The organism is Cognataquiflexum rubidum, from assembly GCF_022538115.1.
GTDB lineage: Bacteria > Bacteroidota > Bacteroidia > Cytophagales > Cyclobacteriaceae > Cognataquiflexum > Cognataquiflexum rubidum.
In genome coordinates, this window is the sequence record NZ_JAKZAL010000008.1 from 115343 (window position 1) to 173013 (window position 57671).

The 57671-nt window shown below is 41.3% G+C and carries 49 protein-coding genes and 1 tRNA gene (2 of these 50 running past the window's edge); 28 read left to right on the forward strand and 22 right to left on the reverse strand.

Annotated features, from left to right (window positions below):
• Nucleotides 1-256 carry the beginning of a pseudouridine synthase gene (locus MMU05_RS10675; protein ID WP_241141671.1) on the reverse strand. The gene continues 473 nt to the left of window position 1, outside the view, so the window shows 256 of its 729 coding nt (coding positions 1-256); its start codon is at nucleotides 254-256; the stop codon falls past the left edge of the window.
• A gap of 163 nt (nucleotides 257-419) precedes the next feature.
• Here MMU05_RS10675 and MMU05_RS10680 point away from each other — a divergent pair, with 163 nt between their 5' ends.
• A complete protein-coding gene (locus MMU05_RS10680) occupies nucleotides 420-1901 on the forward strand; it encodes a S10 family peptidase (protein WP_241141672.1) in 1482 nt (493 codons plus the stop codon).
• A 73-nt stretch (nucleotides 1902-1974) separates the two neighbouring features.
• Here the strand turns inward: MMU05_RS10680 and MMU05_RS10685 are convergent, their stop codons facing one another.
• Nucleotides 1975-2853: a glutamate--tRNA ligase family protein gene (locus tag MMU05_RS10685; RefSeq protein ID WP_241141673.1), complete on the reverse strand. Its 879-nt coding sequence runs from the start codon at nucleotides 2851-2853 to the stop codon at nucleotides 1975-1977.
• Nucleotides 2854-2932: 79 nt separating this feature from the next.
• On the opposite strand from MMU05_RS10685, the gene MMU05_RS23095 reads away from it, so the two are divergent.
• The 3 genes from MMU05_RS23095 to MMU05_RS10695 are packed head-to-tail and all read left to right on the forward strand — an operon-like array spanning nucleotide 2933 to nucleotide 4430.
• Complete coding sequence (locus tag MMU05_RS23095) at nucleotides 2933-3277, forward strand: DUF6503 family protein (RefSeq protein ID WP_336246910.1); 345 nt, start codon at nucleotides 2933-2935, stop codon at nucleotides 3275-3277.
• Nucleotides 3278-3292: 15 nt separating this feature from the next.
• Nucleotides 3293-3628, forward strand: a complete 336-nt coding sequence (locus MMU05_RS23100) for a DUF6503 family protein (protein WP_336246911.1) — start codon at nucleotides 3293-3295, stop codon at nucleotides 3626-3628.
• A gap of 55 nt (nucleotides 3629-3683) precedes the next feature.
• Nucleotides 3684-4430, forward strand: coding sequence for a hypothetical protein (locus MMU05_RS10695; protein WP_241141674.1), 747 nt, complete (start codon nucleotides 3684-3686; stop codon nucleotides 4428-4430).
• A gap of 295 nt (nucleotides 4431-4725) precedes the next feature.
• On the opposite strand, the gene MMU05_RS10700 is transcribed toward MMU05_RS10695, so the two are convergent.
• Nucleotides 4726-5205: a DUF4442 domain-containing protein gene (locus MMU05_RS10700; RefSeq protein WP_241141675.1), complete on the reverse strand. Its 480-nt coding sequence runs from the start codon at nucleotides 5203-5205 to the stop codon at nucleotides 4726-4728.
• 98 nt (nucleotides 5206-5303) lie between these two features.
• Between MMU05_RS10700 and MMU05_RS10705 the strand changes: the two genes are divergently transcribed.
• Nucleotides 5304-6107, forward strand: a complete 804-nt coding sequence (locus MMU05_RS10705; RefSeq protein WP_241141676.1) for a M48 family metallopeptidase — start codon at nucleotides 5304-5306, stop codon at nucleotides 6105-6107.
• A 92-nt stretch (nucleotides 6108-6199) separates the two neighbouring features.
• Here MMU05_RS10705 and MMU05_RS10710 read toward each other — a convergent pair whose 3' ends face one another.
• On the reverse strand, nucleotides 6200-7006 hold the full coding sequence (locus MMU05_RS10710) for a 3'-5' exonuclease (RefSeq protein ID WP_241141677.1): 807 nt from the start codon (nucleotides 7004-7006) through the stop codon (nucleotides 6200-6202).
• Complete coding sequence (locus tag MMU05_RS10715; protein ID WP_241141678.1) at nucleotides 7006-8379, reverse strand: UDP-N-acetylmuramate--L-alanine ligase; 1374 nt, start codon at nucleotides 8377-8379, stop codon at nucleotides 7006-7008. Before MMU05_RS10715 ends, MMU05_RS10710 begins: the two co-directional genes overlap by 1 nt.
• Nucleotides 8380-8622: 243 nt before the next feature.
• Between MMU05_RS10715 and dnaB the strand changes: the two genes are divergently transcribed.
• Both dnaB and MMU05_RS10725 read left to right on the forward strand, forming a co-directional pair.
• Entirely contained in the window at nucleotides 8623-10212 is a 1590-nt protein-coding gene (dnaB, locus tag MMU05_RS10720) for a replicative DNA helicase (RefSeq protein WP_241141679.1), read from the forward strand.
• Nucleotides 10213-10273: 61 nt separating this feature from the next.
• Nucleotides 10274-11275 (forward strand): quinone oxidoreductase family protein, encoded by a 1002-nt coding sequence (locus tag MMU05_RS10725; protein WP_241141680.1) that lies wholly within the window; start codon nucleotides 10274-10276, stop codon nucleotides 11273-11275.
• On the opposite strand, the gene MMU05_RS10730 is transcribed toward MMU05_RS10725, so the two are convergent.
• On the reverse strand, nucleotides 11272-11604 hold the full coding sequence (locus tag MMU05_RS10730) for a tetratricopeptide repeat protein (protein ID WP_241141681.1): 333 nt from the start codon (nucleotides 11602-11604) through the stop codon (nucleotides 11272-11274). The genes MMU05_RS10725 and MMU05_RS10730 overlap by 4 nt on opposite strands.
• Before the next feature lie 73 nt (nucleotides 11605-11677).
• On the opposite strand from MMU05_RS10730, the gene MMU05_RS10735 reads away from it, so the two are divergent.
• From MMU05_RS10735 to MMU05_RS10750, 4 genes are all read left to right on the forward strand, one after another.
• Entirely contained in the window at nucleotides 11678-12415 is a 738-nt protein-coding gene (locus MMU05_RS10735) for an electron transfer flavoprotein subunit beta/FixA family protein (protein WP_241141682.1), read from the forward strand.
• A gap of 35 nt (nucleotides 12416-12450) precedes the next feature.
• Nucleotides 12451-13419: an electron transfer flavoprotein subunit alpha/FixB family protein gene (locus tag MMU05_RS10740; RefSeq protein ID WP_241141683.1), complete on the forward strand. Its 969-nt coding sequence runs from the start codon at nucleotides 12451-12453 to the stop codon at nucleotides 13417-13419.
• Between the two features lie 6 nt (nucleotides 13420-13425).
• Nucleotides 13426-14028, forward strand: a complete 603-nt coding sequence (locus MMU05_RS10745; RefSeq protein WP_241141684.1) for a bifunctional nuclease domain-containing protein — start codon at nucleotides 13426-13428, stop codon at nucleotides 14026-14028.
• Nucleotides 14029-14147: 119 nt separating this feature from the next.
• On the forward strand, nucleotides 14148-15431 hold the full coding sequence (locus MMU05_RS10750) for a NupC/NupG family nucleoside CNT transporter (protein WP_241141685.1): 1284 nt from the start codon (nucleotides 14148-14150) through the stop codon (nucleotides 15429-15431).
• 36 nt (nucleotides 15432-15467) lie between these two features.
• Here MMU05_RS10750 and MMU05_RS10755 read toward each other — a convergent pair whose 3' ends face one another.
• The gene (locus tag MMU05_RS10755) at nucleotides 15468-15905 is read right to left on the reverse strand and encodes a peptidylprolyl isomerase (RefSeq protein ID WP_241141686.1); all 438 of its coding nucleotides are present in this window, start codon (nucleotides 15903-15905) and stop codon (nucleotides 15468-15470) included.
• A 517-nt stretch (nucleotides 15906-16422) separates the two neighbouring features.
• On the opposite strand from MMU05_RS10755, the gene MMU05_RS10760 reads away from it, so the two are divergent.
• Nucleotides 16423-17922, forward strand: coding sequence for a peptide MFS transporter (locus MMU05_RS10760; RefSeq protein WP_241141750.1), 1500 nt, complete (start codon nucleotides 16423-16425; stop codon nucleotides 17920-17922).
• 309 nt (nucleotides 17923-18231) lie between these two features.
• Here MMU05_RS10760 and MMU05_RS10765 read toward each other — a convergent pair whose 3' ends face one another.
• The 5 genes from MMU05_RS10765 to MMU05_RS10785 all read right to left on the reverse strand — a co-directional run bounded on the left by MMU05_RS10765 (nucleotide 18232) and on the right by MMU05_RS10785 (nucleotide 20434).
• A complete protein-coding gene (locus MMU05_RS10765; RefSeq protein WP_241141687.1) occupies nucleotides 18232-18426 on the reverse strand; it encodes a hypothetical protein in 195 nt (64 codons plus the stop codon).
• A 69-nt stretch (nucleotides 18427-18495) separates the two neighbouring features.
• Nucleotides 18496-18981 carry a hypothetical protein gene (locus tag MMU05_RS10770; protein ID WP_241141688.1) on the reverse strand — a complete coding sequence of 162 codons (486 nt, stop codon included), beginning with the start codon at nucleotides 18979-18981 and terminating at the stop codon, nucleotides 18496-18498.
• Nucleotides 18982-19067: 86 nt separating this feature from the next.
• Nucleotides 19068-19424 (reverse strand): response regulator, encoded by a 357-nt coding sequence (locus MMU05_RS10775; protein ID WP_241141689.1) that lies wholly within the window; start codon nucleotides 19422-19424, stop codon nucleotides 19068-19070.
• 101 nt (nucleotides 19425-19525) lie between these two features.
• Nucleotides 19526-19855 (reverse strand): Mpo1-like protein, encoded by a 330-nt coding sequence (locus MMU05_RS10780; protein WP_241141690.1) that lies wholly within the window; start codon nucleotides 19853-19855, stop codon nucleotides 19526-19528.
• Nucleotides 19856-19858: 3 nt separating this feature from the next.
• The gene (locus tag MMU05_RS10785) at nucleotides 19859-20434 is read right to left on the reverse strand and encodes a DUF4136 domain-containing protein (protein WP_241141691.1); all 576 of its coding nucleotides are present in this window, start codon (nucleotides 20432-20434) and stop codon (nucleotides 19859-19861) included.
• Between the two features lie 179 nt (nucleotides 20435-20613).
• Here MMU05_RS10785 and MMU05_RS10790 point away from each other — a divergent pair, with 179 nt between their 5' ends.
• Nucleotides 20614-21519: a DUF3078 domain-containing protein gene (locus MMU05_RS10790; RefSeq protein WP_241141692.1), complete on the forward strand. Its 906-nt coding sequence runs from the start codon at nucleotides 20614-20616 to the stop codon at nucleotides 21517-21519.
• Between the two features lie 130 nt (nucleotides 21520-21649).
• Here MMU05_RS10790 and MMU05_RS10795 read toward each other — a convergent pair whose 3' ends face one another.
• From MMU05_RS10795 to sucC, 3 genes are all read right to left on the reverse strand, one after another.
• Nucleotides 21650-22486, reverse strand: a complete 837-nt coding sequence (locus MMU05_RS10795; RefSeq protein ID WP_241141693.1) for a universal stress protein — start codon at nucleotides 22484-22486, stop codon at nucleotides 21650-21652.
• A gap of 133 nt (nucleotides 22487-22619) precedes the next feature.
• Nucleotides 22620-22696 (reverse strand) — tRNA-Arg (locus MMU05_RS10800).
• 17 nt (nucleotides 22697-22713) lie between these two features.
• Nucleotides 22714-23925: an ADP-forming succinate--CoA ligase subunit beta gene (gene sucC / locus MMU05_RS10805; protein WP_241141694.1), complete on the reverse strand. Its 1212-nt coding sequence runs from the start codon at nucleotides 23923-23925 to the stop codon at nucleotides 22714-22716.
• A 139-nt stretch (nucleotides 23926-24064) separates the two neighbouring features.
• Here sucC and MMU05_RS10810 point away from each other — a divergent pair, with 139 nt between their 5' ends.
• From MMU05_RS10810 to MMU05_RS10835, 6 genes are all read left to right on the forward strand, one after another.
• Nucleotides 24065-24721 carry an ABC transporter ATP-binding protein gene (locus tag MMU05_RS10810; protein WP_241141695.1) on the forward strand — a complete coding sequence of 219 codons (657 nt, stop codon included), beginning with the start codon at nucleotides 24065-24067 and terminating at the stop codon, nucleotides 24719-24721.
• 144 nt (nucleotides 24722-24865) lie between these two features.
• Nucleotides 24866-25666, forward strand: coding sequence for a DMT family transporter (locus tag MMU05_RS10815; RefSeq protein WP_241141751.1), 801 nt, complete (start codon nucleotides 24866-24868; stop codon nucleotides 25664-25666).
• Between the two features lie 366 nt (nucleotides 25667-26032).
• Nucleotides 26033-27526 carry a nicotinate phosphoribosyltransferase gene (locus tag MMU05_RS10820; protein ID WP_241141696.1) on the forward strand — a complete coding sequence of 498 codons (1494 nt, stop codon included), beginning with the start codon at nucleotides 26033-26035 and terminating at the stop codon, nucleotides 27524-27526.
• Entirely contained in the window at nucleotides 27501-28415 is a 915-nt protein-coding gene (locus tag MMU05_RS10825) for a ribose-phosphate diphosphokinase (protein WP_241141697.1), read from the forward strand. Before MMU05_RS10820 ends, MMU05_RS10825 begins: the two co-directional genes overlap by 26 nt.
• A 104-nt stretch (nucleotides 28416-28519) precedes the next feature.
• Nucleotides 28520-29143, forward strand: coding sequence for a bifunctional nicotinamidase/pyrazinamidase (gene pncA / locus MMU05_RS10830; protein ID WP_241141698.1), 624 nt, complete (start codon nucleotides 28520-28522; stop codon nucleotides 29141-29143).
• Between the two features lie 67 nt (nucleotides 29144-29210).
• Nucleotides 29211-29981, forward strand: a complete 771-nt coding sequence (locus MMU05_RS10835) for a DUF2490 domain-containing protein (protein ID WP_241141699.1) — start codon at nucleotides 29211-29213, stop codon at nucleotides 29979-29981.
• A 3-nt stretch (nucleotides 29982-29984) separates the two neighbouring features.
• On the opposite strand, the gene MMU05_RS10840 is transcribed toward MMU05_RS10835, so the two are convergent.
• From MMU05_RS10840 to MMU05_RS10860, 5 genes are all read right to left on the reverse strand, one after another.
• A complete protein-coding gene (locus tag MMU05_RS10840; RefSeq protein WP_241141700.1) occupies nucleotides 29985-31010 on the reverse strand; it encodes a PorP/SprF family type IX secretion system membrane protein in 1026 nt (341 codons plus the stop codon).
• 13 nt (nucleotides 31011-31023) lie between these two features.
• Nucleotides 31024-31227 (reverse strand): hypothetical protein, encoded by a 204-nt coding sequence (locus MMU05_RS10845; RefSeq protein ID WP_241141701.1) that lies wholly within the window; start codon nucleotides 31225-31227, stop codon nucleotides 31024-31026.
• Between the two features lie 489 nt (nucleotides 31228-31716).
• Nucleotides 31717-41400, reverse strand: a complete 9684-nt coding sequence (locus tag MMU05_RS10850) for a T9SS type B sorting domain-containing protein (RefSeq protein WP_241141702.1) — start codon at nucleotides 41398-41400, stop codon at nucleotides 31717-31719.
• Between the two features lie 504 nt (nucleotides 41401-41904).
• Nucleotides 41905-42357, reverse strand: a complete 453-nt coding sequence (locus tag MMU05_RS10855; protein WP_241141703.1) for a hypothetical protein — start codon at nucleotides 42355-42357, stop codon at nucleotides 41905-41907.
• Between the two features lie 579 nt (nucleotides 42358-42936).
• Nucleotides 42937-43803 (reverse strand): alpha/beta hydrolase, encoded by an 867-nt coding sequence (locus MMU05_RS10860; RefSeq protein ID WP_241141704.1) that lies wholly within the window; start codon nucleotides 43801-43803, stop codon nucleotides 42937-42939.
• Nucleotides 43804-43997: 194 nt separating this feature from the next.
• Between MMU05_RS10860 and MMU05_RS10865 the strand changes: the two genes are divergently transcribed.
• Both MMU05_RS10865 and MMU05_RS10870 read left to right on the forward strand, forming a co-directional pair.
• A complete protein-coding gene (locus MMU05_RS10865; RefSeq protein WP_241141705.1) occupies nucleotides 43998-44957 on the forward strand; it encodes a sugar phosphate isomerase/epimerase family protein in 960 nt (319 codons plus the stop codon).
• Between the two features lie 146 nt (nucleotides 44958-45103).
• Nucleotides 45104-47194: a site-specific recombinase gene (locus MMU05_RS10870; protein ID WP_241141706.1), complete on the forward strand. Its 2091-nt coding sequence runs from the start codon at nucleotides 45104-45106 to the stop codon at nucleotides 47192-47194.
• Nucleotides 47195-47277: 83 nt separating this feature from the next.
• Here the strand turns inward: MMU05_RS10870 and MMU05_RS10875 are convergent, their stop codons facing one another.
• Complete coding sequence (locus MMU05_RS10875; protein WP_241141707.1) at nucleotides 47278-47934, reverse strand: ROK family protein; 657 nt, start codon at nucleotides 47932-47934, stop codon at nucleotides 47278-47280.
• Between the two features lie 380 nt (nucleotides 47935-48314).
• Here MMU05_RS10875 and MMU05_RS10880 point away from each other — a divergent pair, with 380 nt between their 5' ends.
• The 7 genes from MMU05_RS10880 to MMU05_RS10910 all read left to right on the forward strand — a co-directional run bounded on the left by MMU05_RS10880 (nucleotide 48315) and on the right by MMU05_RS10910 (nucleotide 57416).
• Complete coding sequence (locus tag MMU05_RS10880; RefSeq protein ID WP_241141708.1) at nucleotides 48315-49094, forward strand: MlaE family ABC transporter permease; 780 nt, start codon at nucleotides 48315-48317, stop codon at nucleotides 49092-49094.
• Between the two features lie 27 nt (nucleotides 49095-49121).
• Complete coding sequence (locus tag MMU05_RS10885; protein ID WP_241141709.1) at nucleotides 49122-49838, forward strand: ABC transporter ATP-binding protein; 717 nt, start codon at nucleotides 49122-49124, stop codon at nucleotides 49836-49838.
• Nucleotides 49839-49840: 2 nt separating this feature from the next.
• Nucleotides 49841-50833 carry an MlaD family protein gene (locus MMU05_RS10890; protein ID WP_241141710.1) on the forward strand — a complete coding sequence of 331 codons (993 nt, stop codon included), beginning with the start codon at nucleotides 49841-49843 and terminating at the stop codon, nucleotides 50831-50833.
• 72 nt (nucleotides 50834-50905) lie between these two features.
• The gene (locus MMU05_RS10895) at nucleotides 50906-51472 is read left to right on the forward strand and encodes a P-loop nucleotide/nucleoside kinase family protein (protein WP_241141711.1); all 567 of its coding nucleotides are present in this window, start codon (nucleotides 50906-50908) and stop codon (nucleotides 51470-51472) included.
• Nucleotides 51426-52445, forward strand: coding sequence for a hypothetical protein (locus tag MMU05_RS10900; protein ID WP_241141712.1), 1020 nt, complete (start codon nucleotides 51426-51428; stop codon nucleotides 52443-52445). Before MMU05_RS10895 ends, MMU05_RS10900 begins: the two co-directional genes overlap by 47 nt.
• A 678-nt stretch (nucleotides 52446-53123) precedes the next feature.
• Entirely contained in the window at nucleotides 53124-56192 is a 3069-nt protein-coding gene (locus tag MMU05_RS10905) for a PVC-type heme-binding CxxCH protein (RefSeq protein ID WP_241141713.1), read from the forward strand.
• Nucleotides 56193-56198: 6 nt separating this feature from the next.
• On the forward strand, nucleotides 56199-57416 hold the full coding sequence (locus tag MMU05_RS10910) for an FG-GAP repeat domain-containing protein (RefSeq protein WP_241141714.1): 1218 nt from the start codon (nucleotides 56199-56201) through the stop codon (nucleotides 57414-57416).
• A 103-nt stretch (nucleotides 57417-57519) separates the two neighbouring features.
• On the opposite strand, the gene MMU05_RS10915 is transcribed toward MMU05_RS10910, so the two are convergent.
• A protein-coding gene (locus MMU05_RS10915; protein WP_241141752.1) for a M14 family metallopeptidase crosses the window boundary here: on the reverse strand, nucleotides 57520-57671 show its 3' portion. 2611 nt of this gene lie beyond the right edge of the window; 152 of the gene's 2763 nt are visible here — the last part of the coding sequence; its start codon lies beyond the right edge, outside the window — the gene reads right to left on this strand; it ends in the stop codon at nucleotides 57520-57522.

The window sequence follows — 57671 nt, forward strand, 5'->3', positions numbered from 1 at the left end:
CCTCAGTAGGAAACAGTGGCTGGACAAGCGAAGCAGCTTCTGAAGACAATCCAAATACCAAAACCCCTGAGGTAGGCCTGTCAATTCTGTGAAGCGGAAAAACCTTTTGACCGATCTGTTCTCGTAGAAGTCTTTCTGCAATCAATACATTTTCTTCAAAAGCAATATTGGTACGATGTACCAACATCCCCGCAGTTTTGTTGACAGCTACAAAAAATTCATCTTGGTATAAGATTTCCAATTTTAGATTTTCCACTTGTTATGGTATTTGCCTGCGAAGGTAAAGGATTCAAAATTTTCCCCAAACTTTTCTTTCCCTGTCATTCCCACTTATCCTGTCCAAAAATCCCTTGATATAAATACCAAGGAAGGTTTTTTGATTTCGCTTATATTGGTGAAGATTATAGCCTAAAACCATCATGAAAAAACATTTACTTACAGCAGCGCTCGTGCTAATTACCTTTTCTTGGGTATTTGCACAGGAAAACAGAGAAATAAAAGTCGAATCTTCCTCAGTCACCAATGGTGAAGTGACTATCAAAGGAAAGCGCGTTCCCTACAAAACTACGGCTGGTACGATGCCGGTATGGAATGAAGACGGAAAGCCAATTGCCACTCTTTTTTATACCTATTATGAAAGAACTGATATCACGGACAAAGCAACCCGCCCGCTGGTTTTTTCATTTAACGGAGGTCCTGGATCAGGATCACTTTGGATGCACCTTGCTTATACAGGGCCTTACAAATTGAATATTGATGATGAAGGCTATCCGCTTCAACCGTATGGTATCACCCAAAACCCACATTCAATCCTCGATGTAGCGGATATTGTATATATCGATCCGGTAAATACCGGTTATTCGAGAATTTTGGACAAGGAAGTTCCGCGTTCCACCTTCTTCGGAATCAACTCTGACATCAAATACCTTGCGGATTGGGTCAAAACCTTTGTAACAAGACAAAACCGCTGGCAATCACCAAAATACCTGATTGGTGAAAGTTATGGAACTACCCGGGTAGCAGGATTGGTGCATGAATTGCAGAATGCGCATTGGATGTATTTCAATGGGGTTGTTTTGGTTTCTCCGACTCCCATGGGATTGGATAGAAGTGGTCCTGTGGCCAAAGCAAACTACCTCCCTTACTTTGCCGCAACGGCCTGGTATCACAAAGCGCTTCCTGCTGATCTTCAAAGCAGGGATTTGGACAGTATCTTGGCAGAAGTTGAAAAATACACCTTGGATGTGGTGATTCCTGCGATTTCAAAAGGAGGTTCATTAGATCCTGCTTTGAGGGCAGAGGTAGCCAAGAAAATGGCATACTATTCAGGATTAAGCGAGCAGGTGATTCTTCAACATGCCTTGGCTGTACCTACGAGCTATTTTTGGAAAGAATTACTGAGAGACAAAGGTTTGACCGTGGGCAGATTGGACAGCCGGTACAGAGGTATAGATCAAACAGATGCCGGAGAGAGATTTGACTATGATCCTGCGCTTACTGCCTGGAACCATGCATTTTCACCGGCAATGAACTATTACGCAAAAAATCTATTGAAATACAACACAGACCTGACTTACAACCTATTCGGACCGGTTCATCCTTGGGACAGAAGCAATGAAAATACCGGAAACCAATTGGCGCAGGCGATGTTGCAAAATCCCTATTTGCATGTCATGACCCAATCAGGATATTATGACGGCGGTACGGATTATTTCAATGCCAAATACAATATGTGGCAAATGGATCCTGCAGGAAAAATGCAGGAAAGATTGATCTTCAAAGGATACAGAAGTGGACACATGATGTACCTGAGAGCGGAGGATCTTGCGACTTCTAATGAAGACATCCGGCAGTTTATCCAAAAATCCTTGCCTGGAAAAGGAGTACCGGCGAAGTATTAAAAATTATAGCCAAAATCAAAAAATAAGCCGTTTCATATGAAATGGCTTATTTTTTTAGAATTTAATTTGAAAATCACTTTATCAAACCACCAAACTCCTCCAGATTTTTTGGTCTTTGTTCCAGCCCGATAGCTTCAGCAATCATCCCATAAATTTCTTCTTTTTTCTTGCCTGTTTTTCTAAGCAATTGGATGGAAGTCACATCTGAAGATTTTGAAAGCTTTTGGTTGTTTGGACCATGAAGGAGTGGATGATGGTGAAAAGTATTCTGTGCGAAAGTGTTTTCGGGCAGAAATTTGGACAGAAATACCTGTGCAATCGTGGAACCCCATAGATCCTTGCCCCGGACGATGAGGTCTACTCCATAATGGATGTCATCGACGAGAGAAGTCAATTGGTAGGAAGGCATGGCATCTTTCTTTCTTACCACAAAATCCGTCAGGATCCCCGGAAGTTTCCCGTTTACGATTCCAAGGTTAAGCTCTTTGAATGGGACATCCAAGTGCATTTTGGCTTTGATTCTCCAGGTGATCTCAGCCTGATCAAAAGGAAGATTTCTTCTCAAGCAAAACCCTGTATAATATCCCTTTGGGTTCATTTTTTCGATTTTCTTGCGGCTGCAGTCACAGGCAAACAGTACTTTTTTATTCCTCAATTCCTCAAGTGCTTTGTTGTACAAAGGCAGGCGGTGGATTTGGGCATGGTTCTGTTCAAAATCCGCCATATCTCTCGGGCCTTGGTCGTATGGGATTTCCAAAAAATCAAGTGAATCAAAAATATCCTGAACAAACCTTGGCTTATACCTTTCACGGTCAAGGTCATCAATTCTCAGCAAAACCTTCGCTCCATTTTTTTTAGCTAAATGATGGGTAATAATAAATGAATAGATATTTCCGATATGGAGAAAGCCACTTGGCGTGGGAGCAAATCTTGTCAATTTGAATTCAGACATGGGTTGGTATTGATTGAATAAGGTATTTTGAAATCTTTTTTGTAACTAGTTTGGGATTTTCCTGACAGCCAAAAAGAAAATGAAGAACTTCCAACATTCCTCTTTATCCGTAGTATTTATCCTCGTTTTTTGTTTTGGATCATGTGACTCAAAACTAACAGGAAGTAAGTTAATTCAAAAATCCATCGAATACCATGATCCAAAGGGGCAATGGCAAGAATTGAACAGGGTTTTTTATTTTGCTGATTCCCGACCCGGCAAACCGTCCAGGCAATATACTGTTCAGATAGACCTTCCGGATAATTATTTTAAGTATATCAACAGTGGCGAAAACCTTGTTTATGAGGTAGATGGTGAGAACTGCATTGGCTCTGAACAGGGAAGTAAAGACTGTGAAAGGGCCATGATGCTCCGCAATTATTAAGGATACCTTTGGGGATTGCCGATGAAGTTGAAGGACAAAGGAACTGAGATCGACAGAGAATACAAAGTGGAAGATTTGAATGGGATAGAAGCTTTTGTGGTCCGTGTACCCTACGAAAAGGACATTTGGTATTTTTACCTTCATCCCGAAACTTATGCGCTTTTGGCTTACAAATTTTATAAAGACGAAGAAAATAAGATTGGGGAAATGATCTATCTCAAAGAGGAAGTCATCGTGGGGGAAATGAAAATTCCCGCAGAACGATCCTGGTACAGGACAGAAAACGATGAGTTTTTAGGAACGGACTTTCTTTTAAAAACCGAAGACCCCTCAAGAAAAACGCAGGATTAATATCTTTTAACCATTGGAATTTCTCAAACTCATGGGTCGGAGTTAAATTCGAACTGTGAAAAAATACTTGCTCGCTCTCCTTATTTTCTTTGCCTCAGCCCAGATGAAAGCTTTATCCCAGGTTCTTACAGGGAATGTGCTTGATGGGTTGGACAAAGGTTTTTTGGATAAAGTATGGGTTATTAACCTTCAAAACAAGGACAGCAGCCTTACCAATGAAAGGGGATATTTTAGGGTCAGAGCGACTGAAGGTGACTCTATCCTGATTTCAAAAAGTTATTACATTCCCAAAATCCTGATTGCCGGAAGAGAAAAACACATCCTGACCGACATTTACCTTGATGCCAGGACACTGCCCAGATTCGATTTGTATGGTGAGAAATTTATCATCCCGTTTAGGGTAGGTAACCAATCCACCATGAGGGGGCTGACCGATGGACCGGCAGGACCGGGAAAAATCTATACCGGATTGGCCAATAATCCTTCGCTTCAGCCTGGTCTGACTTTGGATGGACCCATCTCTTATTTTATGAAAAGTGAAAGGCAAAAAAGGCAATATGCCCGCAAACTGGCATTTTTAGCAAGTCAGGAGGATTATTTGAGACTGATACAATCTGATTCGGTGATGGCTGCTTTGAAATATGAATATAACCTGACGGATGAAGATCTTGATGGATTGATCATTGAGTTTAACCTTCAGAATATCGACCACCAATTTGTGGGAATGGAATGGGAAAGAGTGGAAAAATTACTGATTGACTTTTTGGATAGCAGGTCAGGATATAAACGGAAAGAGGATTAATAAAAAAAACCGCTCCCTAAGGATACGGTCTTTCTGAACTTAAACTAGCAATTAGATAATCATTGTATTTAACTTATTTGCCAATAAACCGACTTTTCAATTGGTGCCTGGATTCCCGATAGCAAAACGTAAATATTAGCTTATGAGAGATATTTGTTTTCCCTGAACCAGGACTTATTTGTAAAGTTGAATCGATAGGCTTTTTTTAACAGTGTATACTCTAAAAGTAAAGAATCAGTTGCTTCTATCAATATTTTGAAACATTGAATCTCTTAATGCTTGACAAAAGTTTTTTTTATGATCTTTTTTTGATGGACCAAGTGACAAAAAATCTGGCTACCATTTCTCCATTTGGGTTGGTTCCCGTCGATACCATGGTCAAGGTATTGCTTTCACCGGATTTCAATTCATCCACCAATTTCTCCAATTCTTGTCCCTGGTTACAGACAAATGTTATTTTTTGGTTTGCCTTTTTGTGGTACTCTGCTCTGAAATCAACAACTAGCATACTGAAGCTCCCTTTGCCTGCCATACCTACCTGACAGAGTGCACCCGTACTCAATTCAGCTGCACCGGCCATAGCAGCAAAATAAATAGACTTAAAAGGGTTTTGGCTTCTCCAAAAATAAGGGATGGTTACTGTGCATTTTTCCAAAGACAAATCCTTGATTTTTAATCTCCAAAAGACTGCTGAGGGCAATTTGAACAACATTGCCCACCAAAAAATAAAAGGATTGCTCATCCTGCTGATATGTTTTTTTGCCTCAGGTGTCATGATTCTTGAATTAATTTGCTTCAAATTAAGCAAAAAACTGAGACGCCGTTTTTGATGTGGCATCTTTTTTGGGCAATTTCGCATTAAAACCAGAATGTATGTTTAAGAAGATAATGTTTTTCATAGCACTGGGGATATTTGTTTATTCCTGTGCGCAGGTTCCTATGAGTGGAAGGAGCCAACTTTCATTGGTTGACAATGCTGAATTGCTGCCCTTGGCTTTTATAGAATACGAAAAGGTCCTCAAAGAAGGAAAGGTAATCACCAATACCGCAGATGGCCAAATGGTAGTTAAAGTAGGGAAGCGTATCGCTTCTGCTGTAGATACATACATGAAGGCCAATGGTTTTGAAAAAGAACTTCAGGGATTTCAATGGGAGTTCAACTTGTTACAAGAGGCTATTGTGAATGCTTGGTGTATGCCTGGAGGAAAAGTGGCCTTTTACACAGGAATAATCCCGGTTTGTCAGGATGAAGCAGGGATCGCCGTGGTCATGGGACATGAAGTGGCACATGCTATTGCCAGCCATGGAAGGGAAAGGATGTCAAACGGGATGTTGATGAATGGACTTCTTGGGACAGCACAGGCTGCGATGGGACAAAATCCCACATTAACCCAAAACATCATGCTTCAGGCGTTTGGTGTCGGTGGAGAATTGGGAATGTTGTCTTTCAGTAGAAAACATGAATTGGAAGCGGATCAATTGGGATTAAATTTTATGGCTTTGGCAGGATATGACCCTAGAGTAGCTCCGGCATTTTGGCAAAGAATGGAAAAAGCAGGTTCAGGAGAAGCGCCTCCCGAGTTTCTTTCTACCCACCCGGGACCAAAGAGAAGAATCGATGAGTTGAATAAACAGATGCCGGTTGCTTTGGAATATTATGAAAAAAGTAAAAAGTAATTGGAGCTTTTTTTAAAACAAAAAATGCAGCCTGAAATTCATCAGGCTGCATTTTTTGTTAATCAATTAACCAATTAACCAATTAACCAATATTATCTCTGATTGAAACTCCTCAGTTTGACTTGGGTAAATTTCCTTTTGGTATCCAAGGGAAAATCCCCTTTCATCATCCACTCGTAATAGGAGGGCTCTTCTTTCAGCACATTTTCAATGGTCTTTCCTTTGTGTTTGCCAAAGTTGAAACATTCCTCACCGTTGTCATTGAAGATAAACCTACCGGCGAGGTCAACCATTTTTTCGTTGAGCAGGCTGTGGATTTTTTTCATGTCGTTTTGGAAGACACCTAATTTGTTGCCTTGCAAATCTTCAGCCTCGTCACCGTCATATTTTTCCATTTGGGCTTTGAAAACTTCGTAAGATGCAATGGTGTCAGCTTCTGCACTGTGGGCGTTTTCAAGGGTTTTGCCACAATAAAACTTATAAGCCGCAGACAGATTTCTTTTTTCCATCATGTGAAAAATCTTCTGAGAATCAAGGATATTTCTTTTTTCAATGTCAAAATCAATCCCTGATCTAAGGAATTCTTCTACCAATAAAGGGATGTCAAACTTGAGCACATTGAAGCCCGCCAAATCGGCCCCTTCGAGAAACTGGTGCAATTCCTTTGAAAGTGATTTAAAAGTAGGAGAGTCTTTTACATCTTTATCATAAATGCCATGAATGGCCGAACTTTCTGCCGGAATGGGGATGGTAGGGTTGATCAGTGACGTTTTGATTTCCTGACGGCCGTTGGGATGGACCTTCAGGATGGAGATCTCAACAATCCTATCGGTTGAAATATTGATTCCTGTGGACTCAAGATCAAAAAATGCAATTGGTGTTTTAAGATTAAGATTCATTAGGATTGGATTTGATTTATTTTTGATTTGAGAATAGATAAGTCCATGTCATCATAATTGCCCGAACTCATCAATAAAAGATTCGTCGATAAGTAGTCCTGTGATTCAAGAAAATTTTTGAGCTTTTCGATTTCCGTGAAAAGAATGAGATCATTTCTCTTGAAAGCCTGTTGGAGTCTTTCTTCATCCATCAGTTCAAGCTTCTTCAAAGATACGGCTTTTGGGTTTAAATAAATAACCGCAATGTCGGCCAAGTCAAAGGTGTGGGCATAATTGTCCACAAACTCCTTATTCAAAGAACTGTAGGTATGAAGTTCCTGGACGGCAATCAGTTTTCTCTCAGGAAACTGTTTTTTGACAGCATTTACCGTAGCATTCAATTTGGAAGGGGCGTGGGCAAAATCCCGAAAAAGGATTGCTGATTCTGATTTTGCCAATATTTCCTGTCTTTTTGCCGCTCCTTTGAATTCAGGAATGGCTTCATAAAACTGTTGTTTTGTAAGACCAAGAGATTCGCAGATATGAAGCGCTCCCTGCAGGTTTTGGAGGTTGTGCTCACCAAAAATGTTTATTTCCACTTCATTCCCTTCAGTTACAAGCAAAGTCTTTCCTTCTCGGATTTTATAAGGGTGTGCCTTGTAAGGGATCAGGTTGATCTTAGCAGGATCACATTTGATGCCCAAAGTATTGACATGTTCATCTTCTTGGCAGTAGATAAAAGTGCCTCCGATCGGAGTCATATTGACCAAAATCTCAAATTGTTCTTTGTAATTTTCGAAAGTCGGAAAAACATTAAAGTGGTCCCAAGCAATGCCGCTCATGAGCAGAATGTCATGGTGGTAATGAAAAAACTTAGGCCTTCTATCCAATGGCGAAGTCAGGTATTCATCTCCCTCGATGATTATAACCGGCGCATCCGAAAGTTTGACCATCAGGTCAAATCCTTCAATCTGTGCGCCAACCAGGTAATCGAAATCCCATCCATGGTATTGCAGGACATGCAGGATCATAGAAGTAATGGTTGTCTTGCCATGACTTCCCGAGATGACCACTCTTTTTTTATCCTTACTTTGCTCGAATATAAATTCTGGAAAAGAAAATATCGGAATATTCAATTCTTTGGCTTTTTGAAGCTCGGGATTGTCAATCCGGGCATGCATGCCAAGGATAATTCCATCGAGCTCAGCAGTGATTTTGTCAGCAAACCACCCTTTTTCTTTTGGTAAGATCCCTGCATTTTCCAATCTGGTTCTTGATGGTTCATAGATCTCATCATCTGACCCTGAGACCTCATATCCTTTGGCAACCATGGAAAGTGCCAAATTGTGCATGACTGCACCCCCTATAGCTATAAAATGATATTTCTTTGACATAAATTTTCTGCAAGATTCAAAAGTAACAAATCGTGTCATTTGGGAAAGGGCGGAATCGGGATTAATTTTTGAATTGATCTTTAGGACAGGCAGGAACCAAAATTTGGGCCGAAAAAAAAATCAAACTTCGGAAGTTCCGGTTTTTAGCTAATAAATTGATTATGTAGCCGTTATGAAAGTGTGTTGATAACAAGTGTATAAATTGTTCAAAAAGATAAAGGCAAAGCATTTACTTTTGTTGTTATGGCAGAGAATAACCCTACAGGAAAAGACAGAATAACCAATAGAAGAAAACCGGATTTAGGACTTACCTCGGGAATGGGGAAATTACCTCCCCAGGCAACGGATCTGGAGGAAGCTGTTTTGGGAGCATTGATGCTAGAAAAGGATGCTTTGACGGCTGTGGTGGATATATTGAAGCCGGAAAGCTTCTACAAAGAATCGCATAAAGTTATTTTTTCTGCCATACTTGACCTTTTTTCAGATAGCCAACCGATAGATTTACTTACTGTCACCAACCAACTCAGAAAAAAAGGTCAGTTGGAAATGGCGGGAGGCGCTTTTTTCATTACCGAATTGACCTCTAGGGTATCCTCAGCTGCCAATATTGAATACCATGCCAGGATTGTGACCGAACAATCAATGAAAAGGGATATCATCAGCATCGCCTCTGAGGTCCAAAGGGAAGCATTCGAAGATACAACGGATGTTTTTGAGTTGTTGGATAAAATGGAACAGTCACTTTTTCAGATTTCTGAAAAGAATATCAGAAAAAATTATGCGGATATGCGGTCGATCCTGAAGGAAGCGATCATGGAACTGGAATCTAAAAAGGGCCAAAAAGATGGTTTGACAGGGGTCCCAAGTGGATTTACTGCTTTGGATAGGGTAACTTCAGGATGGCAAAAATCAGATTTGGTGATCATAGCAGCCAGGCCTGCGATGGGTAAAACCGCCTTTGTTCTTTCTGTGTTGAGAAATGCAGCAGTAGACCATAACCGGCCTGTGGCGATTTTCTCTTTGGAAATGTCATCGATCCAGTTGGTCAACCGTCTGATTTCGGCAGAAGCTGAACTTGATTCAGAGAAAATTAAGAAAGGGAATCTTGCCGAATACGAATGGGAGCAACTGGTACATAAAACAGGAAGGCTTTCCAAAGCACCTCTTTTTGTAGATGATACTCCCGCACTTTCCATTTTGGAACTTCGGGCGAAATGTAGGAAACTCAAAGCCCAGCATGATATCCAGTTGATAGTAGTAGATTACCTCCAATTGATGTCCGGTGATAACAAATCGGGAGGCCAAGGTGGAAACAGGGAACAAGAGATTGCAAGTATTTCAAGGGCATTGAAAAAAATTGCCAAAGAACTGAGTGTACCTGTGATTGCTTTGTCGCAGTTGTCTAGAGCGGTTGAAACCAGAGGAGGGGATAAGCGTCCACAGCTATCGGATTTGAGGGAATCTGGAGCAATCGAGCAAGACGCCGATATGGTAATGTTCTTATACCGTCCTGAATACTATGGTATTACAGAGGATGAAGATGGGAATTCAACAGCCGGTGTCGGAGAAGTAATCATTGCCAAGCATAGGAATGGTTCTTTGGACACTGTGAAGCTCAGATTTATTGGAAAATACACCAAGTTTACAGATCTTGAAATGAACATTCCATACAAATCCCAAGATCCACTTTATGGCCATAAGTTCCCTAGCGGTTCTTCTGGGCAGGCTTTTGAATCAGGCAATACCATTCGGCTTTCAAGTAAAGCCAACGGTGGTGATTTAGATGATACTTTCCCCGGTGGACTAGGGAGCGGTAAGCCGGCACCATTTTAAAAAGTCAAAAGGATAAACCATTTTTTGATTTTCAATTACAAATTTATTTAACCATCGAGATTTGAAAGCCATTATTCTCAATAGAAAACTTCCCGAAGGAATAGAATCAGCAGATTTAGGTTTACCTGCTTTGGCTTCAGATGAGGTCAAAATACAGGTCAAATCTGCAGCGCTTAACCACCGTGACGAGTGGTGCCGTCAAGGCAAATATGCCAATTTACAGGATGGTATTATCTTGGGTTCAGATGCTGCGGGAATCGTGGTAGAAGTGGGCAATGAAGTTGACGCTGCTTGGTTGGGAAAGGAAGTGATCATCAATCCGGCTTCAGATTGGGGTGGGGACCAAGAGGTACAGTCCAAGAACTTCAAAATCATGGGCATGCCCGAGCATGGGACTTTGGCGGAATATGTTCAGGTTAGGTCAGATAGAATCCATCCTAAACCAGAACACATGAATTGGGATGAGGCTGCAGCTTTGCCCTTGGGAGGAGTGACGGCCTACAGGGCTTTGTTTCGACAAGGTGGGATTCAAACCACAGACACCATTTTGGTTACGGGTTTTGGAGGCGGTGTAGCCCAATTTGGGGTGCAGTTTGCCTTAAGTCTAGGTGCAAAAGTGTATGTAAGCAGTAGCAGTGAAGAAAAAATCCAAAAAGCATTGGAATTGGGGTGCTCTGGAGGATTCGATTACAGAGAAGAAAACTGGGCTGAAAAGGCCATTTCAGAAACAGGCGGCTTTGATTTGATTTTGGACAGCGCCATGGGCGATACGTTGAATAACCTCATCAAGGCGACAAAACCCGGGGGCAGGATTGTTTTTTATGGAGCTACACGAGGAAACGCTACGGGATTTGAAAGTAGAAGGATATTTTGGAATCAGATCAAATTGATCGGCAGTACCATGGGCAACGATGAGGATTTTGATAATATGCTGAATTTTGTCAACGAAAATAAAATACATCCGATTATCGATCAGGTATTTGTCCTCGATGAATCAGTAGAAGCCTTTGAAAAAATGAGGGAAGGTAAGCAGATGGGGAAAATTGTAATCAGGATTTCTTAATCAAGGTCATTTTCAAATAAAAAATTCTGAAAACTATTTTTCAATTCTTTCAAGGCTTTTTCATCTTTTTGTGAATCAGCCAATTGAATTCCCTTTTCGTATATTTTTTTAGAAAATTGTATATCTCCGAGTTCAGCAAAAAATGCGGCAGCATGGAAGTAGGTGGGGAGGTAATCCGGGAATTCTTTCAAAAGTTTTTTAAAAAGAAAAGACGCAGAATCTTGATCAAATTCAATAAACTCCAAAGCAAGGGCATAGAAATTGAAGGGATTTTCGGGTTCCACCTCAGCAAATGATTTTAACATTTCTATACGGGACACTTTGGTCATGAATTCTTTTTTATATTATAGCCTAATTACTAAATTCACGCAATTTAAAAATAAATAACCTAAATATTTATAGATGAAAATTCTTGTTTGTATTACCCACGTACCGGATACAACATCCAAAATTCAATTTACCGATAGCAATACCAAGTTTGATAAAAACGGTGTCCAATTCATTATTGGTCCCTATGACGATTATGCTTTGGCAAGAGCGGTAGAGATTAAAGAACAATTGGGAGCAAGTCTGACTGTATTGAATGTTGGAGAAGCTGAGACTGAACCCACTTTAAGAAAAGCTTTGGCCATAGGAGCTGACGATGCTATCCGAGTGAATTCATTTCCAAAGGATTCTTTTTTTGTTGCAAAACAGATTGCTGCTATTGCCAAACAAAATGGTTATGATCTGATTTTAATGGGCAGGGAATCTATAGATTTCAATGGAGGAATGGTACATGGGATGGTAGGAGAATTGCTAGGAATGCCTTCCATTTCTCCGGTGATGAAGTTGGAGATTGAAGGTGACAAAGTGAAAATGGCAAGAGAAATTGAAGGGGGTAAGGAATATGTGGACGCCAAGCTTCCGTTGATAGCAGGCTGTCAAGAGCCGATTGCAGAATGGAAAATCCCAAACATGAGAGGGATTATGTCAGCAAGATCAAAACCCCTTGTGGTTGTCGAGCCAACTGCAGATGCGGTGGTTACAGACGTCACTTCTTTTATTCTGCCTCCTGCAAAAGGTACAGTAAAATTAGTCGACAAAGACAATGTCGGAGAATTGGTGAGGTTGCTTAAAAACGAAGCAAAAGTACTTTAATTAATAATTGTTAAATAATTGAAAAACAAATTGATATGTCAGTTTTAGTATATATAGAACATGCGGAAGGTTCCGTCAAAAAAACGAGTTTAGAAGCGGTTTCCTATGCAAAGGCAATGTCTGAGAAGCTTTCATCAGGAGATGTCATTGCTGTAGCTTTGGGGTTAATTTCTTCAGAAGAGTTAGCAAAAGCGGGAACAGCAGGTGCCTCTAAGGTAATCCATGTGATTGACTCAAAGTTAAACGACGGGATCATCCAAGCCCATGCCGAAGCTGTTGCTCAAGTATATAAAAAGATAAATGCCACCACCTTGGTGTTGGCAAAATCTTCCTTGGGTGATGCAGTTGCCTCAAGACTTGCGATCAAATTAGGTTCAGGCTTGATATCCAATGTGGTGGAGCTTCCTGATACCACTTCAGGGTATAAAGTGAAAAGGAGCATTTATACCGGAAAGGCATTTGCAGTGACCCAAGTAAATACGGACCACAAAATCCTTGCGGTAAAGAAAAATGCTGTTGACCTGAGAACAGATGGTCCATTGGCAATGGTGGAAGAAGTTAACCTTGATATTTCTGCTGAAAATTTTGCAACAAGTATTACATCTACAGATAAGGCTACAGGTGAAATATTACTTCCTGAGGCTGACATCGTTGTTTCAGGCGGAAGGGGAATGAAAGGACCTGAAAATTGGGGAATGATAGAGGCATTGGCCAAAGAATTGGGCGCTGCAACAGGCTGTTCAAAACCGGTGTCTGACATAGGATGGAGACCGCATCATGAGCACGTCGGTCAGACAGGAGTAAAAGTTGCCCCGACTTTATATATTGCTGTTGGAATTTCGGGTGCTATTCAACATCTTGCGGGGGTGAATTCATCAAAATGCATCGTCGTTATCAATAAAGATCCTGAAGCTCCATTCTTCAAAGCCGCAGATTATGGTATAGTCGGAGATGCATTCGATATTCTCCCAAAACTAACTGAAGCCGTCAAAGCCCAAAAATAAATACCTGTGGATCAGACTATTGAACTTGAAATTTTAGGATTGTCCTCCAATCATTCCCAGTCAGGATCCTTTACCTTGGTAATGGGTGAAGTAGGGGGAAGTAGGAGGCTACCTATAGTTATTGGAATGTTTGAGGCTCAGGCCATAGCTATTGAAATTGAGAAAATCATCCCAAACAGACCCATGACGCATGATCTGTTCAAATCATTTTCCTCCAATTTCAATTTCTCTATCGATCATATATTGATTTCTGATATGAGGGAAGGCGTATTTTATGCAAAAATTGTGTGTAAAAACGTTTCCAAAACAGTAGAGATTGATGCCCGGCCCTCTGATGCCATAGCCATTGCAGTAAGGTTTGATGCTCCTATTTTTTGTGTATCCAAAGTCATGTCTGAAGCCGCAATAGAATTCAATGAAGAGGATGAAAAGAAAGACTCCACAAAGCAGGTCAAATCCGGTAAGGCAAGTTCTCCGGCTCCAAGAAGCACCGATTCCTTAAAAGATTTTAGTCTTGACAAACTCAATCAAATGCTGGACAAAGCCATCAATAATGAAGATTATGAAAAAGCAGCCAGAATCAGAGATGAGATAAACAGGAGAAACTGATTTGTAAGCCTGGTCCACGCCAGGCTTACTTTTTTTTGAAAAAATGGGTTTTGATTTAGAGAAGTTTTTTTCACCCGACAAAACAAATTTGGTAGAAAACATTTAATCTGAATTATTACATGGATTATTTTAGAGGTTTGATTGGAATTTTGGTCTTGCTTGCCGTGGCCTTTATTTTTTCCAGTAACAAAAAAAAGGTGGATTGGAGGCTTGTAGGTATTGGAGTGGCTCTTCAGGCTTTGTTTGGATTCTTGATTACAAAGGTTGAAGCAGTGGCTCAATTATTCGCTTTGATCAGCAGGGCTTTTGTGAAGTTCTTGAGTTTTTCGGCGGATGGAGCGACCTTTATTTTTGGGGATTTAGCTACCAATACCTTTGGATTCATTTTCGCCTTTCAGGTTTTACCGACCATCATCTTCTTTTCTACGGTTTCAGCGGGCCTATATTATCTGGGGATTTTACAAAAAGTTGTATTTGGAATTGCTTGGGTGATGGCAAGAACCATGAGACTGTCGGGTCCTGAAAGTCTTTCAGCTGCAGGAAATATATTCCTTGGGCAAACAGAGGCACCTCTCCTGGTGAGACCATTTATACCCACCATGTCAAAATCAGAATTGATGTGCTTGATGACAGGGGGGATGGCGACAATTGCCGGTGGAGTATTGGCGGGATATGTGGCCTTCTTGGGAGGTGACGATCCTGCAGAGCAGACACGATTTGCCGCCTATCTGCTTGGAGCCAGTATCATGAATGCACCTGCAGCCATTGTCATGTCCAAAATAATGATTCCTGAAACAGAGAGGGACGTAATCAACAGCAAGTTGGAAGTCAACGAGGAAAGCATGGGAGTCAATCTTATTGATGCCATGTCTATCGGGGCTTCAGAAGGGTTGAAACTCGCACTGAATGTAGGAGGGATGCTTTTGGCGTTTATTGCAGTCATAGCAGCGTTAAATTACATCCTTTCAGGTTTGATTGGGAATTATACAGGATTAAATGAAGTCATTGTATCTTCGACCAATGGCCAATTCTCAGGATTTTCCCTTGAGTATATACTGGGACAGATTTTCAGGATTTTTGCTTGGGTCATCGGAATTGAATGGAGCCAAACCTTACAAGTCGGTTCTTTGCTAGGCCAAAAAACAGTTATCAATGAATTTGTAGCTTACCTGAGTCTGGCAGACATGAAAAATGCCGGAACACTTTCTTCTAAATCGATCGTCATTGCCACCTACGCACTTTGTGGTTTTTCGAACTTTAGTTCAATTGCTATTCAGGTGGGAGGTATTGGAAGTATAGCTCCAAATCAACAGGGAAACATCTCAAAACTTGGCATGAAATCCTTGATGGCTGCAACTTTGGCTTGTCTGATGACAGCAACCATTGCCGGTGCGTTATTCTAAAAAATAATGGGCCTGAAAATTTTCAGGCCCAAAGTATTAATCCTCAATTACGGTGATTTTTTCGATTTTGTCTCCCGCACGGATCAAATCAATGACTTCAAGTCCTTCCACCACTTTTCCAAAGCAGGTATGTTTCCTGTCAAGATGAGCCGTGTTATCCCTGCTGTGGCAGATAAAAAACTGTGACCCGCCTGTGTTTTTGCCCGCATGTGCCATTGACAAAACTCCTCGGTCATGATATTGATTACCACCATCCAATTCACAATCTATTTTGTACCCTGGTCCGCCAGTCCCGTTTCCTTTTGGGCAACCGCCCTGAATAACGAAATTTGGAATGACTCTATGAAAAGTCAACCCATCATAAAACCCTTTTTTAGAAAGAGAGATAAAATTGTCGACCGCTTTTGGAGCATCTTGGTCAAAGAACTCTACCTTCATCAGGCCTTTTTCAGTAAGAATTTCTGCTTTTTTCATAAATTACATTTTGCCAAAAGTAGCAAATATTATTTGGTGAAGTTTTAATTTTCGAAAAATAAAAAAGGAGTGCGGAGCACTCCCTTTGGTTGGGTTTATTTTCTGATAGATATCAATTGACTAAAACGGCCTTCGACATCTCAAATGAGGTTGAGAATCTTTATATTTCTGTTCAAATATAAAAATAAATTGATAGACAGAATAATAAAAACATCCATTTTTTGAGAAAACAATCGATTACGCCAGTATTTATTTCAATTCAAAATAAGAAAAGGAACTTAGGGATGATTGAGTTTTTGAAGAATAGATTTTCGGTCCAACTTTAGTAAGATTTCAAAATTTGGTTTTCAATCAGGAAAAGCACAATTTGGTAAATTCTTTTATCATTGTATTTTAAACAACTTGTATCATCCTTTAAAAATCAGAAATATTGGAAAATAAATTTGAGAAAAGTCCGGGTTCTATTCCTGTAGATTTATATCCCGGCCCAACCATATTTGGCCATCCAAAAGGTCTAATGACTTTATTCTTCACAGAGATGTGGGAACGATTCAGTTTTTATGGCATGAGGGCCCTTTTAATACTTTTTATGACGACTGCCATCGTAGACGGTGGTTTGGGTTTTGATGATAAAACTTCGGGAGCAATATATGGACTCTACACCATGGGGGTTTACTTGCTGGCACTTCCCGGTGGCTGGTTTGCGGACAGGCTGTTCGGTCTAAAGAAATCTGTTTGGTACGGTGGAATCATTATTGCCTTGGGCCATTTTACCATGGCTTTGCCCGGATTATTCAATTTGATTGGGGAGGAAGGTTCTGTAAAGGAATCCCTTTCTCTGATGGATACAAATTCATTCTTTATGGGATTGATTTTGATTGTTATCGGAACAGGGTTATTGAAGCCAAATATCAGTTCGATAGTCGGACAGCTTTATCCTGCAGGTAGTTCAAAAAGAGATGCTGGTTTTTCAATCTTTTATATGGGGATTAATCTTGGGGCTTTTATAGCACCGATAGCATGCAGTACACTAGCTACCTATGATTGGCATTTGGGATTTGGTTTGGCAGGATTGGGGATGGTTTTTGGTTTGATCCAGTATAAATTGACTAGTTCGACCTTGGTTGGTTACGGTGATGAAATTGTTATCCTGACTGAGAAAGATGCTTTGGAAAGAAGTAAATTGGTAAGAATACTTTTTGGTATCGGAGCCCTTGTTTTGTTTGTATTGGCTCTTTTGTTTTTGGGTTTTATTCCTATCAATGTATTGGCCTTGGCCGGGGCTTCAGGGACAATTATTGCAGTTGTGGCTTTTGTTTACCTTGGATATGTAATTTTGTTTGGAGGGCTGAGTCAGGATGACCGAAATAAAGTGGCTGTCATCGCTATCCTTTTTTTGTTTTCAGCCCTGTTTTGGTCGGGATTTGAGCAGGCCGGATCGACGTTGAATTTGTTTGCGGAACGTTTTACCAATAGAAATTTTCTGGGTTGGGAAATACCTTCAGGCTATTTTCAGTCTGTTAACTCCATGTTCATCATTATTTTCGCACCCTTTTTTGGAGCACTTTGGGTGTGGTTGGGAAGAAGAAATCTTGAGCCAAGTTCACCTTTGAAGTTTGCAATGGGTTTGCTGCTTCTAGGAATGGGCTTCTTGGTAATGTATTTTGCTGCGAAAATTGCTGCATCAGGGAATCTTGCAGCACCGACCTGGCTGATTTTCACTTATCTGCTACACACTTTTGGAGAGTTGAGTTTGAGCCCTGTAGGATTAAGTTTGGTTACAAAATTGGCACCTCCAAAATACGGAGGTCAAATGATGGGGATATGGTTTCTTTCTGTATCGCTTGGAAATTTATTCGCAGGTCTGATTGCAGGAGAAGCGAGCGGAGGAACAGAGGAAGCACTCGCGCAGATGCCGGGACAATATATGATCATTGTATTTACGGCTTTGGGAGCAGGATTGTTATTATTACTGATCAGCAGGCCGATCAAAAAATTGATGGGAAATGTCCATTAAAAAAGAATAAGGGGATAAATAAAAAAAAGGTCATATGACCTTTTTTTTATTTCCTTTTAACTTCCTTCGGAGTTTTTGTACCTCTAAAATCTATAAAGGAAAGACCTGCTCCAAGCCCGATTAGAATGCATACAATCAATAAAAACAATTGTGCTCCTGAAGCGATAGGGGAACTGAATATTTGTAATAACATATATTGGATAGATTACTTATGGCTATTTTTTCGAAATATAGCATAGATTGGATTTGGGACAAAATTTGCATTTAAAAAAGCAGGAAGTTTAATTAAACTTCCTGCTTTTTTCCTAATTAATCAATTTCATCGTCAAAGTCTTCATCGAAATCGTCATCATCGAAATCATCGTCTTCCAGATCATCAAAATCCTCATCAAGGAGTTCGCTGTCTTCATCTAGATCGTACACCTCGTCTTTAAATTCTTCTGCAAACTCATCGTCATCATCGAAATCTTCGATTTCTTCAAAATCGTCTTCTAAATCGTCCATAGTATGAATAAGGTTAATTGTTTTAATATCAAATGGATTGATGGGCACTAATTAAATCAAAATATATTTTTAAGCAAATACCTTGTCAAGGTTATTTTTTTGCAACATTATAACATCTGAATCAACACTTTTCTCAATCCACTGATTTTCTAGCATTTCCAACCAAGTTTCGAAATATAGGATCACATCTGATAATATATTTTTTTCCAAATTCCGGCTTTTGGTAGAAGGTAGGTTCCTGAGAATGTTTGGATCAGATAATTTCTCGAGATGCCTCAGATCATTTATTTTTAGGCCTTTTTCAAGCATTTTGCCAATCATCAAGTCCATTGGATACCCGCTGTCCGGACAATAATCAATCAATTGGTCATTCCAATCCCCTGATTTTTCCATTGCAAACCTGTGAATCTCCTCTTTGGTAAGTTGGATGAGCTCCTGGGCGAGATTACCACAATTACATGCACCCATATGCCCCCACTGATATGGAGCACCTTTTTTCAATTTGACGATAGTCTTTCTGACTGCATCAATCAATTCAACGCTGACTCTTGACATAGAAGGTAAATTTTTATAAAAAGTAAACAATAAAAAACCTTCCCGGTTTGAATCAAAGAAAAAAAAATAGAAAAAATTGAAAATTGTTAATTAAAAATATTCTTGATATATTTTTTTACCAAAGGCTTTGACAGATATTTTTTGACAACAGCATAGTTGGTCGCTTTGACAATATCCCTCTCATCCACTGAACTACTCAAAATATATATCTCAGGACTGATTTCTTTTGGCCTGAATTCTTCCAAGAAATCCCAACCTGTCATTTCGGGCATATTCAGGTCCAAAAACAGGTAATTGGGGTCAATTTGGTAGATATCCTGAAGGGCTTTGGTAGCACTTTGGAATTTAAAAATCTTATGAGGGACTTTAATATTTTTGCTGATCAACTTTTCAGTTACAAAAGTACTGATTGGATCATCGTCGATTAGAACTATTTTTACCATATAATACAAAATATTGATTTTGAAATACAATATATACAATACAAAATTACAGTATAACTTTGGATTTACAACAGTTCTTGAAAAAATTATCAACTTTATTTTTACCCTTTTCTAGGCCTAAATCGCTCTTTTCCTGTAGCTAGATCAAAAAACAACAAAAAATCAGAGGCAAGGCTATAAAATGGGTACTGAAATGTCGCCGGTTTGTTTTTTTCAAAGAAAAAATGCCCAACCCAGGCAAATCCGTAACCGACAAAAGGAATAGCGATCAATAGGTAATAATTTGATAAATAAATGGCTGCTCCTAGTATAAAAAACAACAATGCTGTACCAATAAAATGTAAGGTACGGCTGGTAGGATTTTGATGCTCGGAAAGGTAGTAAGGATAAAATTCCTTCAAAGTGCCGTATTGTTTTTCTGGGTTTTTCATAAATCATTTATTAGTAGGTATCATATGGCTTTTGTAAGTCTGGGCAATTTTTTCTATTGATTTTAATGCTTTTTTATTTTTGTCTTTTGGATTGGTGACCTCTGAAACAGCAGTAAGTTGCATCAGGATTTTTTCATTTTTTGGATCTATAAAGTCGACCATGATTTGCATCAATTGATAATTCTGGGTAGAAACCATGTTCTGTTGGTTAATGAACCTCGGATCGTACATCCAAGGATCCCAAACCCTTCCTCCCCACATCGGATACCTGTTATTATATACTTCTTTTTGTCTCATGTCTTCATTGGAAGTATACCTGATAACCAGGTCAGGGGAATCTCTTTCATATTTGAGACCTTGCTCCTCAAGAAGGTATTGCAGCTGTTCTGAAACAACTGCGTCCAAATAAGCATCATTAAAACCCCTGTGTCCTATTTCTTTATTGGTGATGACAAAGCTTTTATATTCTTTGTAGGGGGCAAATTCTGTTTTTTCTTTAAAAATCTCAATGGAACTACAGGAAGGAAAAAAAAGGAGTAAAAGAAGCAAGAGTTTGGTATTTCTGAATTCGATTATCATGGGTTTGCAACGCAGGTTGTTCTCAGACTTTATTTAACTCAAATATTTTAAAAAAGGATTAATGATGAAGATTATTTTTTCAGAAATTTTTTAAAATCACTTAAAATCCAAATTGTTATATCCATAATCTTATTTATTTTATTATTTAATTTGCTTATGTTTTACTTAACTCAATAATTATGAAAAAACTATTTACGATTTGTTTGATTTTCACTTTTGGCCATTTTGGTTTCTCTCAGGACGCCGATGCTGTTGTTGACAGTGCTACAATTGCATTAAAAGATACAACCTATTGGATTTCAGAGTTGAGTATTGGATTTAACTTAAATCAGGCATCATTCTCAGGAAACTGGAAATCAGGAGGTGTCAATTCATTTGCCTTGGGATCTATTTTCAGCGGAAAAGCCAATTATGCAAAAGACCGGTTGAGTTGGGACAATCAGGTGGAGCTTATTTATGGGATTGTAAAAAATGACGATTTAGGTCTTAGAAAATCCAATGATAGGATATTTTTTGATTCAAAAGTGGGATATAAAATTAATCAGAAATGGGGTTATTTTACCTCATTAAACTTTATCACTCAATTTACAGATGGGTTTGACTATTCGGCCGATGACCCGGTTTTGATTTCAAGATTTTTTGCACCTGCTTTCTTGACCACAGGATTTGGTTTTGAATACAAGCCCAATGCTGATTTTGCACTTAGATTGGCCCCATTTTCACCCAGATTTACTTTCGTAACAGACCTGGATCTAATCAATACAGTGCCTGATAATTACGGTGTACCTGCAGGCCAAAAATTAAGGACTGAATGGCTAGCTTTTCAGGTATTCATGACTTACAATAAGAAATTCAGCGATAACCTTACTTTGAATTCCCGCTACCAGATTTTTGCCAATTTGCAAACCCTGGAATTTAAGACTATAGACCATAGATTGGATTTTACGCTGATTGCCAAGATAACAAGGTATGTGGATGTGACATTTACCAGTATCAATGTGTATGATATTGATATGGTAGAAGGAATTCAGTTTAGTCAAGCCCTTGCATTAGGGATTTTATACAAAGTCAATAATAAAAAGTAGGTTTTTGCAGACCTTTTCCTTAAAAAATTTTGATTTTTACATTTATGTATTATTTTTGTTTCAATTGTGGTAGTTAAATAATAGTTGGTTTAGTTTTCATAAAAAGGGCAGGAGAAATTCTCCTGCTTTTTTACTTTTTAGCAACTTTAATACTTAGCACGGGCATTTCGGTAAGTCCAATGAGATTTTCTGATACACTTGGTGAGAAGTATTGCTTAAAATCAGATTTTCCATAAGTAATTATTGCAATTCCATCTGCATTGATTTTTTCTGCAAACTGAATAACTCCCCGTTCTTCTTTGAAGGAGTCGATTATGTGGATTTCGTGCTCATAACTTGCAAATTCATTAAGGAAAGTTTTCCCGATACTCATGATGTCATTGGTCTCTAAAAAATAGGTGGGGGTGTTCACGAACAATACTTTCAGTTTGACCTGAAGGATTTCCATAAGATTTTCCACCATTCGAAATGTTGGTCCTGTCTCTTCTTTAAAATTGGTGGCAAGTACCAACTTTTCCAGTTTAAGTTTTTCAGGAAGTTTTTTCACTACTATGACCGGAACCTTTGAATTTCTAATCATACTGTAGGTATTGGTGCCAAGGATATAATCTTTGAAACCATATACACCATGTGAACCCATTACCACCAAATCAATGTGCTCTTCCTCTACAAAGCGGTGAATTTTCTCATTGGTGTTGTTGAATATGAGGATTTTCCGGGATTTGATATTATCGGATTCGGCCTGCTTAATGAGCTCATTAAGCCTTTTTTTAGATTGGGCTATGGCTTCTTTGGCATCAGGAAAAAGATCTTCCTGCTCTTTGGTTAATTTTGACCAATCTACAGGAGTATTGATGACATGTAGGAAAACCAACTCGGCATCTATCTTTTGAGCAAGGAAGAAGGCGTATTTTTCAGCATTTTGAGCGCATTCTGAAAAATCAGTGGGCACAAGTATCTTTTTCATGGCTTTAAGGGTTTAATTCTCTGAATTATCCTAAAAATACCCTTACAAAAACAAAAATATACTATTCAATATCAGGGAGTTAAATGATAAAAATCAGTTAGAAAAGAAAAAGCCTCAGGAAAAACCTGAGGCTTGGTGCGCGCGGAAGGATTCGAACCCTCAACCCTCGGAGCCGAAATCCGATATTCTATCCAATTGAACTACGCACGCTTCTAATTCAGCTCTGATTAAGATATAGCTGCTTTAACTTTTTCAGCTGCATCTTTCAATGTAATGGCCGAGGATACTTTTAATCCTGATTCATCAATTATTCTAGCACCTTCTTCTGCATTGGTGCCCTGTAGCCTTACTATAATAGGAACAGGTATATTTCCGATTGTCTTATAAGCTTCGACTACCCCGTTTGCGATCCTGTCACATCTTACAATTCCTCCAAATACGTTGATAAGAATGGCTTTTACATTGGGATCCTGAAGGATAATCCTAAATCCGGCTTCTACAGTGACGGCATTTGCTCCTCCTCCCACATCGAGGAAATTGGCAGGCTCACCACCTGAAAGTTTGATCATATCCATAGTAGCCATGGCTAAACCGGCTCCATTGACCATGCAGCCTACATTTCCATCCAACTTTACATAGTTAAGACCTGATTTGCCAGCTTCCACTTCCAAAGGATCTTCTTCGGCAATATCTCTCAATTCGGCAAGAGCCTTTTGTCTGTATAATGCATTGTCATCTAAACCTACTTTTGCATCAACAGCCAAAATTTTATCATCTGATGTTTTTAAAACAGGGTTGATTTCAAATTGTGCGGCATCAGATCCCACATAGGCATTGTAAAGTGAGGTGATAAACTTCACCATTTCTTTGAACGCATTGCCTTCAAGACCTAATTTGAAAGCCACTTTTCTAGCCTGAAATGGCTGTAATCCAACTTTTGGATCGATCCATTCTTTGATGATTTTTTCGGGATGTTTTTCGGCTACTTCCTCGATGTCCATTCCACCTTCTGTAGATGCCATGATGACGTTGCTTCCCCGGCCTCTATCCAACAAAATGGATAAGTAATATTCTTTCGGTTCGGAAGCTCCGGGATAATAGACATCCTCAGCTACCAGCACTTTATTTACTTTTTTGCCTTCGGCACCTGTTTGGATGGTGACCAAAGTCCCTCCAAGAATTCCGGCTGCTTTTACAGGAACATCTTCTAGGCTTTTAGCCAAAACAACACCTCGAGAACCTGTTTCATTTACCATTCCTTTTCCCCGTCCACCTGCATGGATTTGGGCTTTGATTACATACCAGGAAGTTCCGGTAGAAGCATTAAGCTTTTTGGCAGCTTCCAATGCTCCTTCAGGGCTGTCTGCGACTATCCCTTCCTGAATCCTGACGCCATAGCTTTTCAAAAGTTCTTTAGCTTGATATTCGTGTATGTTCATCCTTATGAAAATTTTTGCCCGAAGTTAAGCGCTACATGTTTATTTATCAAATTAACATCCGGTCTTTTGGTAAATAAATCCCTTCAATGGTCAGATAGGAATCTGTAATTTTTATATTTGTTGACTAAAAACACAATATATGTTAGTTGCTAATGGAATCCACAAAAATTATGGAGACTTACATGTGCTCAAAGGGGTGGATGTGAAAATCAATTCCGGTGAGGTGGTGTCCATCGTGGGCTCTTCAGGTGCCGGAAAAAGTACGCTGCTGCATATTTTAGGCACTTTGGATCAGGCTGACAAAGGTGATGTTCATATCGGCAATACCTTGATAACCGGTCTGAAAGGAGACAAGCTGGCTGAATTCAGAAATAGGGAAATCGGTTTTATATTCCAGTTCCACAATCTGCTCCCTGAGTTTACTGCGGAAGAAAACATCATGATTCCCGGATTGATAGCCAACAGGCCTATGAATGAACTTCGAAAAAGAGCAGGACAATTGGCTGAGAGATTGGGTATTAGCAGCAGGCTAGGGCATAAGCCTTCCGAGCTTTCGGGTGGGGAGCAACAAAGGGTGGCTGTCGCAAGGGCTTTGGTCAATGACCCAAAAATTATTTTTGCAGATGAACCAAGCGGAAACCTCGATTCAAAAAGTGCCCAAGCACTGCACAAGTTGTTTTTTGAATTGAGAAAAGAATTTGGGAAGTCTTTTGTCATCGTCACGCACAACCAAGAGTTGGCACAAATGGCCGACAGAACTTTGGTGATGCAGGACGGCAAGATAATAGGTCAATAACCCGCAATTTTTTCGTTTAAGTTTTGAATTTTGTCTCAAAACCGGCCGATAATTAAATTTATTCGAACCAAACGGTTTTGGTTTTTCTTATTCCATTAGATTTGGAAAAACCTTTTAACCTTGAATAAAAAAAGTGTTCAGCATATGTTGTTGGCAGGGTTTCTTTTTTCCCTGATGAATGTTTCGGTGAAACTGATTCCACATATTCCTGCCATTGAAATCATCCTGTTCCGTTCCGTTTTTAGCCTGATTCTAACTTATATTTTACTCAAAAGAGAAGCAGTTCCTGTTTTTGGAAACAATAAAAAACTACTGATCCTGAGAGGAATAGCGGGCTCTATCGGCTTGATGACATTTTTTTATACACTACAAAGTATTCCTTTGGCAAGTGCGGTCACCATCAATTATTTGGCTCCTATTTTCACCACGATTTTGGGTATATTTATTGTAAAGGAAAATGTCCGGGCAAAGCAATTCTTGTATTTCGGAATTTCCTTTGCAGGAGTCGTGATCATTCAGGGTTTTGATCCTAGGATTACTTTTTTGGATATGACTATTGGATTGATTTCGGCCTTTGCGATGGGCCTTGCTTACAATATCATCAGGAAAATCAAAAATTCGGAGCATCCTTTGGTCATCATGTTTTATTTTCCTTTCATCACCATACCAATAGCTGCTTTGATTAGCTATTTTGTATGGATAGTACCCGTTGGATGGGATTGGGGGATTTTATTGGCAGTGGGTTTACTGACCCAATTTGCCCAATATTTCATGACTTTGGCCTATCAAAATGCTAACCTCTCCAAAGTCGCTAGCCTCAGTTATATTGGAATTGTTTATGCATTGAGTTTTGGCTTCCTTATTTTTGGTGAAACTTATAGCCTGATGGTATTTTTCGGTATGGTTTTGGTTCTGTTCGGAGTGGCAATGAACATTTTCAAATAAAATGGTACCAAAATAGGGTTTACTTTAGGCAGACACAAAAAGCTTTTTTATGAAAAATTTGTTGAAATTTTTCATAAACTGCAATCCATAAGCCTATTGATATCCATTTTTATAAACCTGATCGCTTGGTTTATATTTTCCCGGTTTATGATGGCACTGATCAATTCTTGGTCTGAATATTTCTCGGTTTTTTTCATTCCCTTATACTTGTTTGTCGTAGCTGTATTGTGAATTGTAACCTGAATTGGTCGCCAATTTCAAAAAGAATTCCGAATAGGATTCATTTATTGTGTTTCTGTTTTTGCCAAGTCAGTATATTGCAAATTGAAAGAAAAGAAAACAGTTTTTATCTAAGAAATTTTTCACATGAAAATCACAAAGGATTTATACCATGGGTCATTGGCACTGTTGACCGATTTTTATCAATTGACGATGGCTTATGGGTATTGGAAATCCGGAAAGGCCGAACAGGAGGCTGTTTTCAATCTTTTCTTCCGAAAGCATCCTTTCCAAAGCGGTTTTACCCTTGCAGCCGGCTTGGAATATGTCATAGACTTTTGCAGCAATTTTCATTTTGATGAGAAAGACCTGACTTTTCTTTCCGAGATGAAAAACAGCGACGGTTCCTCCACTTTTGAGCCTGCCTTTTTATCCTATCTACAACACATGGAATTCAAATGTAGCATTGAGGCAGTTGAAGAAGGAACGGTTGTTTTTCCGCATATTCCAATGGCCAAGGTCACGGGGCCTTTGTTGCAATGTCAATTATTGGAAACACCGCTTTTGAACATCATCAATTTTCAAACCTTGATAGCCACTAAAGCCGCTAGGATTTCTTTTGCTGCCCAGGGTGATCCTGTCATGGAGTTTGGATTAAGAAGGGCGCAGGGAATTGACGGCGCATTGGCGGCAAGCAGGGCATCCTATATCGGTGGCTGTGCTTCGACCAGCAATGTTTTGGCAGGTAAGTTATTCGGAATCCCTGTTTCAGGGACACACGCCCACAGTTGGATCATGTCATTTGATTCGGAATTGGAAGCATTTAAAGCTTATGCAGACGCTTTTCCGGACAAATGTGTGTTTTTGGTCGATACATACGATACCATTAGCGGGATCCGAAATGCAATCGAAGTCGGTAAAATGTTAAAGGAAAAAGGAAAGGAGTGGATAGGTGTCCGGATTGATTCAGGTGATTTGGCTTATTACAGCAATATAGCCCGCGAGATGATGGATGAGGCGGGATTTCCTGATGCAAAGGTGGTAGCATCAAATGACCTTGACGAGCATATCATCACCTCATTGAAAGTACAGGAAGCCTCCATCGATATTTGGGGCGTGGGGACCAAATTGGTAACTGCCTTTGACCAGCCTGCACTTGGGGCAGTATATAAATTGTCAGCCATCAAAACCCAGGAGGGGATTTGGGAGCCAAAGGTGAAAGTTTCCCAACAATCCATCAAAATCAATATCCCCGGCAACCATAATGTGGTGCGATTCAGCAAAAACGGAAAAGCCGTGGCGGATATGATTTATCTGGTATCCAAAGATTTGGGAGAAGATGAGTTTGTCATCATTGATCCCATTGATCCTACTAAAAGGAAAAAAATCAAAGCAAAAGGACTGGACAAGGATGTTTTGCTCAAACCGATATTTGAAAAGGGGAACAAAGTCTACGCTGTGCCTGATATTCACAAGATCAAGGAAAAGGCAGTGCGCAACCTCGCCCGGTTCGACAAAGCCTTAAAGAGATTGGTCAATCCCCATATCTATCCGGTCGGATTGGAAGATGGCTTATACCAGCTTAGAAACGACCTGGTATTCAAAATGAAAAATTATGATGGAGAAGAAAATAATATTTAGCATACCGGATTACAAATACCTTCAGGAAGAGATACTGCAACTTGGTGACTTCGAAAAAGGCATAATCGAAGTCAAGTTGTTCCCTGATGGAGAGCGGTACCAACGCATCATGACGCCTGTCAATGGCAAGGATGTGGTCCTGATAGGGGGAACGATTTCAGACTCAGATACACTTGAAATTTACGATTTGGCCTATGCCTTGATCAAATACGGAGCAAGGTCTATCCAGTTGTTTTTCCCGTATTTTGGATACAGTACCATGGAAAGGGCTGTAAAAATAGGGGAGGTAGTGACCGCCAAATCCCGGGCGGTGATGTTTTCTTCTTTGCCGAGGACAAGTCTTGGAAATCATTTCGTGTTCTTTGACCTACACTCTGAAGGGATTCCGCATTATTTTGAAGGGCAGGCATTGATCAACCATGTCTATTGTAAACCCATCATCATCAAGGCAGCTTTGGAATTGGCCGAAGATGGATTTGTGATGGCCTGCACCGATGCGGGCAGGGCAAAATGGGTGGAATCTTTGGCCAATGAAATGGGTGTCAATGCTGCTTTTGTTTTCAAAAGAAGGATTTCCGGCGATAAAACCGAAGTGACAAGTATCTCAGCAGATGTGGAAGGCAGAGATGTGGTGATCTATGATGACATGGTCAGGACCGGCGGTTCCCTTATCAATGCTGCCAAAGCATATAAGTCAGCGGGCGCAAAGAAGATATTTACCATTACTACCCATGGATTATTTTCCAATGATGCTTTGAAAAAAATCCAGGAATCTGGGGTGATAGAAAAAGTCGTTTCCACCAATTCCCATCCGAACAGTTTCGCAAACCAATCTGACTTTTTACAAATTAAATCCATTGCACCTTTGATTCTTGAGCAATTGATTTAATACTCAATATCCTATTGGTCTTGCACTCTTTCCACTCCCTAACTATTAGCCAAATAACTAATAACCATTAACCCAATAACCAATCCACCAAAAACCACAATCAAATGAAAGCACTTATCATCGTAGACGTCCAAAATGATTTTATTCCCGGAGGAGCTTTGGCAGTAAAGGAAGGTGATGAAGTCGTACCGATTATCAACGAACTTCAGCAAAAGTTTGATTTTATCGTCGCTACGCAAGATTGGCACCCCGCAGACCATGGCAGCTTTGCCGCCAACCATGCCCAAAAAAGCGTAGGGGAGTTCATTGAATTGAACGGTGTCTCCCAGATTTTATGGCCGGTCCATTGTGTGCAGGGTACAAAAGGTGCAGAATTCCATCCCGATCTTAAGACAGAAAAGTGGAAGGCTGTTTTCAAAAAAGGGTCAAATCCAAAAGTTGACTCTTATAGTGGATTTTTTGACAACAACAGAATGGGTGACACCGGACTGAGTGCTTTTTTGAAAGAAAATGGGATAGAAGAAGTTTTTGTCTGTGGTTTGGCAACGGACTATTGTGTGAAGTTCACGGTTTTGGATGCGATTTCGGAAGGGTTTAAAACAACCCTAATAGCTGATGCAACCCGCGCAGTAAACATCCAAGAAAATGATGACCTCAAGGCAATCAAGGAGATGTCAGCCTCGGGTGCAAAAGTTGTTTACGCAGATGAGATTCTTTATTTCTCGTGACCAAAGGTACATTGGCTCGGTCTAGTCAAATTTAATTTTGCATTTTACTGAAAACAAAAATTCAATCATGACACAGAGTATAAAATTGCTTTCCCTTACCTTTTTGTCTTTTTTCTTGGTTTTGGGTAATGTTTTCAGTCAAAATAACAGGGAAACAGAATATAAAAGCATCGGTTGGTATGCCTTTTTCGGTAATTATAAAATAGATGATAAATGGAGCCTTCATGGAGAATTCCAATGGCGGAGAGTGGATTGGATTTCTAATCCACAACAGAACCTGTATCGTGTCGGAGTGAATTATAAAATCCACCCTCAGGTGACATTCAGGTTAGGGTATGCCTTTGCTGATACTTTTAACTATGGGGAACAGCCCATCGCAAGAAATGGGATCAGATTTCCCGAGCACCGGATTTATCAAATGGCATTGATCAGCAATCCAATAGGAAAGGTGCTCCTTTCGCATCGGTTTATGCTCGAACAGAGGTGGGTAGGAAGAAGCCTCGATCCCAATGCTACCAAGGCTGATGAGTCTGTTTTTCTAAATAGGGTCCGCTATATGCTTCGGGCCGACCTGCCTTTGGATGGACCGACCTTGGAGGACAAGGAACCCTATTTGGCTGTTTATGATGAAATAATAATTGGCTTTGGAGGAAATGTTAACCAAAATATTTTTGATCAAAACCGGTTAGGAATCCTAGCCGGATACCGGTTTTCAGGATCTGTAAAAATTGAAGGTGGCTATTTCAATCAGATTCTACAGTTTGGAAGGCTGGTCAACGGGAAAAATTACTTTCAAAATAATCAAGGGCTTATCATAAATTCATTTTTCAATTTTTGATTCTTAGAACCTAAAGCAAGGGATGATGGTACTTCTTCTGTTTCGCTGATTGGGATCGCCGTAGAGAAAAGAATATCTGATGGAAATCTCATGGGCACCCCCTGAGCTGCTTAGGGCAAGTTTGGAAGTGGTAAAATCAAAACTGTAGCCGATATCGAGTCCACTTTCCAAAGTCAGACCAATCAATCCTATAAAAGCTTCATTGTTTGGCAGGGAGTATTTGACAGGAAATCCCCGATACCAAACCCCAACCACCAATGGCTGTATGAAGAATTGGGCACCGACATCCAATTGGTTGAATGGATCCTGATGCTTGTAATTGAAAGCTATGAAGGCTGATCTTTCCTGACGGGAATTGCTGAAATAATTATTAATGAATCCCTCTCCCAAATCTAATTTCAATCCACCATGTGCGGACAGTTTCATGGGAAGTTTGCTGACGTTTCCATCCAAAAACGAGGTATTAGGTTGGGTCAAATGATGTCCTGAGATACCTAGCCAAAGGGTTTCGGTATGGAAAAGCATCCCAAAGTTGAAATCCATAAACTGATGCCTGTAGTCGTCAGAAAAAAGCTCGCCACTGAAATCATCCACGATTCCTTTATCGATGTTCAATTGTGAACCAAAAACCAAATCTCCAAAATAGGCATCCCTGGAAATATAACTCGCCTGACCGCCAAATCTCAAGAACGATTCATAACCCAATTGCAATCGGTAGGAATATGTCAGGCCTATTTCATTGGTGCTCAACTTGGCCATACTTTCTCTGTTTCCATTGAAAATCAATCCAATTCCACTGTTGATATCAAACATGTAATGGTCGATATAGGCGGAATAGGAGTTGAAGGAATGGTCGAGTCCGGGCCATTGATTCCTGTAATTGGCACCTACACGCGTCAGTTCCGAAGCCCCTGTAAACGCAGGATTTAAGAATAGGGGTGCCGCATAAAACTGCGAAAACTGCACATCTTGAGCACTGGCTTCAAAAGTCAGGAAAAGGATCATGATTATGTAAAATATCTTTTTCATCTTGTTCAGTACCTCATTTTAGAAATTCCGGTGTTTCTTTTGGGTTAAATTCTTTACAACAGGCAGGGGTGAAATCATCTGTCTGATTGATTTTTTTAGCATTCAGAAAAAACCTTGACATCCCTGATGATTGGGCAGGTAGCCTTCCGTAGATCTGAACCAAAGCGGTCAGAAAAAACACAATCCATGAAAATGTAACAGAGTCAAGATTTACCATATAAGACCTACTTTGAATTCATCTCCATTTTGGGAATTGAGCGTTTCAATTAATTTTTTTCAATCCCACCCAATTTGGTTTTTTCAAAGTGACTCATAGGAGTACTTTTTTGACTTAATTGTCAATAGACCTGCGGATTTTAATCGCTGGTTTTTGCAGAATAAGTCATAAAAAAGGTATTTCGTTTTTTGATATAAAATTCTATGTATTTTATATATACATAAAGGAAATACTTTAAATCGGGTGATTTACAGTAATAAACAGAATAATATAAGAAAATCCAAGAAAAGACAATAAAAATAAAAATCGATTTTTGGGAATGAAAAATGATTATTTTGTCCAAATCAAAGTTGAAATCCAACCTTGCAATACTCAAATTTGGAAGCCAAAAAATAGATCAATTTGTTTGTTAAAAACAGGTTTTCAATGGAAACAAAACCGCCGTCCCAAAAGCCGGACGGCGGTATAAATAGTGGTTTAATATCCCTATTATAGAACTAGGGTAAATACTCCTGTTTGACTGCCTTTTTCCCCATCGACAGCCTTGAAGATGATCTTATAGACATAATTGCCATTAGGGCTCATCGTGCCGTTGAGGGTGCCGTCCCATCCTGCATCTTCTTTGCTGAAAGCAGAGTAAACCAACTCTCCCCACTTGTTGAAGATGTGGAATTCAAAATCTTCTATTCCTCTCATTTTCGGGATAAAAGTATCATTGAGTCCATCACCGTTAGGGGTGAAGGCATTAGGAACCAAAATCCTGTAGGAACCAAACACTTCAATTTCCATCTTGGTATCGGACACGCAGCCCAATTCGTCGAACGTTTTCAGTGAAATGGTATACTTACCTGTTTTGGTGAAGGTATGGAGCGGGTTTTGTTCATTGCTCTTGGTTCCATCTCCAAAATCCCATTCCCAGGCGATTACCTGCCCGAGAGTAGCATCATTGAATTGGACAGGTTCGTTGACCAATATTTCCCCTTGTGTGCCGATGGAAATCACCGTGTAAGTGAATGCCGCATCCGTGAAGGCGATTGGCATGGTCACTTCTTTGGAAACTTCAACCAAACAGCCATTTCTGTCGGTGACGATCGCGGTGATTTCACCATCTTCATAGAAGTTGGTTTCTTCCACATTTGCAGAACCTGTGTTCCATTCGATTCGGTAATCAGGAGTACCGCCTTTGATAACCACCCAAGCCACTCCGGTCAATTCCCTTGTCTCGCAATTGACATCAAACCTGGTGAAGAGTCTTACCTCAAGTGGATCAGGTTGTTTGATTGCAAAAGTTTTGGTGGTTATACAACCGTTGTCGTCTGTTACACTTACGGTATAATTCCCGGCGGGAAGGTCTTTTCTGTTTAGGGTTTGGACCGGGGAATCGGTCCATTGGATCCTGTATGGTTGAATACCTCCGGTGATTTCCAAGTCTATAAAGCCATTTTCATCGCCATAGCAATCAAGCATTTCAGAATAAGTGCTCTCGATGATGATAGGATCGGGTTCAGATACCACAAATGTTCCTCCTGTCGTACATCCGTTTCTATCAGTAATCAGGACGTCATAGGTATTGGGAGCAAGATTTCTTACTATTCTACTGTTGGCACCATGGGACCACTTATAGGTATAAGGAGCAGCTCCACCGATGACATTGAGTGTAATAGAACCATTGTTACTTCCGGCGCATTTGCTATCCTCAACAGTTTCTCTGAAGAAAAGTAATTCAGGTTCACGGATATTGTATGTACCGGTTACGATACAACCAAGGGAATCTTCCACTGTCACATTGTAAGTACCGGCAGCTAGATTGGTTGCTGCCAATTGTCCTTGGAGGCCATTGCTCCAGGTGATTTTGTAAGGTGCTTTACCTCCTGTAATCCCTATTTCAATAAGTCCATCCAGGCCGCTGAAACATGAAACAGCTTTAATTTTCAGGAGACTGATCCTGAGGTTCAATGGTCTGGCGATTTCTGTAGTTTGGGAAACTGAACAACCTTTGGCATCCGTAACGATCAAAGTGTAAGATCCCGGAAGCAAATCAGTGATGGTCGAAGAAGTTGCTCCATTTGACCACAGATAACTGTAAGGTGCTTGTCCTCCTGTCACAGTGGATACAATTTCCCCTCTTTCCCCACTGGTACACACTGCAAATTTTCCATCGAGTTGGAGGTCCATAGGTAGGGAAGGAGGAGGTACCCTGAAATCATCTGTGACAACACATCCCTTAGCATCTGTTACCACCACAGAATAATTTCCAGGTGTAATACCAATCAGATTTTGGGTTTTTGCCCCGTTTGACCAAGCAAAGGTATATGGTGCTGTTCCTCCCGTGACGGTCAGGTTCAATTCGATGAGCTGGTCAAATTTGCAGAGTTCTGTAGAACTTGTTGCCGAGAGGGCCAATTCAGCCACAGGCTCAGTGAGGGTATAAGTAGCACTTACCAAACAGGCATTGCCATCAATGATAAAGACTGTGTAAATTCCGGCACGCAATCCGGTGAGGTCAGATCCGGTCATGCCATTGCTCCATTGGATGTTGTAGGCGCCTGTTCCCCCTGAAATATTGATCTTGATCCTTCCGTCGTTTCCAAACTTACAGGATACATCCTGCTTGGAGTCTAGGGAAACAGCTATCGGAAGTGGTTCCAATATGTCAAAGGTTTGACTGACTATACATCCTTTGCTGTCTCGGACATTGACAGTATATGATCCTCCTGATTTGCCATTGATTGCCCGGGTTGTTTCGCCTGAGGACCAACTGAAGGTGTATGGTGCGGTTCCACCGTTAACAATCAGATCAATGCTGCCATTGTTTTCCCCTGCACATCTTACGTTGGATAGGATAGGGGATACAGCCAATGGCTCTGCAGGTTGTGTGATTGTATATTCTCTGGTGATGACACAGTTCAAAGGATCAAGGATAGTAGCCACATAAACGCCGATCGGTAGGTTATTGACCACGTTTCCTGTTCCCACAGTAGCTCCTGTCACTTTGTTTCTCCAATTGACAGTGAAACCGCCGTTTCCTCCGGTGATTGCCAGAGAAATGCTGCCGTCACTGCCGCCAAAACAGCTTACAGGATTGATGGTTTCTATTGCCAATATGGGAGATGGCTGTGTAATGACCACATTGCTTCGGGCAATACAACCATTGGCATCGGTGATTACCACTTCATAGTTGCCCGGAGCCAATCCAGTCCTGTTTGCTTGTGTATTCCCATCTGACCACCTGATGGTGTATGGGGCGGTGCCTCCTGAAAATATCGCCGTTGCAGTCCCGTTGTTTTGGTTGAAACAGGTGACATTGGCTTTATTGACAGTTAGGGCAATAGGTGTTGGTTCGGTGATGGTGATTTGCTTCACAGGGGATACACAACCATTCGCATCCATGACGGAGACGTTGTAGACTCCCGGCCTTAAACCGTTTGCTGTCAGTCCCGGATATTGGATGCCGTTCATGACCAAGGTATAACCTGGTTTTCCACCTGAACCTACCACAGTAATAGAACCGTTTTGTGATCCAAAACAAGTGATATTGGTTGATGTAGAAGTGAAATCAACCGGAGTGGTATCTGCAATTACAAAATCCCTGGTGGCCACACAACTGTTTTCGTCCAAAACCTCCAAAGTATAAACCCCTGCAGGCACACCGGAAAGGTCTTGGTTAGTGCCTACGACCAGATTGGAGGAATTCAACCACCTGTAGGTATAGCTTCCTGTTCCTCCTGTTATGGAAACTTTGATTTCCCCATCTGAAGAGCCAAAGCAGCTAACATCTATAATTTCATCTTGGATAATTTCAATAGGAGTAGTATCAAGGATAGTTACGGTCCTTATCCACTCGCAACCTTTGATATCAACTACTCGGAGATTGTAAGTACCGGGCGCCAAATCCGTAAAACCAATAGTACCACTTGGATCGACGGTATATTCGATACCGTTCAAATAGGCAAGGTAGCTGCCGTTTCCACCGGCTATGGTAAGGTTGATGTCGGAAAGATCCCCGAAGCAAAGTACTTCCTCTTGATAATCCACTGTCACTGATAGTGGCTGTGCAGGTTGGCCAATGACTACCTGAATGACGTCTGACTTACAGGTGCCATTCAATGTGAAGGCGTTGTAAGTTCCTGCCGTTAAGCCGGTGACCGTATTTCCGGATATTTCCAATCCGTTGAAGAAAATCCTGTAGGTAGAAAATGCACCTCCTGTTGGGGTGAAAACGACCGTGCCATCATTACCTCCAAAGCAGGAAACATCTGTAGTTACCGCATCGAGGACGACTTTGGATGGTTCGCGGATCTGAACGGTTTCAACAACATCAGCACAACCACCATCCGACACAGTATAGGTATAATACCCTGCAACCAAACCTGTAAGGGTAGTCAGGTTATTTGAACCCGGAATCGGTGCGAAAGTGGTATTGTCAACAGAGTAAGTCCAGGATATAGCGTATGGTTTGGTGCCACCTGTAATCTGAAGACTGATTTCAGAAGTTCCACCAAAGCAAAGAATATCTGCATAGGTGGCTGCTGCCTGCAAAGAAAGCGGTTGGGTAAGTGTTCTAGGTGGAATCGTTACAGTACAACCGTTGGCATCCACAGCAGTAAAGGTGTATGCCACCAAAGCGTCCAAATTATTGAATACGACAACCTGGTTTTCATTAGCCAGATAATCTACTCCTTGGAATGTAATAGTGTAAGGGGCAGTTCCTCCGGTCAGGGAGAGCGAAATGCTTCCATCACCAGATTCAAAGCAGCTCAAGTTGGTCGAAGTGTAATCCAAGATACTTAGGGGAGCGGCAGGCTCGGCCATGCTGATATTGACATCAGCAGAAATACAGCCTTTAACATTGTCTACAGCATATACAAGGTAATTGCCTGCTTGGGCCATGAAAGTATTTCCAAAAATCTGGCTTCCATTGACGAAATAGGTGAAGTTGGTAGATGCTCCGGAGGCAGCCTGAAGAGTGACCAAGGCGGATTGTCCATAACACAATATATCAGCTGCGACATAAGTCAAAGTTACCGCACTTCCATCAGCAATGATCACTGTGTTTGAAACCACTGCACAACCATTTGCTTCCTGTACAGAGTACCTGTATTGGCCGGCTGTCGCATTGCTGAGTCTTTTGGTTGTAGCAGGCAATGTTTCCCATATGCTAGTCCCTGTATTGAATTTTTCCCATACATAGGTGTATGGTTCAAGGCCTCCCACCGGTGTCAATTCAATAAAGGTGGTGCCTCCTTGACAAAGAATAGTTCCTGAAGTTGAGCTGACCGTAAATGTTCCTGGCTGGGAAATGGTCACCAAAGTGCTTACCTGACAGACATTGTTGTTGTCCAAAACCTCAAGGGTGTAGTTTCCTGCGGCAAGGCCAGGGAATGAGTAAACAGTGTTTTCAGAAAGGGTGTTCAGCGTGAGAACAGGTCCTGCCACAGGGGTAAGAGTAGCGGTATAAAGAGGGCGACCACCGGTGATTTCAAAAGAAACAATCCCTGTAGATGATCCAAAACAGTTGGCATCTGTTTTTACCAAATTGATGATTTCCAATGGTCTTGCCGGCTGCGTGATGACTACCAACTCGGGATCAGATTCACAACCAAGGTTATCGACAATTTTGATCAGATAATTTCCTGGCGCAAGTCCAAAGAATGAAGTCTGAACTCCCTGACTGACACCATTGATAAAGACTGTAAATGTTCTTCCACTTTGGACTATCGGACTGAGTAATTCTATGATTCCGTCATTGCTTCCAAAGCAGGAAACATCTTGGGAATTGATGGTAAAATCAGGTTTTACAGGAGCAATAATGGTAAATGTACCCACATTGTCTGGACAGCCTGAATCATCAATGGTCCAAGTGTAATCACCGGCAGGTAGGTTTTCAAAATCAAAGGTGCCTTCATCCTCATTGCTAAATGTTCTTGAATAGCCGTTGAGCGAGGTAAGAGTCAGGTTCTTTCCTGGAGAACCGCCTGTAAAGGTGATACTGAAGGAACCGAATTCACCATTACATACAGGTTGGACTATCGTTTCAGAGATTAAGATTTCATCAGGTTGGGTAATGACATAATCAGGAGACTCAATCATACAACCACCTGCATAAGTGATTTCCATGAAGTAGGTACCTTCAATCAAAGATCCCAAGCTCGCCTCTGTAATCGGGATTTTTCCCCCGATCAGGTTTCTTCTATACCACTGAACAGTGATACCTGTCGTATTTCCGGATACTGCAAATCTGATGACACCATCATTTCCACCATAACAGCTCACATTTTTTTCAACTTCTGCATCAAATACAGGCGGATTTGGTTCATCGATGGTGATGGTTGAGGTTACTTCACAACCTGCCGCATCTGTAACTTTGACATCGTAGGTGCCAATAGGAAGACCGGATAAAATGGCATTGGTGATGACTTGCCAAGTTCCTGAATAGAAAATCGAGTACGTATAAGATGGCACACCACCAAAAGCCGAAAGGAAAAGAATACCGGATTCTCCAGGACAGCTAGCGTCCTGTGGATTGGTAAAGAGCTGAAGCGGATTTTTTGGACCAGGGACACTGTAAGTTTGAGAAACCATACAAGCACCTCCCAAGCTATATTCAACCCTGTAGAAACCCGGAGTTAAACCGGAAACCGTGGTAGTGTTTTCAGCAATTTGTGTATTGGTATTCAATTCAATCCACCTGCTGTAGCTCAATCCTGGAATCCAACCTACAAAAGCCACCTCAATCGAAGCGTCATTATATGCACAGGATGGGGCACTCAAATTGACAAGGTTGATCTCCAAAGGAGCCGGTTGGGTGATTTCAATATTTTCAAGTCTAGCCTCACAGCCATTTGCATCACGGACAGTTACTGAATAAAATCCTGCTGAAAGGTTATTTGGATTTTGGTTGATAAATCCATGGTCCCAAGCAAAGAAATAAACCCCCGTGCCGCCGGTTACATTGATGGTAATCCTGCCGTCATTTCTTCCAAAACAAGAAACTTCATCTTTGCTCACCAGAGAAACCATCAATGGATTCGGAGCATTGACATCCACTTCCAATTCTCTTGAGCAGGAATTGGCATCTGTGACAATGACTTTGTAAGTACCTTCACCGATATTGGCCAATGTCTGGGAAGTGCCTGCAATAGGGGTGAATAATCCCGGAGAAGTTTCTTTTTGCCAAACAATCGTATAAGCAGGATTGCCGCCCCCAATCTGGATTTCAATTCTTCCGTCAGTGGAATCATGACATTTTGGTTCTACCACATTGAGCAGGTTGATGACAATACCACTCGGAGGCTGATTGACCAAGATATCCTTCAATTCTTTGAAACAGCCGTTGGCATCAGTGACAGTCACATTATAAAGGCCTGCCGGGATGGAACTGATGTCCTGAGTGGTTGCGGTATATCCCGATGGACCGGTCCAGGCATAAGTATATGCTCCCGTTCCACCTGTGGCTGTGATATTTATTCCGCCGGTACTTTCACCGAAACACAAAATGTTCAAAACCCCATCCAAGTTAAGTTCCAATTCAGGGGTAGGAGGGATGGTGAAAGTTTGTTGTACAAAACAAGCATTGTTGCCTAGGTCGAATACCTTGACAGTATATTGTCCGGGAGCGACGTTGGTGAGGTTTTGGGAAGTTGAGATGATGGTAGAAAAATTGCCTGCCACAAACCAGTTCACACCAAGATTTCCTGTGCCACCGGCTATGTCAATGGAAATGCTTCCGTTATTTTGACCAAAACAGACTTCAGGAGTAATGACCACATTGCTGATGGTGATTTGAGGAAGAGAGGTAACATCGAAATTGAGGTTTGGAACCACACAGCCATTGGCATCTCTGATAGCCACAAAATTATTGGTTGATGCTCCTAATCCTCCGATGGTCGCAGCCCCAACCGACGTGGTAGCAAAGGCCCCGCCATTGAGTGAATAAGAATAAGGTGCCGTACCGCCTGAAATCGTAAAGCTTACCGTTCCGGACAACTCCCCAAAACAAGCCACATCCACCACTACCGGAGGACTTACCTGAAGAGGAAGCGGTTCATTCACGGTGTATTCTTTAGAAACAATACAACCATTTTGGTCAGTTACAATTAACTTGTAGATACCACCGGTGAGGTTGATCAGGTTAAGGGATGTCTGACCTGGAATGTCAACAAATGTTCCCAACACTGCCTTTTGCCATTGATAAGTCAAAGTGCCTGTCCCACCGCTTGTGGTCAGGCCGGTAATGGATCCGTTGCCATCTCCGGCACATAGTAAATGTTTGATCACCAGATTATTTTCGTTGATGGTGATTCCGGGAGGATTGACTACATCAACAAATTCTGTGATTTTGCAATTAAGACCATAAGAAACGACTACTTCATATTGCCCTGCAGGAAGATTATTGAAAGTTACATCATTGCCGCTTTTGGTTTCTCCATTAGCCGTAACTGTAAAGGGAGTCACGGTATCTGCAATCTGAACTCGGATACTCCCGTCATTTCCTCCAAAACAAATTGGATTGACAGGGGTATAGGTCACTACAGGGGCCGCCGGTACCGGAACCACGATACTATATACTACTTCACAACCTTTGGAATCCCTTACTCTTACAGTATTTGAACCTGCAGGAAGATTAAAAGCCGTAGCAGTAGTTTCGCCGTTGCTCCACAGATAAGTGAAGCCTCCCCAGCCGCCTGCCATATTATAAACCCTGGCAGAACCATTGTTGGCGCCTGCGCATGCCAGTCCGTTTAACAGTTCAATCTGGCCTGTTACAGGTGCAGGTGGACCGGTGATGGTTACACTAAGATCGACAAAACACCCTTCTTTGTCCGAAACCCGAACTGTATATGTTCCCGGAGCAAGGCCGGTAACTGTTCTGGTGGTTTGTCCGCCACTCCACAAATATTTATAACTTCCCCATCCCCCGGATCTGTTGACAGTAGCAGTACCGTTGTTTTGTCCAAAGCAGGTCAATGTCGTCGAGGAGATCGAGGCAGTCAAAGCACTTGGCGGGGCAGGTACATTAACAGTGTAATCTAGGGTACATTCAGGGTAATTGACGCCTCCATGTTTTATGGTAATGGTATGAACACCGGAACCAAAACCGGTGAACGTCCTTGTCCCCGATGTTGCGCCTATTGCGATATTTTGACCGGTGACCGCTACTGTTCCATTTGGTCTTCTGATTTCAACAACCACATTGGCAGGTGGAAATGCGAATCCCATAAAAAGTCGGTTGACGTCTATTTTGATGGTTCCGTCCGTCCCACCAAAACAAGTAACTCCCTCAGCCGAAGGAATGGCTTCCAAAAGTGTTTCATTTCCAATATTGAATACCAACTCTTCAGGACAACTTGCCAACCTATATTGGTCGATGATTTCCAATACATAGTCTCCTTCGGGCAATTGGTCATACCTGATCTGTCCAGCTGGGGCAGGAAGCCAACCTGTGACGTAAGTGCCGTTTGATCTTCTGATTCTGAACTGAACTGTCCCTACAAATCCCGAAGCATCAAAAGTGATTCCTCCATTGTCCACGCAGGTCTCCGGAAAAGTTCCCACCCCGGCACCGGGTGTCAATACAAGTGGATCAATTTCTTCAATTTCGATTTCGGTCAATTCCTTACAACCTGTGGCATCGATGACCTCCACCAAATATTTGCCTGCCGGAACGCCGCTCAGGTCCAAATCTCTACCACTGATGACATTGGTCCTTACTAATGTATTGGATTCGTCAAAAAAGTTAATGGTAAAAGGAGGGATACCATTTTGGATCGTACCATAAACTCTACCGAAGCTTTCACCTTGGCAGGCCTGGTTTTCCTCATATAATATATTGAGTATAAAATTCGTGCTTCCTTTAAAGTTAATTACCTCAGTATAGGTGTTGCCGGCATTGTCTGTGACAAACAGGGTATAATCCCCGGCCTTTGCCTGAGTGATGGTGCTGAATTGGCTTTCGCTGAGCCCTGCATCTGTTTGGATGACGTCGCCACCAAAACTCCAAACATATGTATAGGGCGCCACTCCGTTTCGGACACGGATTTCTGCTTTCTTCTCACATTCTGAAAATACAAAGACGTCCTTGATGATCGGTGCTGCGACACTTTCGCTGATCTGAAAGATTACTGACAGAAAAAACACTAACCACAAAAATGATATCGAGTAAAGTTTTCTCATATGCGTTCAACTTTAAAATGATCTTCCATTGAGAACTAGGGCATTTGTTTAATTTTTCAATCAATCTGTCCCAATTTTGGAATTCAAAGCGTCTCAAATGAGTACTTTTTTACCATTCGCCCATGAAACCAGTGAATTTGGCTCACTGGTTTTTGGAGAATGACTCTTAGAAAACGTATTTCATTTTTTGATATAAAATTCTATGTATTTTATATATACATAAAAGAAATACTTTAAATCGGGTGATTCAGAGTAATAAATAGAATATTATAATAAAAACAAAGAAATGGCAATAAAAAATAGAATCGACGTTTGGGTTCCGAAATCGATTTTTTTGACCAATTTCAAGTAAAAAAACAAAACTTAGACACTTCTCTCACTAAAGAAGTAAAAATATAGAATCCTTAACAAGAACTGAAAAAAGTAAAAACAAAACCGCCGTTCAGAACCCTGAACGGCGGTACAAACTGTATATTTTGTTATTGAAAATATTAAAACCGGATTCTATACCAAATCCTTCACTTCGATCTGTTTGCCTCGGAAGTCTGCACTTTGTCCTTTTTTCAGATCCCATAAGGCTGAAATCAGAGGAGAATCCCTGGATACCAACTGGTAATCTACGCCATCCAAAACAACTTTTCCCATTGGGATCGAAACCCAAATATTTCCCATCGCAACTTGGATCAAAGCACCTTCGTCTACTTTTTGCAATTCTTTGACAGGCACAGCATTTAGTTGGGCCAACATCATCCTGGAAGAGGAGAGTCTTTTCTCCAATATATCCCTGGTCTGATGCAACATTTCCTGATGGGTTTCAAATTTGTCACCGGCAGAACTTTTCTCTTCTACTTCGGAAGATTCCTGCAATTCGGTGAGTTGACGTTGGATGTCTTTAATCTGATCTCTTAGCATTTCTTGGGCTTTGGCCAACAATGCACTTTTGGTCGTAGAATTCATGGGTACAAAGTAAAATGAAAAAAGGGAGAAAATGGAATTTAGACCTCCTTAAGAATCTTTTTTTCTTGATTCCTCCAAGATTGAAGGCATTTTCTTCGACCCAATCCTGCTTTTCTGCATTATTTCAATCAAATAATCAGGTAGAAAAGTCTCAAATACAATATTTTGGATTCTTTATTTTCTTCCCGCTAAAGTAAATGGAAGCATAAAAAGGTTCCTGATCAAAGTGAAAGAAAGGTCTATGGTAAATCCCAATAACCTAAATGGTAATAGCAGCAACCACACGATTGGATATAGGATTAAGGCTATAATGGCAATAGGCCAACAAAGGATAAATAAAATGCACCAAAGCAGAAAGCTTACCATATAATTCGAGTTTTATCAAATCCTGCAATACCTGTACCAATCAGGAAAATGCTCCTTTCTGTCGCCCTATGCAGTTTTTATCAATTACCTTGTATTGAAATTGAACACTATCCCGTACATTTTTGCAAGACCTACGGTTTTCCAATTAAATCATAAATCATTCTTCTTATTTCTTTTCCTCTTCCTTCATTCTTTATCCCTCATCCTTACAAATCACTTCTGATGAAAAGTATCGGATACAAAACCCAATACCTCAGGAAGAGAAGTCCTCCAATAGGACCAAGTATGACCTCCGTCTCTGATGCGGAACTCGTGGGGAATTTCCTTCTTTTTCATCGCAATATGGACAAGGCTGTTTCCTTCAAATAAGAAATCATCATCACCGCAATCAAAAAACCATTTGACGGATTTTATCTTTTCAATATCATTGAGAGCAATCTGCTGCAACGCATTGTGCCTGTCATAGTAAGGTTGGAGGGTAGATTCATTTTTCACCTCGACTTTGTTGGTCTGCAGTCCCTGCTTGAATTCCTCGAAGGTTGCATTTCTAAGGGAAGCGCTCAGTGGACAGGCAGAGGAAAAGAGTTCCGGCCGGTGCATGGCATAAAAAAACGTTCCTCCGCCTCCCATGGAAAGTCCCGCAATGGCCCTGAATCTTTTTTCCGACTTGATGCGGTATTTCTTTTCCACCGCAGGCATCAATTCCTCAAAAAAGAAATCTTCATACCTCCATTCATTGTTCACATCATTGAAATAGCCCCTTTTCCCAGTATTAGCATCCGGCATAACAATGATCATGGCGGTCGCTTTCCCTTCTTGAATGGCTTTGTCTGCGATATGCTGGACTTCTCCAAACTGCACCCATCCTGTCTGATCATCTCCGCCACCATGTAGTAAATAGAGCACAGGGTAGGAGCGTTGGGAAGTTTCATATCCCGGTGGAAGGTATACGGCATACTTCCTTTCCATATTTAAGATTTTACTGGTCAGGGTCAGTTCATCGAAAACTTTGCTTTCCTGGGCAAAAGAAGTCAGGCTGACAAACAATAAATTCAGGAAAAGGAGTATAAATCTGCTCATGGGTTTTGGGGTTTATTTTTTGGTGAAATTCAATGACTTTCAATGAAGCCACGGTCAATGGAAAGTCAAACTACCAAAATATATTTTTGCCACAAGGGTTTACAACGTTTTCGGCAACAGAAGGAAACCTGTGGTCATTTTCTGCTTTCGAACTTTCACCAAATGGCTTATCTTGTTTCAAAAAAAATCAGGTCATGCAAAGAAGAGAATTCATGTTTTCCACCGCCTTGGCTTCCGCAGCCCTTGTAAGCTCACCATTTTCCTCTTTATTGGCCAGGCAGGAAGCGGAGAGAAAATTCAAAATTGCACTAAACCCCGGGACAATCGGCGTCAAAGCAAACTATGCACAGACATTGGATTATGCCATCCAATATAAGTATGAGGCCATCAGCCCTTTTACGCAGGAAGTGATGGAAAAATACTCCGATGGGCAGCTCAACGAGATTCTTGCCAAAATGAAAGAAAATGGAATCGGTTATGATTCCGCCAATGTTCCTGTGGAATTTCGCCGCGACAAATCAAAGTTTAACGAGGATTTCAAAGGTTTGAGAAAATTCTGCGAGACGATGGAAAAGCAAGGCGCCACGCGCATCAATACATGGATCATTTCTTCCCACAATGAATTGACTTACAATGAAAACATGAAGCAACATGCTTACCGATTGGGAGAATGTGCCAAAGTAATGAAAGACCATGGAATCCGCTTTGGACTTGAATACCTTGGAATGCGGACGATGATGACCCAAAACCGCTATCCCTTTATCGGCAGCATGAAAGAGGGGAAGGAACTGATTGGAGAAATAGGTGAAAGCAATGTGGGATTTGTGGTGGATAGCTTCCATTGGTACTGTGCCAATGATACCTTGGAAGACCTCCGTACCCTCAAACCTGAAGATGTCGTGGTGGTTGACCTCAACGATGCCCGATTGGGATTTACAAGGGAAACCCAATTGGATGGAAAAAGAGAACTTCCGATGGCCACAGGGGTAATCAATACAAAGGATTTTTTGCAGGGAATCATCGATATAGGCTATGAGGGTCCGGTCAGGACAGAGCCGTTCAACCAGGAATTAAATGACATGGAAAATGATGTCGCTTTGAAATTAAACATGGAAGCCATAAAGAAAGCTTTGGCTACTGTTGGTTTGAAGTAAAAAAAAGAATACCTAAATGTCTTTCTATTCAAATTAAAACGGATGTCAAAAAGCAATCCATTTGACTTTTTATATTCCTTCGAATGGAACCGTTAATTGAATTATGGGTTTATGATAGGAATCATTTACTTTCTTAACTCCTCTAAATGTACTTTTCGGATACGCTAGAAAAAATAAAGAACCAACATCAAGATGAATCTCATGATTTGCTTTTGGAGATTGTCAGCAAGATTCGTCCACCCAAAAGCAACCTTCTTCAGGCCAGAGAAAACCTGAGTGCCTTTATAATCAGGTTGAAAGAAAATCCTGATGCCATTATTCTGCTGAGGTCATACTTGAAAGGTTTATTTGACCAAATGAAAAGCGTGCAGATTTTTACCGAATCAGGGATTCTCACGAATAGGGGCTTTTTTTCGGAAGCTTTTGATCGGATCAATTCTTTCTTTCTTCCCCAAGTGTATAATGAAAAGGATGTCATGGCCATTTTTGTGGCAGTTTTTCACAAAAATTGGGACTACCTGTGGGTCAACCATATTCCTACGCAAGATTGGGCAGCACTTTTTGAGTTGCTTGGATGGGTAGAAATTGAAAACCTTCCACAAGATGATTCGGTGGTGGTGCAGACGCTCAACAGCATTTTGGTGCTTTCCCAAAGGATTGGCGCCTTGGGACTGGAACCAGAGATACTTTCGAAGCTCCCCGAATTGGAATATTTTGATTCACCGTTTATTGTTCAGAACAAATCCGTTTACGATTATATTGACCAATACCAAAAGGATCCGGACTTCGATAAAACCGATCAAAATTTAGATTACAAACACCTCATGGTGATGCTGAGCCAGTGTGAAGAATACATCCAACTGATCCGCAAAAACAAGCGGAAATTTGGTACAGACCTTCATTTCTCCTATCAGTTACTCCGACTCAGCCAAAATATAGACAGGCTCAAGTCCCTGTTGAAACTGGTATCCAAGTCTGCTGACCAGGCGTATTTTGAGGGTGAATCTGATTTGTTCAAAATTTTGGTTAAGGCGGTAAATAGGAAAAACAGTATAAAGGACCACATTGAGGACAATGTTAACCTTCTTGCTTTTCAGATAACAGAGCATGCGGGCAAAACAGGAGAGCATTACATCACGAATACTTCCAAAGAATGGTGGAAAATGTGGTTCTCTTCAATGGGTGGAGGGCTCATTGTCGGATTTCTTACCATCATAAAAGTCATGATTTATTACCTGAGGCTACCACTTTTCGGTGAATCCTTCTTGTATAGCATGAATTACTCGTTGGGATTTATTGGGATCCACCTGACGCATTCTGTCCTCGCTACCAAACAGCCTGCGATGACAGCGTCAAAATTAGCCGCTGCCTTGGATGAATCGGACAAACCCAAATCCGTATCACTCAACAACCTTGCAGACCTGATAGTCAAAATATCCAGATCGCAGTTCATCGCTTTTGTGGGCAATGTGACCATTGCATTTCCTGTGGCATTTCTCATCGCCTATGTCTATCATTATTTTACCGGAACCCATGTCGCAGATAGCGAAAAAGCATTTCATTTAATCCATGGCATCAATCCGATAAGCAGCCTTGCGTTGTTACATGCAGGGATTACCGGCGTTTTTCTGTTCCTTTCGGGGTTGATTTCAGGGTATTATGACAATAAAAACATTTACAATAGGATCCCGCAAAGGATCAAAAACAACCCGGGGCTGACAAGGATTTTGGGACCGAAAGTGTCACTGAAAATCGGGACTTACATTGAAAACAACCTCGGGAGCCTGGCGGGAAATTTCTTCTTAGGGATATTCCTTGGAACTATGGGTACGATTGGAATAATCCTTGGTTTACCACTTGATATCCAACATATTACATTTGCCTCTGGAAATTTTGGTTTAGCATTTGTTTCTGTTGGTGACCAACTCAGTACCGATCAGATTTTGATTACTGTTGCCGGTATCATTGGCATAGGACTGATGAATTTTCTGGTAAGTTTTTCGCTGGCGATTTTCGTAGTGATGAAATCAAGAAAAATTACATACAGCCACAGCAGCAAACTTTTCAAAATTTTATTTCTTCGGTTTATCAAAAGACCCCATCACTTTTTCTTCCCTTCAAAACCAGTAGATATAAAGGCGGATGGGGTAGAAGAGAAGACAGCAGAGAAGGAAAATCCTCTTTCTACCAACAACAAGGTTCCTGAAGAAAACAAGGTCCGACCTGTGAAAAAGTAATTCGCAAAAGTCAACACACCACTACTGAAACTGAAAAAAATTAACCAATTAACCATTAACCAAATAACCAATTAACCCCAACCTCAATGATAATGGTTATCCCACATCCTGAACCCGCCATCAAATGCGAGGTGGTTATTTCCCAACCGGCAACCTGCAGGCATGGCACTCAATAATTTTGAATTACCCCCGCCAATCACGATGTCATCCGGTAAAAACGCTGCCTGGTATCTTACTATCACAGCCTGAACGTGTTTTTCCCACTTTTCCTGACCCATTCTTTCCAATCCCCTCAAGCCTACATAATCTTCAAATGTACCCTTCCGGTATGAAAGGTGAGCCATTTCCATAGGTACAACACTTCCCTCAGCGACTATCGCAGAACCCATTCCTGTCCCTAATCCCAAAAACAACAAAACACCACCCTCATATGATCCCAAAGCCTGCATGGCAGCATCATTCAATATTTTAACCGGTTTGCCAAAAGCTTTTTCGAAATCAAAAGTTGTCCATCCCTGGCCAAGATTTTTAGGTTCGGTTTTGATTTTCCCTTTTTTGATCACGCCAGGGTAGCCAATAGATATGGCTTCATATTCCCAATCCTTGGTTGTTTCCAATACCTGGGTAACCATGACCTGAGGAGTTAAATCAGAGCTGGATGGTATTTTCCTTCTTTCCTGATCGTTATTTACTTTGACCTTGACGTTTGTTCCTCCGATATCGATGACAAGTATTTTCAAATTTTTTGCAGTTTAAGTGTACGCAAGTTAAAAAATAGACTTGCCCTTTCAAATGAAGAATTGATTTAAGAATTGGGAAAAAACCATTTGACCATGCTAAATCCTTAACAAGGAGCGACAAAAAATTTTTGAGACGGCAAGTTTGTCCTCTTTAAAATGAATAAAAAAGTATTTCTAGAGCGATACCAATATGTAATTCCCAGCAAGACCTTGTGCCAAACAGGGATTTTTTTGAAGGGATTGAACGCTTTTTCCTCAACCACTTCCTGTTAATTATTTATCTTGAAATTTATAAAACATGATAAACATCATGGAATTATTTGATTATCAACGCTAATTTTTATTTGGTATATCATCATCTTTGGTAAAGGACATTCAAAATGAAGCTAAAAATCCCAAATATAGATAAGAATCAGTTTTTGAATGAAATCGGGGATATAGCCCGTTTTACAGCCCGGTTTTTTAGGGAAGTCTCCAAGCCAAAGCAGGAATACCGGGAATTCATCAACCAATGCTATTGGGTTGGTTACAAGACGCTGACTCTTGTGGGTGTCACTGCTTTTATCATGGGGCTGGTTTTGACTATCCAATCAAGACCTACTCTTGTGGAATTTGGAGCCGAATCCTACCTGCCTTCTATGGTGTCCGTATCCCTGATCAGGGAAATTGCACCGGTGATTACGGCGCTGATCTGTGCCGGAAAAATAGGTTCGGGAATGGGCGCTGAACTTGGGTCAATGCGTGTGACCGAACAAATCGACGCCATGGAGGTTTCCGGAACAAATCCCTTCAAATACCTGGTGGTGACCAGAGTGATGGCAGCGACACTGATGGTGCCGGTGCTCTCAAGTTTGGCCAATGCCATTTCACTTTATGGAGGGTATTTGGGAGTAAATATCAGGGGTCAGGTCAGCTGGCATTTGTATTGGTTTCAGGTTTTTGGAGTGCTTGACTTCAGTGACATGCTGCCATCATTGGTCAAAACTTTCTTCTTTGGTTTTGCCATCGGTATCATCGGTACCTACAAAGGCTACAATTCCACCAAAGGAACAGAGGGAGTGGGCAGGTCCGCCACCACGGCGGTGATAGTGGCCTCTCTGCTGGTATTTATCATTGATTTGATTGCTGTTCAGATTACGGATATCCTAGGCTTGACATAAATGGAAAAGGATTTGAAACCGGTCATTATGGTGAAAAATATCAATAAATCATTTGGTGAAAACCATGTTTTGCGGGACTTTTCGATGGAAGTACTCCCCGGAGAAAACCTTGTAATCCTCGGAAAATCAGGTTCAGGAAAGTCAGTTTTAATCAAATGCATTATCAACTTGATCCAGCCTGATTCAGGTCAGATCATAGTCCTTGACCATGGCATCAATGAACTAGATCAGGATGAACTTGACCGGTTGCGTGCCAAAGTCGGGTTTCTGTTCCAAAGCAATGCACTATATGACTCCATGACGGTCAGGGAAAATCTTGAATTTCCATTGCGAATCCATTGGACCAAAGAAGAAAGAGCAAAAAATGCTGAAAATGCTGTCAAAGAAGCCTTAGAAGATGTAGGTCTTGCACATACTGTAAATATGATGCCCTCCGAACTTTCTGGTGGTATGAGAAAAAGAATTGCGTTAGCACGGGCGCTGATTTTAAACCCCAGCGTCATCCTTTATGACGAGCCTACAACAGGCTTGGATCCGATCACAGCAAGAGAAATCAGTGAACTGATGGTGGAAGTTCAAAAGAAATACAACGCCACCTCGGTGATCATTTCCCATGATATGAACTGCATCCGCATCACCTCCAACAGGGTCATCATGCTGATCGACGGCAGGTGCTATGCGGATGATACCTATGACAATCTTCGTTTATCCAAAGATCCCAAAATCAGGGAGTTTTTTGACTGACTATGAAAGAGAAGAAAAAAATAGAAAACTCAAAATTAGGAATCATGGTCTTGGCAGGACTGATTTTTCTTGTCTTCACCTTGTACATGATCGGGAAAAACCAAAATATCTTCGGTTCATCGATCACCATCATCTCTATTGTCGAAAATGTCAACGGCCTTGTTCCCGGCAATAATGTCCGTTTTCAGGGCATCAATGTAGGCACAGTCAAATCTGTGGAAATGGCAAATGATTCCTCGATTCACCTCACGCTGTATATCCAAAAGAAAATGCAGCCATTTATTAAAAAGAATGCCATCACAACCATCAATACAGATGGCCTTATGGGAAACAAAATTATCCATATTCTACCTCAGGTGGGCACTGCAGATCCTGTGGAGGAAGGTGATATTCTCTATTCCAAACCGCCCCTTGATACGGGAGAGATGTTGGAGAAATTAGGCGTTACGGGTGATTACCTGGAAACAACCCTTAAAAACCTCTCCGAGGTGTCCGAAAAATTTAATAAGAGTGAAAGTCTTTGGGCATTGCTTTCTGACGAAGAAATGCCTAATGATATCAAAAATGCAATCAGAGAGTTTAGAAAAGCAGGGTCCAATGCTGCAGAACTCGCCAGGACAGGAAAAGAATTAATGGAGAGTTTGGAGCAGGGAAACGGGATCGTTAAACAGGCTTTTACCGATTCCATCATGGCCGAAAACCTGAGTGAATCCATTGAAAACATCCACAAAACCAGTGCTGAAGCAGCCAAGATGATGGAGGAAATCAAAAAAATGGTAAGTGAAATCGAAGCAGGTGAAGGTACTGCCGGTTTGATCCTCAGTGATAGCCTGATGCGGGAAACCCTCATGAACAGCATGGTGAATATCGAGAAGAGTACCTATAATTTTAATCAAAATATGGAGGCCCTGAAAGGAAGTTTCCTTTTCCGTAAGTATTATAAGAAACAGGAGAAGGAACTGAGGAAAGAGGAGAAAAAGTCTCAAAATAATTGATCATGGTAATTTTGGTTTTATGAAGTTTCCCATTTTGATTTAAAAAGCCCTTAATACTTGGAGTAGAAAAATATGGAAGAGCCAAAAAGAGTTGAGTCAGTACTTGTCATGGTAATGGGACTTCCGGGATCAGGGAAAAGTTTTTTTGCAAAGAGATTAGCCAAAGAAATTGATGCTGTTTATATCGGAAGCGATGAGCTTCGCAAGGAATTGGGTTTGATGGGAATGTATAGGCTTGAAAACAAACTGACTGTTTATGAGGAAATGTTCCGCAGGGCAAAAGGGATCCATAAAACCGGCCAAAATGTTGTTTTGGACGGAACTTTTTTTCTCCAGCAAGTCAGAGATTTGGTGATTTTTTTAGCAAAGTCATTATCATGGAAATTAGCCATCATCCATATCCAAGCGGAGGAAGAGCTGATTACCAAAAGGCTTTCCAAACCAAGAGAGGACAGCGAGGCTGACATGGAAGTATATCAGAGGATCAAATCTGAGTTTGAACCGATCATCGAAAACCACCTTTTGATTCAATCCACTGATGGTTTTATCGAAGAAAGTGTGGAGAAAGCCATTAATTTCATCTATCCAAGCCATGAAAAGAGACGAAGTCCGGCAGTTGATGGCCAAAGGCAAGTTTGAAGGAAAGTCAATCCAAGGGGTTTTGGAAGAGACCAATATCTCATGGGTAATCCTCGCAGGAAGACATGCCTTTAAAATCAAAAAAAACATCAAACTCTCATTTTTGGATTATTCCACCTTAGCCCTGAGAAAAAAGTACTGTGAGAAGGAATTGGAACTCAACAGGCGTTTTTCACCGATTTATCTTTCAGTTCAGCCCATTCTTTTCCTGAATGACAATTGGTCCATCGGCGAAGGGCAAGGAGAAATAAAGGATTATGTGGTTTGTATGAAGCGAATGCGGAGTGGCAAAAGAATGGATGTGCTTCTCAAGCAGAACAAAGTCCATCCTAGCAGTATTTCTCTTCTAGCCCGGCAGATAGCGAAATTTCACAAAACAGCCGAAATCATCGCTAAAGATTATCAGCATGCCCAAGCTAGAAGAATATTCAATGACTTGACCACTGTTCAAAAAGTAGTTTTAAAAGAATTTGGCCCGGACTATTTGGATGTTATTCCCACGCTGACGGGATGGAGTGACTGTTTTTTGGAGAAACATGGCAAAAGGGTATTGCAACGGAGTAGGGAAGGATTCATCAGGGATGTGCATGGGGACCTTCACAGCGGTAATATTTTCATCTATAAAAAGCCAGTCCTTTTTGACTGTATTGAATTTGAGGATGGCTTCAGGCAGATCGATGTCCTCTACGAAATCGCCTTTCTCTGTATGGATCTGGAGTTTTATGGCAGGAAAGACCTTTCTGATTTGTTTTTGGAAACCTACAACAATGCATTGACTTGCTTCCCCAAAGAAGAAGACAAATCGATTTTTTTATATTATAAATGCCTCAGGGCAAACGTCCGGGCCAAAGTGTTCCTTCTGAACAGCTTGTCCGAGCAAGATCAGGAGAAAAGAACCCAAGAATTGGCAAAAGGAAAAAAGTACCTTGACCTCGCCATGGAGTATCACAAAAATCTTCTTGAAAACAATTAGGAAAATTGGAATTCTAAGGAAAATCCGGAATAGATGAAATTTTGGCTAAAGCCAATTTTCATATTGCATTCATTTTGGCCTCCAGCTAAAGCAGGAGGCAATTCAAATGGGAATCCAATTTGGGATAACCATTTGAATAGGAATGTGGCTTTAGCCCTTTCATTAAATTTTGATAGATAATATTGATAGAGGCTTTAGCCAAAATATTTGAATTCAAACCAAAATCATAGATTGATAAATATTAGCTAAAGCCCATAACATATTACATTCATTTTGCCTCCAGCTAAAGCAGGAGGCAATTCAAATGTGAATCCAATTTGGGATAACAATTTGAATAGGAATGTGGCTTTAGCCCATTCATTAATTTAGGATAAATAATATTGATAGAGGCTTTAGCCAAAATATTTGAATTCAAACCAAAATCATGATTGGAAGAAATTTTGGCTAAAGCCAATTTTCATATTGCATTCATTTTGGCCTCCAGCTAAAGCAGGAGGCAATTCAAATGGGAATCCAATTTGGGATAACAATTTGAATAGGAATGTGGCTTTAGCCCATTCCACATTCCACATTCGTTCAAATGCCATCCATCAACATTCTATTCCAATTATTGGTTATTTGGCCGAATAAATTTAAGTTTAATTGGATTTGATCCGCCAACCCAATCTGACCAGTTCGATGAAGCATTTTCAAAAAACCATCCTTTTCCTAGCGCTATTTTTTGTTTTGTTCCAAAGTTGCAGGCAACCATCACAGGAGCAAGCTGAATCGTCTCAAGCAGATGCCGATATCTATGCAGAACATGTACGGACCTCAGAGTTCCAAACTCCTGAGGAGGAACGTTTGGACTTTGTCCTACCTGAAGGATTTGAGGTGACACTTTTTGCCTCAGAGCCTGATATCACCAAACCTATCAATATGGCTTTTGATGAGAAAGGAAGACTTTGGGTCACCCAATCCTCCGAATATCCCATCGCCGCAGGACAGGGTGAAGGCAGGGATAGAATTACCATTTTGGAAGATACAGACGGCGACGGTAAAGCGGACAAAATCCAAGACTTCGCCAATGACCTCAACATTCCCATTGGTATTGTCCCAATCAAAAACGGCGCTATTGCCTATTCAATCCCAAATGTTTACAAATTTTTGGATACAGATAATGATGGAAAATCTGATAAAAGAGAAGTGCTACTTGGCCCTTTTGAGTATAAAGATACCCACGGGATGGTCAACAATCTCTTTCGGGGATTCGATGGATGGATCCATGCTTCCCATGGTTTTTCCAATATTTCGGTGGTTTCGGGCAAAGACCATGATTCTATCAAAATGGTGTCGGGAAATACCTTCCGGTTCAGACCGGATGGCAGCCGGGCAGAGAAAACAACTGACGGTCGGATCAATCCTTTTGGCTCGGATTACGACGATATGGGCTACCACTATTCAGCAGACTGCCATACACTTCCCATCTACCAGTTGATATGGGGAGGCAATTATACCCAATGGGGAAAAAAAGAACCCAACATGGGATTTGCACCCACGATGATGGATTATGGCCTGAAGTCCACAGCGCTATCAGGTTTGGTCTACTACACAGATAACCAGTTTCCGGAAGAATACCGCAACAGTTTCTATTCCGGCGATGTGGTGACATGCAGGATCAGCAGAAACACCATGGAATTCAATGGCAGCACGCCAAAAGCCATAGCCCAAGAGGATTTTTTGGTCAGCAAAGACCCATGGTTTAGACCGGTGGACATCAAAATAGGCCCTGACGGGGCGATGTACATCGCTGATTTTTACAACAAGATTATCGGACATTACGAAGTTCCCCTTGACCATCCCGGAAGAGATCGCGTGAGTGGCAGGATCTGGAAAATAACCTACAAAGGAAAGAGCAGAAAAATAACCGATTGGTCAAAAGCTAGTCAGGATGAACTGATCCAAGCAATGGGAGACAGCATCCTCCAACTCCGCATGGTGGCGACAGATGAATTGGTGGACAGGTATGGAAAGGATGCTGTTCCTTCTCTTTCCACAATGGTCAAAGACAATAAAACAAGCCCTGAGCAATTGATCCAAGGATTATGGGCTTTGTATAGACTAGATGCATTGCCGGATAATATCCTCCAAAATGCCCTCCAACATCCTGACCGAAGGGTAAAAGTGCATGCTTACAAAATCCTTTCGAATTACGGTCAACTTTCTGAAGGGCAATATGCCAAAGCAATGGAAGACCTGACAGATAAAGATCCACATGTCCAAAGGGCGGCTGCGGAATTATTGAGCAGACATCCAAACCCCAAAACCTATAAAAAGCTTGTGGAACTCCATTCAAAAATTCCCGGATACGATACGCATTTGGCATACACAATGCTGATGGCGCTTTCCAATCATTTGCAGGAAAAGGAAATTCTACAAATGGCGCTGAAAGAAAGTTGGCCCGAACCACAGGCCAAGGTAGTGGCGCTTGTGGTTTCCGACCTCAATGTCCCTGAGACAGGAGATTTCCTGTTGGACCATCTTGCCAAATTCAAAGAGTCCAATAAAAACACCATTGGATTTACTGAAGCCATTGCGAAAACCATTCACCCTTCCAAAATGGAAAAGCTGCTGCAATGGGTCAAACAAAAAGCATCAGAAGAACCCTCTGAAGCCCATTTATTGGCCAATGCTACCTCTCAGGGAATGAACCAACGGACAATGTCCATTCCTGTTTCCTACCAATCTTGGTACAAGACCTTGGCGGAAAGTATGTTAAAATCCATCCCTGTGAAGGAAACCTACACCGATCTAGAAAAAGCCCAATTGGTGTTTGCCTCCGAAACAGCAGGTAAATACAAGATGGTTACAGTCAACGATAATTTGAAAGTATTGCTGAACAAACCTACCATTGATGAAGATATCCGTTCTACTGCTGCAAGGGCTTTGATGATGATTGACCCTAAGTCAAACTCCCTTATGGTATCTGAACGAATGAATGACCCTGATGAAGAAATCAGCATGAGGAGAAAAATGGCAACAGCTTTGGCATTGTGGGACCATACTTCAGCAAGGCAAATGCTGGGCGAAGGACTTAAAAATGCCCCTGTTGAACTTCAGGAAACCATCAGTGTGGCATTGGTAAAAAATCCCGATGGCAAATCCAAACTGATGGCCTTTATCAAAATGGGCCATGCACCTGCCAGATTGTTGAAGCAAAGGACGGTGGAGGAGAATATGCTTGCCAACATCACCCCGCAGCAGCTGAAAGAGGTTCAGGAACTCACCGCCAACTTGGTTCCGATCTCCGAAGAACGACAGAAGCTTATTGCCGAAAGGTTGGCTGATTTCGTACCCGATCATAATAGCCTTGCCTCGGGTGCTACCATTTTTGAGAAAAACTGCAGCAGTTGCCATCAGATTGCCAATAAGGGAGGTCTTATCGGGCCGCAGTTGGATGGTGTCGGCAATTGGGGTCAAACCGCCTTGGCTACCAAAATCCTTGATCCCAACAGAAACATTACGGAGAATTTCAGAACCTACAATATTTCCCTGAACAACGGTCAAACTGTCTCAGGGCTATTCAGAAGGGAAGAAGGACAGACAGTGGTTTTGGCCGACCAAACAGGGAAGGAGTTTTCTGTTTCCAAACCGGAAATCAAAGAAATGAGCCCTTCTAAGTACACCCTCATGCCGGACAATTTCAATACCGCACTTTCCAAAGAAGAATTCAATGCATTGCTCGTTTACCTCCTGAATACCAAATAAGAAACCATGAAACCTATCTATAAATTCTTTGCCTCAAACCTCAGGTCAACCCTTTCAACCTTGATAAGGTGTTTACTTTTTTTGGGATGTGTCCAGGCCGGACTTGCCCAAACCAAAACACAGGGTGGAAACAAAATCACCTTCCAAAAGCAGGTCTTGACTTCGGAATTTTTGGCTGAGGGCGTGGGAGTAGGGGACGTCAACCAAGATGGAAAAGTGGATGTAATGGCAGGCGCCTATTGGTTTGAAGCGCCCGATTGGAAGAGACACGAAATCACCCAACCCCAAAAATTTGAATATGACAAAGGATATAGCAATGCATTTATTTGCCATGGCATGGATGTCAACAAAGACGGTTGGGTGGATTTTGTCAGAATCGGATTTCCTGGAAAGGAAGTATTCTGGTTTGAAAATCCCAAAAACCAAACAGGACATTGGAAGCGGCATGTTATCCATCCCACTTTGGGCAATGAATCTGCGGGTTTCTATGACATAGATGGAGATGGGGAATTGGAGATCTTGGGCGGAAATTCCGCCACCGGACAGATGATTTGGCTCAAACCACAAACCAAGGCAGGAGTAACGGAGTGGAAGGAATATCCCATCAGTCAAAAGGAAAGCCAAGGTTCAGCTCCTTTTTCCCACGGATTGGGATTCGGTGACATGAATAAGGACGGAAGAAATGATGTGATCATCAAAGAAGGTTGGTGGGAATCACCCACAGATCCGAGGACTCCGGATTGGAAGTTCCACCCTTCTAATTTGGGAGAGGCAGCTGCCCAAATGTACGCCTACGACTTCAATGGAGACGGAATGACGGATGTTTTGTCCTCCTCGGCACACGCTTTGGGGATTTGGTGGCACGAGCAGGGAAGAGACAAAGAGGGCAATCCAACCTGGACGACACGCCTAATTGATGATACCTATACACAGACACATGGAGTGGCATTCACAGACATGAATTCCAACGGATTGCCTGATTTTGTGACCGGTAAAAGGTATTTTGCCCATATGGGTTCCGATCCGGGGGAGTTTGATACGCCCTATTTGTATTGGTATGAATTTGTACCGGGTTCCAAGCCAACCTGGATACCCCACCAAGTCGATGACAACTCAGGCGTGGGTGTGCATGTGTTGGCGGAAGACATCAGCGGAGATGGCCTCAAAGACATCATCGTATCGAATAAAAAAGGGGTTTTTGTATTCTTTCAAAAAAGGAAGTAGTAATCTAAACAAGTGATTATCCGCCAAGCCAATATTAAAAAGAGCCTCCCGAAATCGGGAAGCTCTTTTTTTGACATTTAATTTGGAAATAAATTCTACAATCTCATTGGTAAAGATTATTAAAAAGCATTTTGAATGTACCATGCGACTGCGCCCTGTAAGTAATCTCAGGACCATAGACATACAAAGTACCTTTGCCAACAGGAGCTGAGAAGGAGGTGATGCCATCTTCGAGATAAGATTGTCCCCAAGCCC

Excerpts from the sequence above, each read along its gene's own strand:
- MMU05_RS10680 (WP_241141672.1), top strand. The coding sequence starts at position 420 with ATGAAAAAACATTTACTTACAGCAGCGCTCGTGCTAATTACCTTTTCT.
- MMU05_RS10685 (WP_241141673.1), bottom strand. The coding sequence starts at position 2,853 with ATGTCTGAATTCAAATTGACAAGATTTGCTCCCACGCCAAGTGGCTTT.
- MMU05_RS23095 (WP_336246910.1), top strand. The coding sequence starts at position 2,933 with ATGAAGAACTTCCAACATTCCTCTTTATCCGTAGTATTTATCCTCGTT.
- MMU05_RS10700 (WP_241141675.1), bottom strand. The coding sequence starts at position 5,205 with ATGACACCTGAGGCAAAAAAACATATCAGCAGGATGAGCAATCCTTTT.
- MMU05_RS10705 (WP_241141676.1), top strand. The coding sequence starts at position 5,304 with ATGTTTAAGAAGATAATGTTTTTCATAGCACTGGGGATATTTGTTTAT.
- MMU05_RS10710 (WP_241141677.1), bottom strand. The coding sequence starts at position 7,006 with ATGAATCTTAATCTTAAAACACCAATTGCATTTTTTGATCTTGAGTCC.
- MMU05_RS10715 (WP_241141678.1), bottom strand. The coding sequence starts at position 8,379 with ATGTCAAAGAAATATCATTTTATAGCTATAGGGGGTGCAGTCATGCAC.
- dnaB (WP_241141679.1), top strand. The coding sequence starts at position 8,623 with ATGGCAGAGAATAACCCTACAGGAAAAGACAGAATAACCAATAGAAGA.
- MMU05_RS10730 (WP_241141681.1), bottom strand. The coding sequence starts at position 11,604 with ATGACCAAAGTGTCCCGTATAGAAATGTTAAAATCATTTGCTGAGGTG.
- MMU05_RS10735 (WP_241141682.1), top strand. The coding sequence starts at position 11,678 with ATGAAAATTCTTGTTTGTATTACCCACGTACCGGATACAACATCCAAA.
- MMU05_RS10740 (WP_241141683.1), top strand. The coding sequence starts at position 12,451 with ATGTCAGTTTTAGTATATATAGAACATGCGGAAGGTTCCGTCAAAAAA.
- MMU05_RS10750 (WP_241141685.1), top strand. The coding sequence starts at position 14,148 with ATGGATTATTTTAGAGGTTTGATTGGAATTTTGGTCTTGCTTGCCGTG.
- MMU05_RS10755 (WP_241141686.1), bottom strand. The coding sequence starts at position 15,905 with ATGAAAAAAGCAGAAATTCTTACTGAAAAAGGCCTGATGAAGGTAGAG.
- MMU05_RS10760 (WP_241141750.1), top strand. The coding sequence starts at position 16,423 with ATGACTTTATTCTTCACAGAGATGTGGGAACGATTCAGTTTTTATGGC.
- MMU05_RS10765 (WP_241141687.1), bottom strand. The coding sequence starts at position 18,426 with ATGGACGATTTAGAAGACGATTTTGAAGAAATCGAAGATTTCGATGAT.
- MMU05_RS10770 (WP_241141688.1), bottom strand. The coding sequence starts at position 18,981 with ATGTCAAGAGTCAGCGTTGAATTGATTGATGCAGTCAGAAAGACTATC.
- MMU05_RS10775 (WP_241141689.1), bottom strand. The coding sequence starts at position 19,424 with ATGGTAAAAATAGTTCTAATCGACGATGATCCAATCAGTACTTTTGTA.
- MMU05_RS10780 (WP_241141690.1), bottom strand. The coding sequence starts at position 19,855 with ATGAAAAACCCAGAAAAACAATACGGCACTTTGAAGGAATTTTATCCT.
- MMU05_RS10785 (WP_241141691.1), bottom strand. The coding sequence starts at position 20,434 with ATGATAATCGAATTCAGAAATACCAAACTCTTGCTTCTTTTACTCCTT.
- MMU05_RS10790 (WP_241141692.1), top strand. The coding sequence starts at position 20,614 with ATGAAAAAACTATTTACGATTTGTTTGATTTTCACTTTTGGCCATTTT.
- MMU05_RS10795 (WP_241141693.1), bottom strand. The coding sequence starts at position 22,486 with ATGAAAAAGATACTTGTGCCCACTGATTTTTCAGAATGCGCTCAAAAT.
- sucC (WP_241141694.1), bottom strand. The coding sequence starts at position 23,925 with ATGAACATACACGAATATCAAGCTAAAGAACTTTTGAAAAGCTATGGC.
- MMU05_RS10810 (WP_241141695.1), top strand. The coding sequence starts at position 24,065 with ATGTTAGTTGCTAATGGAATCCACAAAAATTATGGAGACTTACATGTG.
- MMU05_RS10815 (WP_241141751.1), top strand. The coding sequence starts at position 24,866 with ATGTTGTTGGCAGGGTTTCTTTTTTCCCTGATGAATGTTTCGGTGAAA.
- MMU05_RS10820 (WP_241141696.1), top strand. The coding sequence starts at position 26,033 with ATGAAAATCACAAAGGATTTATACCATGGGTCATTGGCACTGTTGACC.
- MMU05_RS10825 (WP_241141697.1), top strand. The coding sequence starts at position 27,501 with ATGATGGAGAAGAAAATAATATTTAGCATACCGGATTACAAATACCTT.
- pncA (WP_241141698.1), top strand. The coding sequence starts at position 28,520 with ATGAAAGCACTTATCATCGTAGACGTCCAAAATGATTTTATTCCCGGA.
- MMU05_RS10835 (WP_241141699.1), top strand. The coding sequence starts at position 29,211 with ATGACACAGAGTATAAAATTGCTTTCCCTTACCTTTTTGTCTTTTTTC.
- MMU05_RS10840 (WP_241141700.1), bottom strand. The coding sequence starts at position 31,010 with ATGAAAAAGATATTTTACATAATCATGATCCTTTTCCTGACTTTTGAA.
- MMU05_RS10845 (WP_241141701.1), bottom strand. The coding sequence starts at position 31,227 with ATGGTAAATCTTGACTCTGTTACATTTTCATGGATTGTGTTTTTTCTG.
- MMU05_RS10850 (WP_241141702.1), bottom strand. The coding sequence starts at position 41,400 with ATGAGAAAACTTTACTCGATATCATTTTTGTGGTTAGTGTTTTTTCTG.
- MMU05_RS10855 (WP_241141703.1), bottom strand. The coding sequence starts at position 42,357 with ATGAATTCTACGACCAAAAGTGCATTGTTGGCCAAAGCCCAAGAAATG.
- MMU05_RS10860 (WP_241141704.1), bottom strand. The coding sequence starts at position 43,803 with ATGAGCAGATTTATACTCCTTTTCCTGAATTTATTGTTTGTCAGCCTG.
- MMU05_RS10865 (WP_241141705.1), top strand. The coding sequence starts at position 43,998 with ATGCAAAGAAGAGAATTCATGTTTTCCACCGCCTTGGCTTCCGCAGCC.
- MMU05_RS10870 (WP_241141706.1), top strand. The coding sequence starts at position 45,104 with ATGTACTTTTCGGATACGCTAGAAAAAATAAAGAACCAACATCAAGAT.
- MMU05_RS10880 (WP_241141708.1), top strand. The coding sequence starts at position 48,315 with ATGAAGCTAAAAATCCCAAATATAGATAAGAATCAGTTTTTGAATGAA.
- MMU05_RS10885 (WP_241141709.1), top strand. The coding sequence starts at position 49,122 with ATGGTGAAAAATATCAATAAATCATTTGGTGAAAACCATGTTTTGCGG.
- MMU05_RS10890 (WP_241141710.1), top strand. The coding sequence starts at position 49,841 with ATGAAAGAGAAGAAAAAAATAGAAAACTCAAAATTAGGAATCATGGTC.
- MMU05_RS10895 (WP_241141711.1), top strand. The coding sequence starts at position 50,906 with ATGGAAGAGCCAAAAAGAGTTGAGTCAGTACTTGTCATGGTAATGGGA.
- MMU05_RS10900 (WP_241141712.1), top strand. The coding sequence starts at position 51,426 with ATGAAAAGAGACGAAGTCCGGCAGTTGATGGCCAAAGGCAAGTTTGAA.
- MMU05_RS10905 (WP_241141713.1), top strand. The coding sequence starts at position 53,124 with ATGAAGCATTTTCAAAAAACCATCCTTTTCCTAGCGCTATTTTTTGTT.
- MMU05_RS10910 (WP_241141714.1), top strand. The coding sequence starts at position 56,199 with ATGAAACCTATCTATAAATTCTTTGCCTCAAACCTCAGGTCAACCCTT.